54 protein-coding genes and 2 tRNA genes (1 of these 56 cut by a window edge) are annotated in these 57,671 nt (G+C 33.1%); 31 read left to right on the forward strand and 25 right to left on the reverse strand.

Annotated elements, in window-relative coordinates; all coding sequences use genetic code 11:
• Positions 1-94: 94 nt before the first annotated feature.
• A complete protein-coding gene (locus GQ47_RS18590; RefSeq protein ID WP_035651685.1) occupies positions 95-1,285 on the reverse strand; it encodes a pyridoxal phosphate-dependent aminotransferase in 1,191 nt (396 codons plus the stop codon).
• A 74-nt stretch (positions 1,286-1,359) separates the two neighbouring features.
• Positions 1,360-2,457, reverse strand: a complete 1,098-nt coding sequence (locus tag GQ47_RS18595; RefSeq protein WP_035651686.1) for a fatty acid desaturase family protein — start codon at positions 2,455-2,457, stop codon at positions 1,360-1,362.
• 107 nt (positions 2,458-2,564) lie between these two features.
• Here GQ47_RS18595 and rsmG point away from each other — a divergent pair, with 107 nt between their 5' ends.
• The gene (gene rsmG, locus GQ47_RS18600; protein ID WP_035651687.1) at positions 2,565-3,194 is read left to right on the forward strand and encodes a 16S rRNA (guanine(527)-N(7))-methyltransferase RsmG; all 630 of its coding nucleotides are present in this window, start codon (positions 2,565-2,567) and stop codon (positions 3,192-3,194) included.
• 80 nt (positions 3,195-3,274) lie between these two features.
• Here the strand turns inward: rsmG and GQ47_RS18605 are convergent, their stop codons facing one another.
• A complete protein-coding gene (locus GQ47_RS18605; RefSeq protein ID WP_035651688.1) occupies positions 3,275-4,006 on the reverse strand; it encodes a hypothetical protein in 732 nt (243 codons plus the stop codon).
• Positions 4,007-4,332: 326 nt separating this feature from the next.
• Here GQ47_RS18605 and GQ47_RS18610 point away from each other — a divergent pair, with 326 nt between their 5' ends.
• Genes GQ47_RS18610 through GQ47_RS18620 form a run of 3 tightly spaced genes read left to right on the forward strand, consistent with a single transcriptional unit; the run spans position 4,333 to position 7,862 of the window.
• A complete protein-coding gene (locus tag GQ47_RS18610; RefSeq protein WP_035651689.1) occupies positions 4,333-5,394 on the forward strand; it encodes a sensor histidine kinase in 1,062 nt (353 codons plus the stop codon).
• Positions 5,391-6,110, forward strand: a complete 720-nt coding sequence (locus GQ47_RS18615; RefSeq protein WP_035651690.1) for a LytR/AlgR family response regulator transcription factor — start codon at positions 5,391-5,393, stop codon at positions 6,108-6,110. Before GQ47_RS18610 ends, GQ47_RS18615 begins: the two co-directional genes overlap by 4 nt.
• Before the next feature lie 12 nt (positions 6,111-6,122).
• Positions 6,123-7,862, forward strand: coding sequence for a CocE/NonD family hydrolase (locus tag GQ47_RS18620; RefSeq protein WP_035651691.1), 1,740 nt, complete (start codon positions 6,123-6,125; stop codon positions 7,860-7,862).
• Positions 7,863-7,952: 90 nt separating this feature from the next.
• Here the strand turns inward: GQ47_RS18620 and pruA are convergent, their stop codons facing one another.
• The 6 genes from pruA to map form a co-directional block, all read right to left on the reverse strand.
• A complete protein-coding gene (gene pruA, locus GQ47_RS18625) occupies positions 7,953-9,578 on the reverse strand; it encodes an L-glutamate gamma-semialdehyde dehydrogenase (protein ID WP_035651692.1) in 1,626 nt (541 codons plus the stop codon).
• Between the two features lie 221 nt (positions 9,579-9,799).
• On the reverse strand, positions 9,800-10,186 hold the full coding sequence (gene apaG, locus GQ47_RS18630) for a Co2+/Mg2+ efflux protein ApaG (RefSeq protein WP_012023834.1): 387 nt from the start codon (positions 10,184-10,186) through the stop codon (positions 9,800-9,802).
• A gap of 79 nt (positions 10,187-10,265) precedes the next feature.
• Positions 10,266-11,525, reverse strand: a complete 1,260-nt coding sequence (locus GQ47_RS18635) for a type IX secretion system plug protein (RefSeq protein WP_035651693.1) — start codon at positions 11,523-11,525, stop codon at positions 10,266-10,268.
• 82 nt (positions 11,526-11,607) lie between these two features.
• Positions 11,608-14,511, reverse strand: coding sequence for a DEAD/DEAH box helicase (locus GQ47_RS18640; protein WP_035651695.1), 2,904 nt, complete (start codon positions 14,509-14,511; stop codon positions 11,608-11,610).
• 114 nt (positions 14,512-14,625) lie between these two features.
• Positions 14,626-15,399 carry a class I SAM-dependent methyltransferase gene (locus GQ47_RS18645; protein ID WP_035651697.1) on the reverse strand — a complete coding sequence of 258 codons (774 nt, stop codon included), beginning with the start codon at positions 15,397-15,399 and terminating at the stop codon, positions 14,626-14,628.
• 24 nt (positions 15,400-15,423) lie between these two features.
• Entirely contained in the window at positions 15,424-16,242 is an 819-nt protein-coding gene (gene map / locus GQ47_RS18650) for a type I methionyl aminopeptidase (RefSeq protein WP_035651698.1), read from the reverse strand.
• A gap of 217 nt (positions 16,243-16,459) precedes the next feature.
• On the opposite strand from map, the gene GQ47_RS18655 reads away from it, so the two are divergent.
• The gene (locus GQ47_RS18655) at positions 16,460-17,713 is read left to right on the forward strand and encodes a DUF445 domain-containing protein (RefSeq protein ID WP_035651700.1); all 1,254 of its coding nucleotides are present in this window, start codon (positions 16,460-16,462) and stop codon (positions 17,711-17,713) included.
• A 154-nt stretch (positions 17,714-17,867) separates the two neighbouring features.
• Here the strand turns inward: GQ47_RS18655 and gpmI are convergent, their stop codons facing one another.
• Together gpmI and GQ47_RS18665 are read right to left on the reverse strand one after the other, a co-directional pair.
• Positions 17,868-19,385 (reverse strand): 2,3-bisphosphoglycerate-independent phosphoglycerate mutase, encoded by a 1,518-nt coding sequence (gene gpmI / locus GQ47_RS18660; RefSeq protein WP_035651701.1) that lies wholly within the window; start codon positions 19,383-19,385, stop codon positions 17,868-17,870.
• A gap of 139 nt (positions 19,386-19,524) precedes the next feature.
• A complete protein-coding gene (locus tag GQ47_RS18665; protein WP_035651703.1) occupies positions 19,525-21,954 on the reverse strand; it encodes a DUF5916 domain-containing protein in 2,430 nt (809 codons plus the stop codon).
• A 322-nt stretch (positions 21,955-22,276) separates the two neighbouring features.
• Between GQ47_RS18665 and GQ47_RS18670 the strand changes: the two genes are divergently transcribed.
• Positions 22,277-22,999 carry a murein L,D-transpeptidase catalytic domain family protein gene (locus GQ47_RS18670; protein WP_035651705.1) on the forward strand — a complete coding sequence of 241 codons (723 nt, stop codon included), beginning with the start codon at positions 22,277-22,279 and terminating at the stop codon, positions 22,997-22,999.
• Here the strand turns inward: GQ47_RS18670 and GQ47_RS18675 are convergent.
• On the reverse strand, positions 22,988-24,580 hold the full coding sequence (locus tag GQ47_RS18675) for a L,D-transpeptidase family protein (RefSeq protein ID WP_035651706.1): 1,593 nt from the start codon (positions 24,578-24,580) through the stop codon (positions 22,988-22,990). The two genes, GQ47_RS18670 and GQ47_RS18675, sit on opposite strands and share 12 nt — an antisense overlap.
• Before the next feature lies 1 nt (position 24,581).
• Positions 24,582-25,019, reverse strand: a complete 438-nt coding sequence (locus GQ47_RS18680; RefSeq protein ID WP_035651708.1) for a GNAT family N-acetyltransferase — start codon at positions 25,017-25,019, stop codon at positions 24,582-24,584.
• Positions 25,020-25,154: 135 nt separating this feature from the next.
• On the opposite strand from GQ47_RS18680, the gene GQ47_RS18685 reads away from it, so the two are divergent.
• Positions 25,155-25,227 (forward strand) — tRNA-Gly (locus GQ47_RS18685).
• A gap of 71 nt (positions 25,228-25,298) precedes the next feature.
• Positions 25,299-25,371 (forward strand) — tRNA-Gly (locus GQ47_RS18690).
• 135 nt (positions 25,372-25,506) lie between these two features.
• Here GQ47_RS18690 and pepE read toward each other — a convergent pair.
• Positions 25,507-26,214: a dipeptidase PepE gene (pepE, locus tag GQ47_RS18695; RefSeq protein ID WP_152561055.1), complete on the reverse strand. Its 708-nt coding sequence runs from the start codon at positions 26,212-26,214 to the stop codon at positions 25,507-25,509.
• A 164-nt stretch (positions 26,215-26,378) separates the two neighbouring features.
• Here pepE and GQ47_RS18700 point away from each other — a divergent pair, with 164 nt between their 5' ends.
• The 7 genes from GQ47_RS18700 (at position 26,379) to GQ47_RS18730 (ending at position 32,444) form a co-directional block, all read left to right on the forward strand.
• Positions 26,379-27,149: a carboxypeptidase-like regulatory domain-containing protein gene (locus tag GQ47_RS18700; RefSeq protein ID WP_152561056.1), complete on the forward strand. Its 771-nt coding sequence runs from the start codon at positions 26,379-26,381 to the stop codon at positions 27,147-27,149.
• Positions 27,136-27,864, forward strand: a complete 729-nt coding sequence (locus GQ47_RS18705) for a carboxypeptidase-like regulatory domain-containing protein (RefSeq protein ID WP_035652072.1) — start codon at positions 27,136-27,138, stop codon at positions 27,862-27,864. Before GQ47_RS18700 ends, GQ47_RS18705 begins: the two co-directional genes overlap by 14 nt.
• The gene (locus GQ47_RS18710) at positions 27,854-28,609 is read left to right on the forward strand and encodes a hypothetical protein (protein ID WP_035651712.1); all 756 of its coding nucleotides are present in this window, start codon (positions 27,854-27,856) and stop codon (positions 28,607-28,609) included. The genes GQ47_RS18705 and GQ47_RS18710 overlap by 11 nt, the downstream gene beginning before the upstream one ends.
• Positions 28,606-29,112, forward strand: a complete 507-nt coding sequence (locus GQ47_RS18715; protein ID WP_035651714.1) for a DUF6702 family protein — start codon at positions 28,606-28,608, stop codon at positions 29,110-29,112. The genes GQ47_RS18710 and GQ47_RS18715 overlap by 4 nt, the downstream gene beginning before the upstream one ends.
• A 66-nt stretch (positions 29,113-29,178) precedes the next feature.
• A complete protein-coding gene (locus GQ47_RS18720) occupies positions 29,179-31,425 on the forward strand; it encodes a M1 family metallopeptidase (protein WP_035651716.1) in 2,247 nt (748 codons plus the stop codon).
• A gap of 106 nt (positions 31,426-31,531) precedes the next feature.
• Positions 31,532-31,879, forward strand: a complete 348-nt coding sequence (locus GQ47_RS18725) for a Sec-independent protein translocase subunit TatA/TatB (protein ID WP_026730602.1) — start codon at positions 31,532-31,534, stop codon at positions 31,877-31,879.
• Position 31,880: 1 nt separating this feature from the next.
• Positions 31,881-32,444 (forward strand): phosphatase PAP2 family protein, encoded by a 564-nt coding sequence (locus tag GQ47_RS18730; protein WP_035651718.1) that lies wholly within the window; start codon positions 31,881-31,883, stop codon positions 32,442-32,444.
• 167 nt (positions 32,445-32,611) lie between these two features.
• Here GQ47_RS18730 and GQ47_RS18735 read toward each other — a convergent pair whose 3' ends face one another.
• From GQ47_RS18735 to GQ47_RS18750, 4 genes are all read right to left on the reverse strand, one after another.
• Positions 32,612-33,334, reverse strand: coding sequence for a phytanoyl-CoA dioxygenase family protein (locus GQ47_RS18735; RefSeq protein ID WP_035651720.1), 723 nt, complete (start codon positions 33,332-33,334; stop codon positions 32,612-32,614).
• Positions 33,335-33,388: 54 nt separating this feature from the next.
• Positions 33,389-34,030, reverse strand: a complete 642-nt coding sequence (locus GQ47_RS18740) for an O-methyltransferase (protein ID WP_035651723.1) — start codon at positions 34,028-34,030, stop codon at positions 33,389-33,391.
• 109 nt (positions 34,031-34,139) lie between these two features.
• The gene (locus GQ47_RS18745; RefSeq protein ID WP_035651725.1) at positions 34,140-34,508 is read right to left on the reverse strand and encodes a hypothetical protein; all 369 of its coding nucleotides are present in this window, start codon (positions 34,506-34,508) and stop codon (positions 34,140-34,142) included.
• A 206-nt stretch (positions 34,509-34,714) separates the two neighbouring features.
• On the reverse strand, positions 34,715-35,308 hold the full coding sequence (locus GQ47_RS18750; protein ID WP_035651727.1) for a YceI family protein: 594 nt from the start codon (positions 35,306-35,308) through the stop codon (positions 34,715-34,717).
• A gap of 288 nt (positions 35,309-35,596) precedes the next feature.
• Here GQ47_RS18750 and rlmN point away from each other — a divergent pair, with 288 nt between their 5' ends.
• Complete coding sequence (rlmN, locus tag GQ47_RS18755; protein ID WP_035651729.1) at positions 35,597-36,646, forward strand: dual-specificity RNA methyltransferase RlmN; 1,050 nt, start codon at positions 35,597-35,599, stop codon at positions 36,644-36,646.
• Positions 36,647-36,851: 205 nt separating this feature from the next.
• Here the strand turns inward: rlmN and GQ47_RS18760 are convergent, their stop codons facing one another.
• Entirely contained in the window at positions 36,852-37,712 is an 861-nt protein-coding gene (locus tag GQ47_RS18760) for a hypothetical protein (RefSeq protein WP_035651731.1), read from the reverse strand.
• Positions 37,713-37,870: 158 nt separating this feature from the next.
• Between GQ47_RS18760 and GQ47_RS18765 the strand changes: the two genes are divergently transcribed.
• Positions 37,871-38,848 (forward strand): polyprenyl synthetase family protein, encoded by a 978-nt coding sequence (locus GQ47_RS18765; RefSeq protein WP_035651733.1) that lies wholly within the window; start codon positions 37,871-37,873, stop codon positions 38,846-38,848.
• 119 nt (positions 38,849-38,967) lie between these two features.
• Here GQ47_RS18765 and GQ47_RS18770 read toward each other — a convergent pair whose 3' ends face one another.
• Positions 38,968-39,477, reverse strand: coding sequence for a hypothetical protein (locus GQ47_RS18770; RefSeq protein WP_035651735.1), 510 nt, complete (start codon positions 39,475-39,477; stop codon positions 38,968-38,970).
• Positions 39,478-39,783: 306 nt separating this feature from the next.
• Between GQ47_RS18770 and GQ47_RS18775 the strand changes: the two genes are divergently transcribed.
• The 4 genes from GQ47_RS18775 to dnaG all read left to right on the forward strand — a co-directional run bounded on the left by GQ47_RS18775 (position 39,784) and on the right by dnaG (position 44,401).
• Complete coding sequence (locus GQ47_RS18775; RefSeq protein ID WP_035651736.1) at positions 39,784-40,344, forward strand: RNA polymerase sigma factor; 561 nt, start codon at positions 39,784-39,786, stop codon at positions 40,342-40,344.
• The gene (locus tag GQ47_RS18780) at positions 40,331-41,041 is read left to right on the forward strand and encodes a hypothetical protein (RefSeq protein ID WP_035651738.1); all 711 of its coding nucleotides are present in this window, start codon (positions 40,331-40,333) and stop codon (positions 41,039-41,041) included. The genes GQ47_RS18775 and GQ47_RS18780 overlap by 14 nt, the downstream gene beginning before the upstream one ends.
• A gap of 110 nt (positions 41,042-41,151) precedes the next feature.
• Positions 41,152-42,201, forward strand: coding sequence for a hypothetical protein (locus tag GQ47_RS18785; protein ID WP_035651740.1), 1,050 nt, complete (start codon positions 41,152-41,154; stop codon positions 42,199-42,201).
• Positions 42,202-42,331: 130 nt separating this feature from the next.
• Positions 42,332-44,401, forward strand: coding sequence for a DNA primase (dnaG, locus tag GQ47_RS18790; RefSeq protein WP_035651742.1), 2,070 nt, complete (start codon positions 42,332-42,334; stop codon positions 44,399-44,401).
• Between the two features lie 84 nt (positions 44,402-44,485).
• Here the strand turns inward: dnaG and GQ47_RS18795 are convergent, their stop codons facing one another.
• Both GQ47_RS18795 and nadE read right to left on the reverse strand, forming a co-directional pair.
• Positions 44,486-45,115 carry a response regulator transcription factor gene (locus tag GQ47_RS18795; RefSeq protein WP_026730588.1) on the reverse strand — a complete coding sequence of 210 codons (630 nt, stop codon included), beginning with the start codon at positions 45,113-45,115 and terminating at the stop codon, positions 44,486-44,488.
• Between the two features lie 94 nt (positions 45,116-45,209).
• The gene (gene nadE / locus GQ47_RS18800) at positions 45,210-46,016 is read right to left on the reverse strand and encodes an NAD(+) synthase (protein ID WP_035651745.1); all 807 of its coding nucleotides are present in this window, start codon (positions 46,014-46,016) and stop codon (positions 45,210-45,212) included.
• Between the two features lie 99 nt (positions 46,017-46,115).
• Here nadE and gldB point away from each other — a divergent pair, with 99 nt between their 5' ends.
• On the forward strand, positions 46,116-47,072 hold the full coding sequence (gene gldB, locus GQ47_RS18805; RefSeq protein ID WP_035651747.1) for a gliding motility lipoprotein GldB: 957 nt from the start codon (positions 46,116-46,118) through the stop codon (positions 47,070-47,072).
• Entirely contained in the window at positions 47,072-47,407 is a 336-nt protein-coding gene (gene gldC / locus GQ47_RS18810) for a gliding motility protein GldC (protein WP_035651749.1), read from the forward strand. The genes gldB and gldC overlap by 1 nt, the downstream gene beginning before the upstream one ends.
• A gap of 77 nt (positions 47,408-47,484) precedes the next feature.
• On the opposite strand, the gene GQ47_RS18815 is transcribed toward gldC, so the two are convergent.
• Positions 47,485-47,934, reverse strand: a complete 450-nt coding sequence (locus tag GQ47_RS18815; RefSeq protein WP_035651750.1) for a hypothetical protein — start codon at positions 47,932-47,934, stop codon at positions 47,485-47,487.
• Here GQ47_RS18815 and GQ47_RS18820 point away from each other — a divergent pair.
• Entirely contained in the window at positions 47,933-48,214 is a 282-nt protein-coding gene (locus GQ47_RS18820) for a hypothetical protein (protein ID WP_035651751.1), read from the forward strand. The two genes, GQ47_RS18815 and GQ47_RS18820, sit on opposite strands and share 2 nt — an antisense overlap.
• Positions 48,215-48,250: 36 nt before the next feature.
• Here GQ47_RS18820 and yihA read toward each other — a convergent pair whose 3' ends face one another.
• On the reverse strand, positions 48,251-48,871 hold the full coding sequence (gene yihA / locus GQ47_RS18825) for a ribosome biogenesis GTP-binding protein YihA/YsxC (RefSeq protein WP_035651752.1): 621 nt from the start codon (positions 48,869-48,871) through the stop codon (positions 48,251-48,253).
• Between the two features lie 44 nt (positions 48,872-48,915).
• Positions 48,916-49,680 carry an alpha/beta fold hydrolase gene (locus tag GQ47_RS18830; RefSeq protein ID WP_035651753.1) on the reverse strand — a complete coding sequence of 255 codons (765 nt, stop codon included), beginning with the start codon at positions 49,678-49,680 and terminating at the stop codon, positions 48,916-48,918.
• A gap of 377 nt (positions 49,681-50,057) precedes the next feature.
• Here GQ47_RS18830 and GQ47_RS18835 point away from each other — a divergent pair, with 377 nt between their 5' ends.
• The 7 genes from GQ47_RS18835 to murD form a co-directional block, all read left to right on the forward strand.
• Positions 50,058-50,531, forward strand: coding sequence for a division/cell wall cluster transcriptional repressor MraZ (locus GQ47_RS18835; protein WP_026730580.1), 474 nt, complete (start codon positions 50,058-50,060; stop codon positions 50,529-50,531).
• Complete coding sequence (gene rsmH / locus GQ47_RS18840; protein ID WP_193745235.1) at positions 50,506-51,414, forward strand: 16S rRNA (cytosine(1402)-N(4))-methyltransferase RsmH; 909 nt, start codon at positions 50,506-50,508, stop codon at positions 51,412-51,414. Before GQ47_RS18835 ends, rsmH begins: the two co-directional genes overlap by 26 nt.
• A gap of 13 nt (positions 51,415-51,427) precedes the next feature.
• On the forward strand, positions 51,428-51,775 hold the full coding sequence (locus tag GQ47_RS18845; protein WP_035651754.1) for an FtsL-like putative cell division protein: 348 nt from the start codon (positions 51,428-51,430) through the stop codon (positions 51,773-51,775).
• Positions 51,766-53,775 carry a penicillin-binding protein gene (locus tag GQ47_RS18850; RefSeq protein WP_035651756.1) on the forward strand — a complete coding sequence of 670 codons (2,010 nt, stop codon included), beginning with the start codon at positions 51,766-51,768 and terminating at the stop codon, positions 53,773-53,775. Before GQ47_RS18845 ends, GQ47_RS18850 begins: the two co-directional genes overlap by 10 nt.
• Complete coding sequence (locus GQ47_RS18855) at positions 53,772-55,235, forward strand: UDP-N-acetylmuramoyl-L-alanyl-D-glutamate--2,6-diaminopimelate ligase (protein WP_035651758.1); 1,464 nt, start codon at positions 53,772-53,774, stop codon at positions 55,233-55,235. Before GQ47_RS18850 ends, GQ47_RS18855 begins: the two co-directional genes overlap by 4 nt.
• A gap of 79 nt (positions 55,236-55,314) precedes the next feature.
• Positions 55,315-56,547, forward strand: coding sequence for a phospho-N-acetylmuramoyl-pentapeptide-transferase (gene mraY, locus GQ47_RS18860; RefSeq protein WP_035651760.1), 1,233 nt, complete (start codon positions 55,315-55,317; stop codon positions 56,545-56,547).
• A protein-coding gene (murD, locus tag GQ47_RS18865) for a UDP-N-acetylmuramoyl-L-alanine--D-glutamate ligase (RefSeq protein WP_035651762.1) crosses the window boundary here: on the forward strand, positions 56,548-57,671 show its 5' portion. The gene runs 208 nt beyond the window's last position; the window shows 1,124 of its 1,332 coding nt (coding positions 1-1,124); the start codon lies at positions 56,548-56,550; its stop codon lies beyond the right edge, outside the window.

Here is a 57,671-nt window from a genome sequence, read left to right on the forward strand (position 1 = left end):
CACGCCCAAATTAAGTATATAAAAAAACAGCTTAAAGTATAAAAGTGATGAAACTTTTGAACCTTAAGCCGTTTTAATAAAACTTATTATATTATTATGCAGTCAAAGCTTCTTTGATTCTGCGTAATGCTTCTGTTAAAATGTCGTTGCTTGTTGCGTAAGAGAAACGAATACAGTTTGGATTTCCGAAAGCGTCTCCTGTTACTGTAGCAACATTTGCCTCAGCTAAAAGATACATTGAAACATCGTTTGCATCTTTAATTTCAGTTCCTTTTAAAGTTTTTCCGAAGAAAGAAGAAACGTCTGGGAATACATAGAATGCACCTTCCGGAACGTTGATTTTTATTCCTGGAATTTCTTTCAATAATCCAACAACTAAATCTCTACGACCGTGGAAAGCCTGAACCATGTGGTTTAAAACACTTGGATCTGCATCTACAGCTGTAATTGTAGCACGTTGTGCCACAGAGTTTGCTCCAGATGTTACTTGTCCTTGAATTTTTGTACATGCTTTTGCGATAAATTCCGGTGCTCCAATATATCCAATTCTGTATCCTGTCATTGCAAATGCTTTTGCAACTCCGTTTACAGTGATTGTTCTGTCTAACATTCCAGGAATTGAACCGATGCTACAGAAAGTTCCTGAGAAATTGATGTGCTCGTAAATCTCATCGGCAACTACGTAAATATTTGGGTGTTTTTCTAGAACTTTAGCCAAAGCTGTTAATTCTTCTCTGCTGTAAACAGACCCAGATGGGTTACATGGAGAAGAGAACCACATCATTTTTGTTTTTGGTGTGATTGCAGCTTCTAATTGTTCTGGAGTGATTTTGAAATCTGTTTCAACTGAAGTTGGAACTTCAACCGGAACTCCGCCAGAAAGTTTTACGATTTCGAAATAAGAAACCCAGTAAGGTGCTGGTAAAATTACCTCGTCACCGTCGTTTAACATTACTTGCGCAATGTTGTATAAAGATTGTTTTGCTCCTGTAGAAACTACGATTTGAGTTGGTTTGTACTCTAAATTATTGTCTCTTTTGAATTTTCTGCAGATTGCTTCTCTCAATTCAAGATAACCTTCTACTGGAGAATAAGTGCTATAATTTTCGTTTACTGCTTTTATTACTGCTTCTTTAATGAAGTCTGGCGTATTGAAATCAGGCTCGCCTAAACTTAAACTGATAATGTCTTTTCCTTGTGCTTTTAATTCGCGTGCCAATGCAGCCATTGCTAATGTCTGTGAAGTAGCAAGATTGTTGATTCTGTCCGAAAGAATATGATTCATTATAAAATTTTTGATGTCCTTAATTTGATGCGCTTATTAAGGAAGGTTAATTATTAATAGATTTTTTTTAGTTTTTAAACTGATAATTCTGGCTTCATTCCTAAGTCACGCAAATGCTTGAAGTGAGCTACAATAGCGCTTCGCATTGTTTTGTATTCGTAATATGGCAGGTTGCACTCTTTTGCAGTTTCTTTTACGATTTTTGCAATTTTGCCATAATGAATGTGACTAATATGTGGAAAAATATGATGTTCGATTTGATGGTTTAATCCGCCAGTGTACCAGTTTACAATTGCATTTTTTGGAGCAAAATTAGTTGTGGTATATAATTGGTGAATAGCCCAAGTGTTGTCCATTTCGCCCAATTCATTTGGCTCTGGATTAGTAGTGTGGTCAACAACGTGTGCTAATTGAAATACAATACTTAAGATTAATCCTGTTGTATAGTGCATTACAAAAAATCCAAGAACCACTTTCCACCATGTAATTCCAATTACGATTGGCAATACAATCCAGATTGATACATAAATGATTTTTGTAATAATTAAAGTTGTCCAAAGGATTTTTGGGCTTTTTGGTTCTCCGTAAGATAATTTTCTTTTCAGATAATTACGCATTTGCTTAAAATCGGTTGTAATTGCCCAGTTGAAAGTCAGTAATCCGTATAAGAAAACCGAATAATAATGTTGAAAACGGTGAAAACTATGCCATTCAGCATGTTTTGTAAAACGGATAATTCTTCCTGCATCAAGATCTTCATCATGTCCAGGAATATTAGTGTAAGTGTGGTGCAATACATTGTGCTGAACTTGCCAATTGTAAACATTTCCAGCCAGAACATAAATAGTTCCACCCATTAATTTGTTGATCCAGCTTTTGTTTGAATAAGAACCGTGGTTCCCGTCGTGCATTACGTTCATTCCAACGCCGGCCATACCAATACCCATTACAATGGATAATAATAACATGACCCAAAACGGCATATCAAGCGTAAGGATTAAAAAATAAGGTGTCAAAAATACGGCAAAAAGAATAACGGCTTTTAAATGCAGTTTCCAATTTCCAGTTTTCTGGATATTATTTTCTTTGAAGTAATTGTTTACGCGAGAGTTAAGTGTTCTGAAAAACTTCAGATTGTCTTGTCTTGCAAATGTTGGTGCAGGGTTATTCATAATTATTTTAAATAGGTTTCAAAGGTAATTATTATAAATTCTCAATTTGCAAAATTGAGTTAAATATTTCAATCGTAAAGTAGTACTTTTGTTAAAAATTTAGAGCAATGGATGAGATATTGAAATATTTTCCTGATTTGACCGATATTCAAATCAAACAATTTCAACAATTAGACTTTTTATACCACGATTGGAATGAAAAAATCAATGTGATTTCGCGCAAAGACATTGATTCATTATATACAAAACACATCTTGCATTCGTTAGGAATTGCTAAAATCATGAAATTTGAGCCAGGAACAACGGTTTTGGATGTTGGAACAGGCGGAGGTTTTCCGGGAATTCCATTAGCGATTCTTTTTCCTGAAACTCGTTTTTATTTGATTGATGTTATCGCAAAAAAAATAAAAGTAGTTCAGGGAGTTGCCGATGCATTAGAATTGAAAAATGTAAAAGCGGAACAAAAACGTGCCGAATTGGTAAAAGGGGATTTTGATTTTATTGTGAGCCGTGCCGTAACGAACATGCCTGATTTTGTTTCCTGGATACATGATAAAATTAAGAAACAGCATAAACATATCCTCAAAAACGGAATTTTGTATTTAAAAGGTGGTGATTTGGCTGAAGAATTGAAAGATTTTCCAAATGCAACTTTATATGATTTAGCAGATCATTTTGATGATGAATTTTTTGAAACCAAAAAAGTCGTGCATTTGCCATTAAAGTTTAAACCATAAATTAAAGATTAAAAATATATAACCCGGATAGAATTAATAAAACTCTTCCGGGTTATTTTTTGAATTAATAGTGATTAAAATTAAGATGCTTTTTGTGATAAATGCAAAAACGGATTCGCTTTATGATTTAAATTCTTGATGAAATTATCCAACGCGATTTCGCAGGCTGCAGGAGTATAATGAAATTTTGAATCAAAGAAAAATTCTCGGCATATAACAGTTTCTGTAGAAGAATCATAAATGCTTTCGTCACTTTGGTCGACATCTTTAGAGTTATATGCACAAGGATAAGAGTTTAGTAAAGCTGCAACTGTCGCATTAAACCATTTGTCGAAAGACTTTTTCTTTGGGGTAATATAACGTGCAAGCAGTACTAATCCGATAAGTTCACTTTGAAGAAAATAGGAACCTTTTCTATATCTTACATCAATCATTCGCACATTCATAAGCGCAACCCATAATGGTCCGTCTACTGAACCAGAATCTGACATGTCTAGATCGGTATCAAATAGTAAAGGATCTGTTTCGTGGCTATCACGAACAGAACACCAAAGTGCTTCTATTCGTTTTTGAATATCATTTGCTGATGTCGAATAGCCAGTAAAACGCCATGAAATCCATTCCAATAAAGCTGCTGTTAATCCCATACAGGCTTTATGGCTAATTTGGGACAGTATGTTTTCTAATTCTTCATTTCCTTCTAATGGATCTAAAAACATTTCCATCTTTTTATTATTCCATTTAAAATCGATAGGGTGCCCAACACTTTTTGATTTTAAAATTATTTCCGGCAAGTTGTTTAAGTTTCTCATATGTTGTTATATAAGTTTTGATATTTTTTTAGCAAATTTATAAGGGAGCTGTTTTTTTAAATGGAATAAGAAGTTTTAAAAATGATAGAATAAGTTTTTTTGCTTTTTTATTCGGCTGATTTTTAATTAAATAAGAAAAAGATTACAAATAATATAGTGCTAAAATGTAAGTCTCATTTTTTTGCTTTCGCCAATTTAGACTCGCATATTTTAATGCAATCAAGAATGAATTTCATTCGTCACCTATTATTTTTCTTTCATGTACTTTTATTTGTTCAATCTGTATTAGAGAAATACCTTTACTACAGCACTAATATCTTTATACTTTGAAAATAACAAAAACAATATCGACTTACTGGAAAATTCAGATCATAGGATGGAGTACAGCTTCTTTGTATTGGGGATTTCAGGCTTTTTTTAGCGGAAATTTTATATGGAAAATTGGTATTGCAGATTTGATACTGGATGTTTCAATTGGTATTCTGCTGACGCATCTTTACAGGAATTTTGTTTTAAAAAAGGGATGGAATAAATTAAATCTAAAAACATTAATTCCAAAAATGATTATCGGCGTTTTACTACTTTCAGTGATATATACAGTTTTAATTGCCGGTAAATTATATCTGGTTCGTCTCTTTATTCTAAGAAGCAATTCTTTGCCATTTATACTTTTTTTTAAATCGATACAGTTGCAAATATTCATTACAGGAACGAGATTGATGTCTATTTGGGTATTGGCTTATCATCTTTATCACTATTCAAGACTTGAATTGCAAACCGTAAAAGAAAATGCCCGATTATCACTTATAATAAAAGAAACACAACTGAATAATCTGAGTGCGCAACTTAATCCGCATTTCTTTTTTAATTCCCTGAATAATATAAAATTTCTGGTTTTAGAAAATCCACATGCTGCGAGAAGAGCGATTGATCTTTTGTCTGAGTTATTGCGGAATTCTTTAACTAGCAATATTGGAAAAGTAATCCCTTTAAGTGACGAAATAAATCTGGTTAAGGATTATCTCGAATTGGAAAAAATACGTTTTGAAGATCGCTTGCAAATCAAAATTGAAATAAATGAAGATGAATTGACCCATTTAATTCTGCCTTTTAGTATTCAGACATTGGTTGAAAATGCCGTAAAACATGGAATTGAAAAAAGAAAAAACGGCGGATTTATAGCGATCAAAGTTGAGCTTGAAAACAATTTTATGAAAATTACGGTTCAAAATTCAGGCAAACTCAGCAAGGAAATAAAAGATTCAGGTATTGGGATAAAAAACCTGAAAGAGCGATTGCTGTTACAATATAATGGAAACGCTTTTTTTGAAATCAAAGAAATGGATAATGAAACAGTTTTGGCAACAATTTTAATTCCGTCAAAATGAAAAAGATAAAAGTTATAATAATAGATGACGAACGTTTATCTAGAGAAGAAATCAAACAAGCTTTAAAATCATATGAAGATTTTATTCTTATTGGTGAGGCTGAAAATGCTGATGATGCAAAGGATTTGATCGAAACAAAAATGCCTGATTTGATTTTTTTAGATATTGAAATGCCTGAAAAGTCTGGATTCGATCTATTAGAATCTTTAAATCATGTACCAGCAGTACTTTTTATTACAGCCTATAATCAATATGCTGTACAGGCATTTGAAGTAAATGCTTTAGATTATTTAATGAAACCGATAAGAGAGGAACGTTTTTCGAAAGCGATCGAAAAAATAAGAAACACTTTAAGTGCAAAATCTTCTCTAAATGATTCGGCAGAACAAAACCGAAGGATTTTTATTAAAGATGGAGAAAAGCGATTTTTTATTCCGTTAGATGAAATTTATTTGATTGAATCGCTGGAAAATTACACCAGACTTTTTTTTCAGGACAAAAAAGCAATGCAAAGGCGATCTCTTCGTCAATGGGAAGAAATGTTGGATGAGAATGTCTTTTTTAGAATTAACAGAACCGAAATTGTAAACATTAAATACATCCATGATCTAAACAAAACAATTGATGGCGGACTGGAAATAAAACTAAAAACCGGAGAACTATTAAAAGTTTCAAAACGTCAATCGGTAAAATTTAAAAACAGCAACGGAATTTAATAGAACGATTATATGAAAACTACTTTAAATTTTATATTCCTTATTTTATTGATATCAAATGCATTCTCACAACAAACAAATAAAATAAAATCAGAAGATTTAAAAAGCGCTTATAATATTCAGGATAGTGTGATGATCAAGACCAGAGATGGCGCTTTTATATCGGCAATCGTGGTGCGAAAAAAAGGAATTACGATTCCAAAACCCGTTATACTTCAATTTACTATTTATGTTTCAGAAGGAAGAGATTTAAAATCTCTAAAAGCTGCTGCAGACAATGATTATGTTGGCGTAATTGCTTATTCAAGAGGAAAGCGCTTTAGTCCCAGCGAAATATTTCCTTATGAAAATGATAGTAATGATGCTTATGATGTTATTGACTGGATCAGTAAACAAGAATGGTGTGATGGAAGAGTAGGAATGTATGGCGGAAGTTATAATGGATTAACACAATGGGCAGCTTGTAAAAAAATGCATCCGGCACTTAAAACGATAGTTCCTTATGTTGCTAATAAAGCAGGAATGGGTTTGCCAATGGAAAACAATGTATTTATAAACCCAAATTACGAATGGTCATTTTACGTTGGAAATAATAAATATCTGGATACCGTCGCAGGAAATGATAGACAGCGTTTTAGAAAAATGCAGTTTAATTGGTGGGAAACAGGAGTGGCTTATAAAAAACTCGATAGTATTGATGGAATTCCGAATAGGCTTTTTCAACGATGGATTCAACATCCTTCTTTTGACGAATATTGGCAGAAAATGGGACCGTACAAAAAAGATTTCGCTCAAATAAATATTCCTATTTTGGCAATCGATGGCTATTACAATGATTCTCAGAATTCGAGTTTATATTATTTAAGAGAACTTCATAAATATAATCCTAAAGCTGATTCGTATTTAATTATAGGTCCGTATAGTCATTTTGGTGCGCAAAGAGGAGGAACTGCTGTACTGAATGATTATAAAGTTGATGCAGATGCTTTGATTAATACGAATAAAATAACCTATCAATGGTTTGATTATATTTTTAAAAATAAACCCAAACCCGAAATTTTAAAAGATAGAGTTAATTACCAAGTGATGGGAGCGAATGAATGGAGAAGTACTTCGTCTATAGATAAAATGAATAACGGCTTTCTAACATTTTATTTGAGCAATGACAAATCGGGTGATTTTTATTCATTGAATAGCAAGAAACCTGCTAAAAAAGGATATTTGCCACAAGAGGTTGATTTTGCTGATAGAGTGCACAGTAATAATTTTTATTATCCAGATCCAATTATCAATGACCAAGTTGATACAACAAACGGGTATGTTTTTATAAGCGAGCCAATAAAAGAACCTTTGCTGGTGAATGGTTCATTTTTAGGAGAAATCAAAGCGAGCATCAATAAAAAAGATATGGATATTGGCGTGACTTTGTACGAAGTAATGCCTGATGGAACTTATTTTAATTTGGCTTATTTTATTGGCCGTGCGAGTTATGCTAAAGATATTACCCAAAGAAATCTGTTGAAACCAGATACTATTGAATCGATTCTTTTTTCGAACACGCATTTGGTAAGCAAACAATTAAGTAAAGGAAGTAGATTATTAATCACATTAAATATAAATAAAAATCCGTTTTCAGAAATAAATTACGGAACCGGAAAAACAGTCACTGAAGAAAGCATTAAAGACGCAAAAGAGCCATTAAAAATAAAATGGTACAATGATAGTTTTGTGAAAATTCCAATCTGGAAATAAAAACAAAAGCCGAATCTTGAAGATTCGGCTTTTTTATAGATACAGTTTCCAACTTGAAACTTGAAACATTTTTAAACTTGAAACTAAAAATTAACCTAAGAAAGGATATCTGTAATCTTCTGGAGTTACAAAAGTTTCTTTGATAGTTCTTGGAGAAGCCCAACGCAATAAGTTCAATGCAGAACCTGCTTTATCGTTAGTTCCAGAAGCTCTTGCTCCACCAAATGGTTGCATTCCTACAACAGCTCCAGTTGGTTTATCATTGATGTAGAAGTTACCAGCAGAATTTTGCAATTTCGTTGTAGCCACCTCAATAGCATAACGATCCTGGCTGAAAACTGCTCCAGTTAAAGCGTACTCAGAAGTAGTGTCAACTAATTCTAAAGTTTCTTCCCATTTAGCATCTTCGTAAACATAAATCGTGATAACTGGCCCGAACAACTCAGTTTCCATTGTGGTATATTTTGGGTTTGTAGTTACAATAACCGTTGGCTCAATAAAGTATCCAACCGATTTATCGTAATTTCCACCAACAATAATTTCAGCATCAGCATCTTTTTTAGCTTGGTCGATATAACTAGCTAATTTGTCAAAAGAACCTTCGTGGATAACTGCAGTAATAAAGTTTCCAAAATCTTCTGGAGAACCCATTTTCATAGATTTTACATCAGCAATTAATTGCTCTTTAACAGCTGGCCATAAACTTTGAGGAATATAAGCTCTAGAAGCTGCAGAACATTTTTGTCCCTGGAATTCAAATGCTCCACGAGTAATTCCTGTAACTACTTGTTTTACGTTTGCGCTTGGGTGAGCGATGATAAAATCTTTACCTCCAGTTTCACCAACGATTCTTGGGTAAGTTTTGTAATTGTGAATGTTTGCTCCAATTTTAGCCCAGATATCTTTAAATACATGAGTTGATCCTGTGAAGTGAACACCAGCAAAATCACGGCTCGCTAAAACAGTATCTGTAATCATTAAAGCATCTCCAAAAACTACATTGATAACGCCATCAGGAACTCCTGCTTCTTTGAAAACATCCAAAATGATTTTAGTTGAAAATACTTGGCTGTCGCTTGGTTTCCAAACCACAACGTTACCCATCATAGCAGCACTTGCAGGAAGGTTAGCGGCGATTGCAGTAAAGTTGAATGGAGTAATAGCATAAACAAAACCTTCAAGAGGTCTGTATTCTACACGATTCCAAACAGAAGAATCTGATTTTGGCTGATCGTTGTAGATTTGAGTCATAAACTCAACATTGTAACGTAAAAAGTCGATTAACTCGCAAGAAGCATCGATTTCTGCTTGATGAATATTTTTAGACTGACCAATCATTGTAGCTGCGTTAATACGCGCTCTGTATGGTCCTGCGATAAGTTCAGCAGCTTTTAAGAAAATAGCAGCACGCTGTTCCCATGCCATATTTGCCCATGCTTTTCTTGATTCAAGAGCATTTGCAATTGCTTTTTCAATATGTTGTTTTTCAGCTAAATGATATTTCCCAACTACGTGTTTGTAATCATGAGGAGCTGTAATATTTCTTGTGTTTCCAGTTCTAATTTCTTCGCTTCCAATGTGTAATGGAACGTCGATTTGAGAATTCCACATTGTGGTATAAGCTGCCTGAACTGCTGCTTTTTCTGGTGAGTTCGGTGCGTATCCTTTTACAGGCTCGTTTACCGCTTTTGGTACATGAAAGAATCCTTTTAACATGGGATAAATTATTTTAAAATTACGATTTGTTTAATTTTTTACAAAAGTACAAATGATAATCTGAATTTATCACAATACAATATTAAAAAGTTGAATTTTAATAAGGGAATGATTTAGTTTCTAAAATAATCAATATTTAATTGCTTAAAATCAAAAAGATTTAGACAAAAAAATGTTTACTTGAATTTTGAAAAATAAAAAAAACAGAAACGAACCTTAAATTAGTTCAATGCAAAAGGAGCGCACATTCTAAAAGTAGGAACAATAACTTTGAATGTTTTAGTTGTAGTGAAATTAATCATATTAAAATGACCTTTCATAGCGCCATAAGGAGATGACAATAAACAACCAGAACTGTAAGTGTGGTTTTCACCTGGTTTTAAAACCGGTTTTTTTCCAATTACGCCTTCGCCGTCCACAATATCTAAATCATTTAAAGAATCAAAAATTTCCCAATGACGCGAAGTCAATTGTACTGAATCTTTACTGTGGTTTTCAATCGTAACTACGTAGCTAAAAGCAAAATGAATCTTGTAGTTTTTGAAGTAAGTACCTTCAAAACTAGTTAAAACTGATATTTTTATGCCTCTTGTAATCTGAGAAACCATACTAAAGTAGTATATATGTGTACGTTATAGTTGCAAATCTACGAAAAAAAATGATTGAAGTGAAAACGTTAACATTGTTTTAATTAACGATATTTATTGAGTTTCCGTTTCCTTTTCCGATCACTCTTTGATAACGATCAGAACTTTCTTTATAATAAACCAAGATGGTATATTCATTTTCAGTCTGATAAAAATTTCCATCAACAGCATTTTCATAATCAATATTACCTTTTTTATCTACTGTTCTGTATTGATAATTGGTAAAACCTTGTTTGATCATAACGGCTTTTTCGAAAATTCCTTTATCTGAATTATAATCCATTTTATATTCTGGTGAAAGGCTGTAATTGTTGAACATTCCGGCAATATAAATGTCTTTGTTTAATTGAAAAGCCGGAGCAGAAAGACTAAAATAAACCCAGGCATAATCGGCCTCGATTTCTTGTTTAAATCCGTTGATGTTTTTCACAACAAAATTTCCGTTTACATCTTCATAAACCGTATAAATTTGGTTGCCTCTTGCATGATTGGTGTATAAATAAGAACTGTAAACATCATTGTTCGAGCCCATTTTGGCGACATTGTTACTAGCTGCACGAATGTCTTTATTCTCAAAATATAAAAATTCATTGCCTCCCCAAAACTGTGTTTCTTTATCATATTTATATACCATTTGATTTCCAATAGTATATTGTGGTGGGACATTTTTAATGCTGGTTTTAAAATCTCCGTTTTGCAACAAAAGCACTTTTATGTTTTGCAAAGGTGTCTGAAAAACAATATCATTTGACAATATCGTAAATTCGAGATTTTGCTTAAAGTCAATATTGCTGAGGTTTCTTGTTCGTTTTACTAAACAGGCAACTGTTGAATGATTTTCGTATAAAACAAACTTTCTGGAAAAAACAACTTCCCGGTCTTCATTGAGAATTTTCAGCATATAATTACCTGAAATTCTAAGCTGAGTTGTAAATTGATTCGGAAAAGTTAATGTATAATGCGAATAGCCCTGAAGTGTATTAAATGAATTTGAATAATCAGTAATTCTTTGATTGTCAAAACCCCGAATGTAATCTGTTTTTGGAATGTCGGTCGGAATCCAATTATAATCACAATGCACCACTTCAAAATAATAATTTGCTTCGTTGCCAAATAAATCATCAAACTGAAATGAAAATACAGATCCTAATTCAAAAATCGGAACAACATTACTATCATTTTGAACAAATGAAGCCGTTTTTATGTTATAAGGAGGATCTATTTCATTTTGTACTTCCTGGGCTTTCGCCGAAGTAAAAATAAAGAGCAAGAGAAGGCTTTGAAATAAAAATTTTGGCATCGTATTACGTTGTAAGATTGTAAATATAAGAATTTTATTAAACGTAATAAGATGCCAATTTATTGGTTTTTGAAACAATTTATTATGAACCCAAAATATATTCTAAATTGCCTTCAATTTCATCATTAATATAGCTTTCTTCTAAAAGAGAATCGGATAATAATTTTTTGTTTTCCTGCAGTTTGATGATTTTTTCCTCAACTGTATTTTTCGAAATAAAACGAATCACATTGACTTTATTCATTTGCCCGATTCTGTGCGCTCGTCCAATACCTTGTTTTTCTGCAAAAGGATTCCACCAAGGATCTAAAAATAAAACATACGAAGCTTTGGTAATATTTAATCCAACGCCTCCCGCTTTAAGCGAAATAAAAAACAACAACGGATTTTCTTTTTCCTGAAAACGTTTTACTTCTTGTTCTCTTTTACTTGCTGGAGTTTCTCCTGTAATTTCGCAAAATTCTATTTTATGTTCTTTACACCAATCGGTATAGAAAGTCAAATTCGTAACAAACGAACTGAAGATGATTACTTTTTGTTTTGCTTTGACTAAATTTTCAAGATAATTAGTAACGGCAATATATTTTCCCGAATCAATTTCAGATTCCTGATCAACCATTTTGGGATGATTACTCAATTGTCGCAGTTTCATCAAAGTATTGATAATGCTGATTTTATCTGGACTTGAGTCGGTTTTAAGCAAGAAATTACGAGCTTTGGATTTTTCTTTCTCGTATAATTTTTCCTGTTCAGGATCCATATCACAATAGTAAATCTGCTCCGTTAATTCTGGTAAATCTTTTAAAACCTGTTCTTTGGTTCTTCTTAAAATATAAGGAGCGATGAGGTTTTTTAATTCGCTTAAAACTTCTTCATTCTGTTTTTTCTCAATAGGATTTTTGAAGTTTTCAATAAAGAAAGCATAACTTCCTAAGATCTCCGGATTGATAAACTGCATTTGCGACCATAAATCGTCAAGCGAATTTTCGATCGGCGTACCACTCAAAGCAATTTTATGCCCAGTACTGATTTTATTTATGGCTTTAAAAATCTTGGAATTTTTGTTTTTGATGTATTGACTTTCGTCCAAAATCAAATAACGGAAATCGTATTTTTCTAAAATAGAAATATCACGATGAATGATGCTATAGCTTGTAAAAATTAAATCGGTTGAATTTATTCTGCTTGCTAATGATTTTCGGTCATTGCCAACATATTGCATTTTAGAAAAGTGTGGCGTAAACTTTCCAGCTTCATTAAACCAGTTAAAAACCAATGAAGAAGGTAAAACAATCAAAGCTTTTAATGGCTCTCTTTCAATAGTAGTTTCATTGGCAAACAAATCGAAATTGGTTGTTTTGGTTGTAAAACCTAATTGTTCCTGCACAGAAACCAAAACTGATAAAGTCTGTAAAGTTTTTCCAAGTCCCATATCATCAGCAAGGCAAGCTCCCATATTGGAATTAAAATGCTTCAAAAGCCATTTTACTCCATCAACCTGATAAGGCCTTAAAGTTGCTTTTATTAAATCTGAAGCTGTAAATTCAGCTTGATGAATTTGGTCTAAATCATTGTCAATTTCTGAAATTCCGTCTAAAGCAGTGAAATTGCTTTTGCGCAAAAGTAACGCTCCGTTTTCTGTTTTGGCCAATTTTGCCAAAGAACCATATTTGCTGAACCATTCTAACGGAATCAAAAAATAGTTTCCGTCAGGCAATTGGAAAAGCCTTTCCTTGCTTTTTATATTCGGAATAATTTCACTGAAATTGATTTTGTAATTGCCAATCGTAATGATGATTTTGATGTCGAACCAATCTGCTTTTGTTTCTTTTGCAATCGAAATTGTATTGCTTTCTGTAATGATTTCTTTGCTTTCGAGTTTTAAATTTTGAATGGTAAAACCTAAACTTTCCAGTTTTTCTTTATTATCAATAATGAGTTGGATATTAACATAAGGATCAGAAGTTTCAGCGTCTGATTTCAATCCAAATAATTCGTTTTTGATTTTTTCTAAACCAATTTCGAGCAATTTATCGGTATATGAATTTTCATCTGAGCTTCGTTTAAATTGAATTATTCTCGGCTCGTTTACTACACTAAAATCAACAAATGAATGTGTCTTTTTGATTTTGCTTCCGTCAAAAACATATCCGTTATAATCAAAATAAAGATTGAGATAATAACAGTTTTTAAAGAAATCAAAAACAGGCTGAATCGTGCAGGAAACGATTTGATCGCGAAGTTCGATTTCAAAACCATTGGCATCAATGTCGATTTTTTTAGCAATTTCCGGAATGAAATTCTTAAAATAATCATCAACCAATTTTGAAGGAATTTCAATTGATTTTTTCTTTAAAAAAGGCGTCAGTTTTTTAGCATTTAATTCTTTTAACTGCCCTAGTTTTTTATCAATAATTAACCAGCCTGGTTCATCTAAAAGAATGTCAGCACTTTTGTTCATTGGCAAAAAAGTATTTTCATTTTCTTTTAATGAAAGAGTGTAAGTGATGCCTTCAGCGTGTTTGTCGAATTGAATTTGAGGGTCAAAATCTAATGGTTCTACGCTAACTCTTGAACGATAAAAATCTTTTTCGGGTCCTAAATTAATAGATAAAGGAAATTGTTCCTTTACTATTAAATCGTAAAACGGACTTAAATTGATTTTTAAATGCTGGCGAATGGCAAAATCAATTTTGGAATCTTTCTGCAAATCGGCAATCGTTTTAGCGGATTTGATTTTTGCTCCGAATTTTTTGAAAATAAATTCGGGTTTTAAAGATTCGCAAATGTTTAGAATTCTTTTTGAATTTGGATCTAAATTTTCGAAGTCAATTCCGAAACTTTCAATTATAGTTTTTGTTGCTTTTTTGTTCAGATATTTGATTTCGCTGGTATTTTCAACAATGTATGCTGTTGGGATATAAGCATTCAGATTTTTTTCAAAACTGATGTCAAAACAGAACTGAAATGATTTTGTAGGTTCCAATGTTTAGGGATTTGGTTAGGCTTGTATTTTGGGAATTGGGCTAAAAAAATAAAGAGTTTTCAAAATATCAATAATTTGAAAACTCTTTGTAAATGAACTTATATGGTGAAAAAATTAGTTTTCCTGTTTAAAGCAAAGCGGAATAATTTCGCCTTTTGCCAAACAGTATTTTTCAACTAATTCTGGTGCAATTTTGTTAGTGTAATCTTCTTCAATTACAATAAAACCAATACTTCTTAATTTATCGAAATAATCGCGTCCGTAAACACGAACATGGTCGTATTGTCCGAAGATTTTAGCACGTTCTTTTTGATCTGTAATCGAGTCATCTGCAAACGTAACTTCGCGTGATAAATCTTGTGGAATCTGTAAAATTGCCATTCCGCCTGGTTTTAAAACACGATATAATTCCTGCATCGCTTTTGTGTCGTCTGGAATATGTTCTAAAACGTGATTACATAAAATAACGTCGTATTCGTTGTCTTTGAAAGGTAAATTACAGATATCTGCTTTTACATCTGCCAAAGGCGAAAGCAAATCGGTTGTAGTGTAATCTAAGTTTTTTTGCTTGCGGAATCTTTTGTAAAAAGCTTGTTCCGGAGCAAAATGCAATACTTTTTTAGGCGCTGTAAAAAAATCAGTCTGATCGTTTAAATACAACCAAAGCAAACGGTGTCTCTCTAAAGAAAGCGTGCTTGGTGAAAGCACGTTATTACGTTGTTTTCCGTATCCGTAAGGCAGAAAAGATCTAAAACTTTTTCCGTCGATAGGGTCAGTATATTTACTTCCTTTTAAAGATAATGCTAAAATTGGTCGTGCCACATAACTCAAACGAATTAATAATGGACGCGGGATTGTATTAAGTACAAGTTTAAATAATTTTTTCACAAGAATAGATTCGGGTTGTTTTTATTATAGAACCAATGGCACTTTTCTGAATTCATCTTCTTCATTGCTTTCGATTCCTAAAGCTTTGTAGATGTATTGAAAAGTCGATAATAATTCTGGTTTTCCATCAACTAAGGCAACGTCATGCTCAAAATGCGCACTAGGTTTTCCGTCAGCAGTTAAGATTGTCCAGCCGTCTTTAAGTTGTTTAATATTTTTGGTTCCCATGTTGATCATTGGCTCAATTGCTACAACCATTCCTTCAACAAAAAGCTTTCCACGTCCGCGTTTTCCGTAGTTTGGCATTTCTGGTTCTTCGTGCATTTTTTGCCCAACACCATGTCCAACCAATTCACGAACCACTCCGTAACCGTGAGCTTCAGTATATTTTTGAATCGCATTTCCAACATCTTCAACGCGATTTCCTGCTTTAAATTCTCTAATTCCAACGTAAAGAGATTCTTTTGTTACTTGCAAAAGTTTTTTCACTTCTGGCGCAACTTCTCCGATTTCGAAACTGTATGCGTGATCGCCGTGATATCCATTTTTGAAAGCACCACAATCCACAGAAATAACATCACCGCTTTTTAGAGGCGTATTGTTAGGAATACCGTGAACAACTTGAGCATTTGGACTCATGCAAAGGGAATTCGGGAAATCGTACAATCCAAGGAAACTTGGAACCGCACCATGATCGCGAATAAATTCTTCGGCTAATTTGTCAAGATATAATGTAGTAACTCCTTCTTTAATTTCAGAAGCAATCATTCCTAATGTTTTAGATACGATCAAAGCACTTTCGCGCATTAATTCGATTTCCTCTCTAGTTTTTTGGATAATCATATTTTTCCCATTTTCAGTTCGCAAAAGTACAATTTTTAATTAAAATTTTTCGCCACGAATTCACGAATTATCTCAAAACAAAATTTTTAAAAAGCATATTACACAAATCAATTAATTAATTTTTAAAAGAAATTCGTGAATTCGTGGCTGTTTAAAGTACAAGAACGAGCAATTATCTCAGAAAAAAGCCATAAATTAGTAGTAAAATGTCAAAATCATGGAAATTTCGACGGATCAGGATATAGCAAAAGTAAAAGCATTAAAGAAAATGAAAGCAACAGCTTTGTCGCTTTTAGGTTTCGCGGTGCTTCTTTTTATAATTGCAATTTATTTTAAAATTCCGATGTTGCAGGCTTTTAGTGAAGCAGCAATGGTTGGAGGAATTGCCGATTGGTTTGCTGTCGTAGCGCTTTTTCGTCATCCGATGGGAATTCCGATTTGGCATACCGCAATTATTCCGACCAAGAAAAATGAAATTGGAGAGAATTTGGGAAATTTTGTTTCGGAAGAATTCCTGAATCGGGAAAAATTAGAAATTAAACTCGATGAATTCAATTTTGCAACCAAAGCTTCTGATTGGATTTCGCAAGAAGAAAATGCAAATACAATAGCCAATGTCGTGGCAGTAAATATTATTCCCGGCATTTTAAGAACGATAAAAGATGAAGATGTCAAGCGGTTTATCCAAGTGCAGTTCAGAGAAAAAATGGAAGGGATTAATTTTGGAAATTGGGTTGCAGTTGCTTTAGAACCTTTGCAAAAAGGAGAATTAAAAAATCAAATGCTGACGAATCTTCTTGAGGTGATGAGCAGTGAATTGACTAACAATAAAGATTTAATCAGGCAAAAAGTAAAAGCTTCAACACCGTTACTAAGTTTTGGTCTTGCTGACAAAAGTATTACAGAAGGAGTTTTTAATGGTTTGCAGGATTTTTTAAATGAAGCCAAAAAACCTGAAAGTGCGGTGCGTTTAAAGATTGATGAGTATATTTTTAACTTTCTGGAAAAGGTGAAAAACTCCGAAGAAATGAGAGTTAAAATCAACGATATGATTTTGGGATTTGTTGGAAAAAAAGAAGTTCAGGATTACATCAATGGCATTTGGGATGAAATAAAACTTTCAATAACCAATGATTTAGATAAGGGCGATAATTCTTCGATTAAAAACAGTATTTCAAACTTAATTCAGACTTTTGGAAACGGAATCAAAGAAGATCCAATCATGATTGACAAAATCAATAATTTCATTAAAAATGATATGCTTTCGGTTCTTTTGAATAATAAAAAAGTAATTGGAGATTTAATTTCATCAACTGTAAAAAGCTGGGACGGAAAAGAAGTTTCTGAAAAACTAGAATTAGAAATAGGGAAAGATCTTCAATACATCAGAATCAATGGAACTTTAGTAGGAGGAGTTATTGGACTTGTTATTTATGGCGTTGAGCAGTTGTATCACTTACTATCAGTTTAGTGCCGAAAATTTCCAAAGCTTTAATTCCTTTATAAAATAATTCTCGCAAAGTCGCAGAGACGCAAAGTTTGAATTTCTTTGCGGCTTCGCGTCTTTGCGAGATTTTTTTAAGTTCTGTTTAAATGAACTTATATCACTTATATGGTTTAAGAGATTACAGAAGCGAATGACAAGTCATTGCATTTGGTTGTGCTACTCCCATCAATTCTAAAATAGTAGGAGCGATATCACCTAAAACACCATTTTGGATATTTTTCAATTCTTTGTCAACTAAAATAATCGGCACTGGGTTTGTTGTGTGCGCCGTATTTGGAGATCCGTCAGGATTGATCATCGTTTCGCAGTTTCCGTGATCGGCAATTACAATTGTAGTGTAATTGTTTGCAAGAGCAGCGTCAATCACTTTTTTCGCGCAAGCGTCAACTGCTTCACAAGCTTTAATTGCAGCTTCCATAATTCCGGTGTGTCCTACCATGTCTCCGTTTGCAAAGTTTAAACAAACAAAATCAACTTCACCTTTGTTTAGTTCAGGAACAAGAGCATTCGCAAGTTCGTAAGCGCTCATTTCAGGTTGTAAATCGTAAGTAGCAACTTTTGGTGAGTTTCTTAAAATTCTTGATTCGCCTTCAAAAGGAGTTTCTCTTCCGCCAGAAAAGAAAAATGTCACGTGTGGATATTTCTCCGTTTCAGCAATTCTGATTTGTTTTTTACCCGCTTTTTCTAAAACTTCACCAAGTGTTTCTGTAATATTATCTTTATTGTAAACCACTTTTACGTTTTGATACGTTTCGTCGTAGTTTGTCAATGTTACATAATACAAGTTTAGTTTATGCATATTTTGTTCGTGGAAATCCTGTTGCGAAAGTGCTTCAGTAAGTTCACGTCCTCTGTCTGTTCTAAAGTTGAAGAAAATTACAACATCACCTTCAACAATTGTTGCAAGTGGTTTTTCGGTTTCGTCAACAATAACAACTGGCTCGATAAATTCGTCAGTAACATCTTTTTCGTAGCTCGCAAGAACACTTGCAACAGCGTTTTTAGATGGAGTTCCAACTCCGTTTACAACTAAATCGTAAGCTAATTTTACACGTTCCCAACGTTTGTCGCGATCCATTGCATAGTAACGACCAACGATTGAAGCGATTTTTACTGGAGTATCTTTAATATATTCATCCAAATCATGAATGTATTTTGCTCCAGATTTTGGGTCAACATCACGTCCGTCTGTAAAAGCGTGAACATAAACCTGATCTAAACCATATTCTTGTGAAGCATCAATTAAACCGCGTAAATGAGAAGTATGAGAGTGAACACCTCCGTCAGAAACTAATCCTAAAAAGTGTACTTTTTTATTGTTTTCTTTAGCATAAGTAAAAGCATCAATCAAAACTTGTTCTTTCGCAAGTGTTTTGTGTGCTACAGCTAAATTTATTTTGGCTAAATCCTGATATACAATTCTGCCGGCACCAAGATTCATGTGGCCAACTTCACTGTTTCCCATTTGTCCTTCAGGCAAACCAACATTCAATCCGTCAGTTCTTAATTGAGCGCTTGGGTAATTTTTGTAAAGACTGTTTATAAAAGGAACATTTGCATTGTCTATTGCAGATACTTTAGGGTCAGGAGATTTTCCCCAACCATCTAAAATCATAAGGATAACTTTTTTGTTCATTACTTTTTGTTTTCTACAAAGATAAGTCATTTCTATACTTTGCAAGAAGACCGCGATACATTTATATTTAATAAAATGAAGCGTATTAAAAAATAATAATTTAATTAAAGAAGGACTTTTTTTTTAAAATTAATTCACGCTAAGCTCTTTTTCTGATCTTATTTTTGACAGCATTATAGTCAATAAAGTATTTGACACTTACTGAAAAAACATGTTTTAAAGCGTCATTATTTAGCAAGGCCGTCACGTTATCTTTGAATTGCTTGTCGATAATGCGTTCAAAATTGTCGGCATTATTGCGATATAACACAGAAACCTGACTTCCTGGAGCAAACCACCATGAATAGGATAAATCAGCATTCCAAGAATAAAAACTTGAATTTTTGTTATCAGTATATTCAGGATAAGGAGTTAAAGTGCCATCTTGCTCCAATTGTAAAATAGCTAAATTTTCGGCATACGACCAATATTGTCTAACCGATAAATTAAAAGTCATTGTACTGTTTAAGGCGTATTTTCCGCCAAGAGTATTAGAATAAGTAACTACATTTCGATTAGCAAAAACAATATTGTCTGGCGTACTTTCATTGTCATCTCCATCTACATTGTCAATATATCCTTTGTTATTGTTTTTTCTGAAAAAACTAAAATAATAAGTTAATAATAATTTGTCATTAAAACGATATCTCGGACCTACATCAACTCCATACGCCATTCTTCCAGGTTCGTCGGCAATTGAGATAGAAGGATTTAAGTCTAATGCAAATTTATTATTGTAATTAGTCGAAAGACTTGCCCAAGATTCAAATTTTCTTGGAATAATTACATATCGGTTATCAGCTCGCGGTTCATAATAATCATGTGATTCCATTGGATAAACTGTAAATCCCATACCGAAATAATGATTTTTTACAGTGGTCAGGTTTACATTCACATTAACGCTGTTGTCTTGAATTAGTCCAGATTCTTTATTGAATTCGGCATACATATTATAGTTGACTCTAAAACTATTGAAAAGCTTCGTTGGATTTAGAATTCTATAATTGGCATTTCCATAAAAGTTGTAATAATTAGTATAAAAATTGATTCCGAGATCATTAGGATCATAGCCTTTCGTCACAAAATCAGAACCAACGCTGTAACGATATTTCCCGCTTGTTTCAGCAAAACCAATGGTTGTATAAATACCATTTTTATCTTCTTCCATGTTGATATGGCTGTATTTTGCATTTCCGTATAAACTGTAGGTATTTGCTTTTGTGTTTAAATCCCAAGCCAGACCGGTTACGTTCGCATCTCTGTAATGGGCATTTCGGGTAACATTTGTATTGATAAAAGTAACGGATGAGTTTTTTCGAAAACGCTGATCAAGAACCAAAACATTATAATTAGTCAAAGGTTCAACAATTGCGGTTCTAGTAGCGTTTGAAATCGTATCTTTTATTGTTGCATAGGTTTTTTCGGTAACAGCATTTAAAACGCCAATTCCTAATCCTCCTTTAGTTCTTCCTGAAACTTTCAAAGCATTAATAAGATTAACGTTTTGAACATTTTCAATGATTTTTTCATTATCATTTAAATCGGGATCAATTGAAGGACTTCCTCCGATTCTTCGAGAATAAAAGATATTTCCTTTTTTGAACAAATCAGTTCCTTCTGTAAAAAAAGCACGATTTTCATTAAACTGCTGTTCAAACGGACTAAGATTCAAAATTCGATCGTCGTATTTTGTTTGACCAAAATCTGGAATCAAAATGGCGTCAAGTGTAAAAGCATCATTAATTCCGTATTTAATGTCCATGCCACCTTTCATTTGGCCATATGTTTTTTGGCCGTCGGCTGCGTTTAAATAATAAGATGCATACGGCAAAAAGAACAATCGAGTAGGAGGTTTGATGTTTTCAATTCCGGCCAACTCTCCATTTTGTTGGGTAAAAGTTCCAATTTTGGTATCAATTAAATTCCAGGTGTATTTTTTGCGTTCACGTTTTACTTCTCTAAAAAAGTTGATTCCCCAGGTTTGTTTGTTTTCTGCAGAAAAACGAAGCGCTGCATACGGAAGTTTAATTTCGACAATCCAGCCTTTGTCTGTAATACGGGCTTTACTCAGCCAGACAGCATCCCAGGAATAATCTTCTCCAATTGCGTCTGTCATAATACAATCGCCCTGAACGTCGGCAGCAGAAACAAAAAACTCAAAATTTTGCTGTCCGTCATTAAAGCCATTTACAAAAACGCCAAAAATATCGGCAGTTCCAAAATTATCGCGCTGTGATATTTCTTTTAAAATTTTATTTGGCTCATCATCATACATCATGGCGCCAATATAAATAGCATCATTATTATAAAGAACTTTTATCTCCGTTTTTTTTCCTTCCGGAATTGGTTTGCCGTTATCCGGCTCAAACATGATAAAATTTGTTGCAATTGGCGCATTTTCCCAAGCAGCTTCATCTAGTTTTCCATCAATTGAAATGGACTCCACAGTAGATTGAGCCTGAAGAACTTTCTTTTGGCTATAACTCCAAAAAGTGGATAGAAGAAGACTTAAAAAAACTAATTTTTTCATGAAATTATAATAGGAAATAAAATGAGCAAAATGTTATTACTGCAGTAATAGACTTCGGTTTGTTTTAATTGTTACAGTTTTAATTGCCAAAAATAGTGTTTAGTTGTATTTTCTTTAAGAAAAGGATCAAAAACATTTGGATTTTTCAAGTGGTAAATATCTTACAAAAAAATCAGTTTTTCGACTAAAATGCAAATTTTTTACTATTATTCTGTTAAAATTTCAGTAAAAAAGCACGGATTCACTGTGTTGAGTTTCAGAGGCTTTAATTTTTTTATATTTTTGCCCTACCCAAATTTAAGTATTAACCTAAAGAAATTCAATGATTTACAAAATTTATCCCTTGTTTGTGTTTTTCCTGTTGTCTTTTGGTAAAGATTCAAAAAGCACTCCCGAAATTAAAACTACAGCAACAAAAAGTATTGCTAAAGTTGCAAAACTTACAGTTGATGCTAAAATTGAAAATGTGTATGACAATTTAAACGCAAACCATTTTCAGTTGCCAGAACTTAAAACTTTTTCTGAAGCTTTGAAAGGATTTTACCTTTTAAAAGAAAGAGGAGTAGTTCAAAAAGACATTTTAACGCTGATTGATTTTAGTATGTCATCAAATAGTAAACGCCTTTGGGTGATTGATTTGTCAACTAATACTATTTTGTTTCAGTCGTTGGTAGCTCATGGAAGAAATACCGGAGAAGAATTTGCTTCTTCATTTTCAAATAACAATTCGTCTTATAAAAGCAGTCTTGGTTTTTATGCCACAGGCGAAATTTATCAAGGAAAACATGGAGCTTCATTACGTCTGGATGGATTAGAAAGAGGATACAATAGCAATGCTCGTGAAAGAGGAGTGGTAATGCATGGCGCCGATTATGTGTCAGAATCTTTTATAAGAAATCACAAAAGATTAGGCAGAAGCCAAGGCTGTCCTGCTATTCCTTTTGAATTGAGAGACGAAATAATTGAAACAATAAAAGGTAAATCGTGTTTGTATATTTATCATCCATCAAGAAGTTTCTCGATGGAAGAAAGGCTAATCTCTTAATTTAGCATACAAATCCGAATCCAGATTATAAATATCAGCTCTGAAAATGAGCTGATTTTTTTTGCTCCAAGCTGTCCAGTACCATTGATATAAAGCATATTTTTTTGTGATCTTGAAACTCATTGTTTTTTTAGAAGCAATTATAGTGTCAATTTTCACTTTTGAAAATCGCACTGTATCGTTTAAAATATGTTCAGCCAGTTCTAAAGGATTTTCTATTCGAACACATCCGGAACTTAAAGAACGGTTGCTTCTTCCAAAATAGTTACGATGATTGGTATCATGCAAATAAACACTATGATGATTTGGAAATAAAATTTTCATAACGCCCAATGAATTAGTGTAGCCGGGACTTTGCACGTATCGATAATTGTTAGGTTTGTTTTCGTTCCAGGAATTTGGCTCAACAACATTTCCTGAAGTATCATATATAGTAATGTTTTTATTGGCTAAATAATTACGATTACGCTTCATTGCCGGAACAACATCCTCTTTTAAAATAGTCGGCGGAACTGTCCAGGTTGGGTTAAAAACGACTGTTCTTAATGTTGATGTTATAATAGGTGTTTTTCTTTTGCTGGTTCCAACAACAATATTTCTAACTAAGGTAGTATCTTGCTCTTCAACCACATTTAAGCTGTAATCCGGAATGTTGATTATGAAATAATTTTCGGCAAAATCAGCTGTAAACCATCTCCAACGTTCTAAATTGGCAATGATTTGTTGTTTTCTTTTTTCTTTGGAATAATTGAGCTCTCTGATTGTTCCCTGACCAATAACTCCGTCAGAAGCTAAGCCGTGTCGTTCCTGGAATTTTTTAATTGACTCAAATGTTTTTTTGTTGTAAATGGTAGTCAAACTGTCTTTTCCAGTCATATCTCCCCAAAACAGCAGTCTTTTTTTGATGTTGATTAGCGCAGCATTGCTCTCGTTTAAACTTATTTTTTTTGTCAAAGAATCAGTAGTTATTTTTTCGATATCATCATCTGGAAAAGTATCAATGATTTCTAGCGCTTTAAGCAATTCTTTATAAGTTTCTGATTTTGGCTGAATGTTGTCTACAATGCTATCTAATTTATTTTTGTTGAAAGCTTTAATAAGAACATCATTCACGTCAAGAGTTTTTTCGTCCAAATCCCAATCTGTGTATAATTTCTTAGGGTCTAACTTTCCCTTGAAAAGATGATTTAGATATTTTTCAAAATTATAAGTCAGTAAAATGTCATAAGTTGCTAATTCGGTATCGTTAAGCAGACTAATTCTTTTTTCAAATTTTTGCAATTGTTCAGCTTTGTAATCTTCTGGTTCTAAGCCTAATTTATCCGAATTTTGCAATTGTGATAAAACATAAGTTCTTTTTTTTAGATTTCCCCAAACTGTTTTATTTTCAGATGAACTATAAAATTGTTTAAGTGTTTCACTTTTATATGAACCAATTATTGCCGTATCAATTTCGACTGATCTTTCATCTGTAAGAATAATTGCCGGAGCCTTTTTTTTGACAATAGGAATGATTTTCGGCTCTTCTTTTTTACAACCGATAAATATGCATATTGCCAAAAAAAAGTAAAGTTTCTTCATTTTATAATTTTTTATACATCAAATAGTGTTCGCCAACATCTTTAATATCAAAAGCCTCACCCAGAGTCTGATAATTCATTTTTTTATAAAAGCCAACAGCTGCGGTTCTTGCATTAAACCAAATCAAATCAACTTTGTTTTCATTACAGTAAGCTTCGCAATATTGAACTAAAGCTTCTCCAAAACCCTTTTTTTGATGCGTTTCTAAAACGGCCATCCCGCGAATTTGAGCTTGATTTTTTTCGGCAAATATAGAGTTGATTTGTGAGAATAACGAAATAATTCCTGTTAAATTTTCGTTTTCAAATAAGCCAAAATGATGTGTTGTCTCTAAATCGTCTCCTTCAAAGATACAGCTTTCGATAGGTTTTCCTGCTCTTAAAACAGGTTGACGAACGATATAAGTTTCTTTTGATGGGATTTCTTTAATAATACTCATGGTTTTTTTTAATTTTTTTCAATTTATAACTTTTTAATTTTAAATGGGTTATAAATTATTGTTGATTTTTATTGATTTTTTTTGCCAAAAAGCTTGTTTTGAACTTAACTTTCTTTTTATATTTGCACCACCAATGCGAAAGTAGCTCAGTTGGTAGAGCTCCAGCCTTCCAAGCTGGTTGTCGCGAGTTCGAGCCTCGTCTTTCGCTCTAAAAATAAATAATTTTTAGATTTTTATTTTTTTAGAAATTAAAATTATTTATATTTGCACCCTGTTAATGCGAAAGTAGCTCAGTTGGTAGAGCTCCAGCCTTCCAAGCTGGTTGTCGCGAGTTCGAGCCTCGTCTTTCGCTCTTCAAAAGCCTCAAACATTGTTTGAGGCTTTTTTGTTTTTATTCCTTTTTAAAACCATATAAGTTATATAAGTAAAGTAAGTTTTTGTTAAAGCTTTAATTTAATGAACTTATATAACTTATATGGTGGAAAAATTATTTCAAAGTGCTTAAGTCGCTTTCGGTTTCTAATTCAACCGGGGTTTCGTTTTGTTTGAATAAGCGCGCCGTAAGATTTCCTTTCAAAGTGATTTTTTCTCCTTTTACTTCCAGCCAGCTTCCTTCTCTTAAGCCTAAAACAGGAATCGAATTGAAAGCATGAAATTCTTTAATTCTGGTTTCGCGCGTTTCTCCCATATGTTTTGATTGTAAATCTGGATCTAAATAATGCGGATTTAAGTTGAATGGAATTAATCCTAAAGTTTGGAAGCTTGGAGGATAAATAATAGGCATATCGTTTGTAGTTTGCATTGAAAGACCACAAATGTTGCTTCCGGCACTTGTCCCTAAATATGGCGTTCCGTTTTTAACGGTTTCAGCAAGAAGTTGTATGATATTGTGTCTATATAATTGTGTTACCAATAAAAAAGTGTTGCCTCCGCCTGTAAAAATTCCTTCTGCATTTTTAATAGCTTCTTGAGCATCTTCAAATTCGTGAATTCCTTTTACGGTAATATTGATTTTTGCAAAAGCTTCAGAAACTTTTTGAGTATAATCGTCATGTGAAATGCCGCTAGGACGAGCATACGGAATAAATAAAAGATTTTTGCAATTTTTAAAATGAGATTGTAATGTTGGTAATAAATACTCTAAATAACTGCCTTCGTGGAGAGTAGAAGTGCTGGCAATAATAACGCTTTTCATAATTTTTAAAATCAGATTCTGTATGCTAAAGATATTAAAAACTCTGAGTTCGATGACGATTCCCGAAGTTTAATTAACATATTTTTACCAAGTTCTTAATACTAAATTTGGAATACATTAAGATATTTTTACGGCTTTAAGAATAATTTTAAATTTTCATTATTTTGATAAATAAAATTGCTTGTTTTTTACTTGTTGTTTGGGGGCAAAATGTTAGCTCGCAAGTTCAGGAACGAACTTTAATCAGCGGAAAAATCGCTTCCGGAAATTCTGATCTGGAAGGTGTTTATGTGGTTAATGCTCAGACTGAAGCAATGACTGTGACTGATGCTTTAGGGAGTTTTTCGATTTTGGCAAATGCAGGTGATACGCTGGTTTTTTCATCAATTCAATTTAATGAAAAGAGAATTTTATTAACTGCGGATAATTTTTCGGATATTAATTTTACTGTTAGATTGAGTATGGTTATGCATCAATTACAGGAAGTTGTGGTTAAAAATTATAATGGAATAAATGCGGAGTCACTAGGGATTGTTCCATACGGACAAAAAACATATACTCAGGCTGAAAGAAGATTGCATACGGCAACAGCTTTAAATCCTGAAGCGAACAGTAGTAATGGTATGGCAGGAGGATCTATTTCGGCAGATCCATTGCTGAATTTTTTCTCAGGAAGAACAGCAATGCTTAAAAAAGAAGCCGAAGTGGAGAAAAAAGAGGCTTTTATGAAGCTTTTGGAGCGAATGTTCAGTTTAGAACATTTTGTTGACCGATTGAAAATTCCTTTGGAATACGTAAAAGGTTTTGAATATTATGCGATTGAAAATGATAAGTTTACCATTATTTTAAATTCAAAAAATAAAACATCAACCGAATTTTTGCTAGCAGAATTGGCTACTAAATATAAAGAAATGATTGCAAGTGAAATCAAATAATACTTTACATATAATCTTCTTTTTGTTTTTGATTCAGTTTGGTTTTGGGCAAAATTTGGTCAGAAAAGAAATTCTCGGGCAAATTTTTGAGCAATCAACTTCTGTTGATGGCGTGAATATTATCAATAATACAACACAGGTTTCGACAATTTCAGATGTAAACGGAACGTTTTCTATTGCTGTTAAGGAAGGTGATGTGCTTGTTTTCTCATCTGTAAATTTAGATCCGCTTAAACATAGAATTACTGCCGAAGATTTGGTTCTGGATAAACTTCAGATCAAAATGTCGGCTAAAGAAATTGAGTTGAAGGAGGTTGTTGTAAATGAAAATCCCTCTATTACTACTGAAAACCTTGGAATTGTTCCTTATGGACAAAAAACGTACACGCCTGCAGAGAGAAAGGTTTACACAGCCACTTCGACCTCAATTGATAAAATATTGAATAAAATTTCTGGACGTACTGCAATGCTTAAAAAAGAAGTGGTTGTGGAGAAAAAAGAAATGCTTTTCAGGAAATTAGAATATCTTTTTGAAGAGAATTATTATACGGAAAGATTGAAAATTCCTGCCGATGACATCAAAGGATTTCAATTATTTTGTGTGGATGATGCTCAATTTGCCGTATCTTTGAATACAAAGAACAAAACAATGAGTATGTTTTTAATCACAGATTTAGCCAGAAAATATTTAATTATCCTCGAAAATGAAAAATAGTTTATCAGTATTCGTTGTTTGCTTGTTTTGTCAAATTGCATTGGGGCAAAATACGGCCAGGATACCACTTCATGGACAAGTGGTAAATACATCATTATCAATAGAAAGTGGTCATGTAATGAATATTAATGCGAACACCAGAACGTTTATAGGCGCTGGAGGATTGTTTGATATTCTGGCAAGACCAAAAGACACTTTAGTGTTTACTGGAATGGCTTTTCAGTCCAAAAAAATTGTGCTGACTGAAAAAGATTGTGCTGAAATTCTTTTTACTGTATCATTGGATTTGGTAAACAATCAACTGAAAGAAGTTGTTGTTCATAAAGAATTAAAAGTTAAATCATTGGGAGTAGGGTCACAGGCAATTGTGGATATGCAGTTCGAAGATGACAAACAGTCGACTGCGAAAAATACGGCCATGTACTCTGATCAGACTATTAAATACGGAACTGATTTTGTTAGAATCTTTAAAGATGTCAAAAAACTTTTGAGGAAAAAAGACGATGTAAAAGAAGAAGAAATATCAGATATTGCTTTTGTTGCTTACACCAAAGATAATTTCAAGCCTGATTTTTTTACTAAAACCTTAGAATTAAAAGAAGACGAAATAGATTTGTTTTTAATGTATTGTTCTAATGATCCAGAATCTAAAAGACACGTTAATCCTGATCAAAAATTTGAATTGATTGACTTTTTAATCAATAAGAATAAAGAATTTAAAAAATCGAACGTTGTTCAAAAATGAAAAATAGATTAATTTATCCTTTAATTGGGATATTGTTTTTATCGCTTTCCGCATTTGCATTTCATAAGTTTTATATGGGTGTTTTTCAGGTGAATTATGCCTCTGAAAAAAAAATGATTCAAATCACTTCCCGCATATTTGTAGACGATTTGAATAATGGAATAGAAAAAAAATACCATAAAAAAACATTCATCGGTACAGAAAAAGAGACTCCGGAAGATGTTGAACTTTTGAAAAAATATTTAGCCGAAAACTTTATTATAAAGGTAAATGGTCAGCCAAAGGCAATAACTTTTTTATCTAAAGAAGTAGAATCCGGAGATGTTTTAGTTTGTTATTCCAGAATAAAAGACATTGATAAATTCAAGACGCTTGAAATTCAAAACACTATTTTAGTGGATTGGAACGCTGAGCAACAAAACATTACACATATTTCAGCATTCGGTACTAAAAAGAGTGTTCTTTTTACAGAATCTTCAAGGAAAGAAGTGTTAAAGTATTAATGGAAAGTTGAAATTATCATTTTAATTGTTATTTTCACACCCTGATAAAATTACCATTAAACTTTTATGAAAAAACTTTCATTATTATTACTTTTTCCTGCAATGCTAGTTGCTCAGGAAAAAGCAAATACTCCAGCAGCTCCAAGACAGCAAGGAAAGTACGATACAAATAAGTTCAGTCAAATGTATGATTTGCTGGCAACTCCAAATATGTTTCGTACGGCATCTGGAGCACCAGGACCAGCGTATTACCAACAGCAGGCAGATTATAAAATTGATATCGAACTAGACGATAAAAATTCGAAAATAACAGGTTCTGAGGTTATTACTTATTCTAATAATTCACCAGATAGTTTAGAATATTTATGGATTCAGCTAGATCAAAATCAGGCAAGAGCAAATGGGCAGACTTCTTTAGCAGAAGGAGAAAAGCTTAATCAGGTTTTGCCGCTTGAAGGATTTGCGAATAAATATCTTAAAAAAGATCTAGAGCGTGGTTTTAATATTGAGCAAGTAAAAGATGCTAAAGGAAATCCGATGTCTTATACCATCAACGAAACGATGATGCGTATTAACTTGGCTACTCCTCTAAAACCAGGTGAAAAAATCTCTTTAGCTATAAAATGGTGGTACAACGTTAATAATTATAGAAAAGAAGGCGGACGTTCTGGTTATGAATTATTCGAAAAAGACGGAAATAAATTATATGTAATTGCACAGTTCTATCCTAGAATGGCAGTTTATAATGATGTTGAAGGTTGGCAAAATATGCAGTTTTGGGGAAGCGGAGAGTTTGCTCTTCCTTTCGGAAACTTCGACGTAAATATTACAGTTCCTGCAGATCACGTAATTGATGCAACAGGAGAATTAATGAACAGAAGCGAAGTTTTCACTGCTGAGCAAGTTAAACGTTATGAGCAGGCTCAAAAATCTTTTGACAAACCTGTTGTAATTGTAACTCAGGCTGAAGCTGAGGCGGCTGAAAAAGGTTTTTCTGAAAAGAAAAAAACTTGGAAATTCAGTGCAAAAAATGTTCGTGATTTCGGAATTGCATCTTCAAGAAAATTCATCTACGATGCAATGGCGGTAAAATTAGGCGGTAAAATTGTTATGGCCGAATCTGTTTATCCAAAAGAAGCGAATCCGCTTTGGGGAGAAACTTCAACTATGACAGTTGCACATACTTTAAAAAGCTATTCATCTCACACATTTGATTATCCTTATCCAAAAGCAGTTTCTGTTTCGGCAGAAGATCAAGGTATGGAATATCCAATGATTTGTTGGAACTTCGGTCGTCCTGATGAAAATGGAGTAACAAGCAAAGAAGTTAAAAACGGAATGATTGGTGTTGTTATTCACGAAGTAGGACACACTTTCTTCCCAATGATTGTAAATTCAGACGAGCGTCAATGGACTTGGATGGATGAAGGTTTAAACTCGTTCTTAGAATATTTAGCAGAACAAGAATTAGATCCAACTTTCCCATCAAGACGCGGACCTGCTAAAAATATTGTTCCGTACATGAGTGGTGACCAAAAGTTTTTAGAGCCAATTATGTCAAACTCTGAAACAATTGCTCAATTTGGAAATAACGCTTACGGAAAACCAGCTACAGGTCTTAATATTTTAAGAGAAGTGGTTATGGGAAGAGAATTGTTTGATTATGCATTCAGAACATACGCAAACAGATGGAAATTCAAACACCCAACTCCAGAAGATTTCTTCAGAACAATGGAAGATGCTTCAGCTGTTGATTTGGATTGGTTTTTCAGAGGATGGTTTTACTCAACTGATTTCGTAGATATTGGGATTAAAGACGTAAAACAATATTATGTTTCTGAAACTCCAACGGCTGATTTGAAAGATGTTAAAGTTAGAAAAGGACGTTTTGGTTTAGACAAAGGACCTTTTGTTTACTTAGTTTCTGGAGATAATGCAGAAGTTAACGCTTCTAGCAAAAAAGCATTAAAAGTTGATGACGTAAAATTATTATCTGATTACGTAAATCAGTCTTTTACAGCAGAAGAAAAAGCAGGTTTAAAATCTCCGAAATATTTCTACGAAGTTGAGTTCAATAAACCAGGAGGAATGATTATGCCAATCTTAGTGGAGATTACTTACGAAGATGGTTCAAAAGATAATTATCAGTATCCAGCACAAATCTGGAGAAAAAATAATGATACAGCTAAAAAAGTTTATGCGACTTCAAAAGCAATCAAAAGTATTCAGATTGATCCAAAATTAATGACTGCTGATATTGATGTAACCAACAATGCTTGGCCAAAAACAGAAGAAAAATCAAAATTTGACTAAGAATAAAAAAAAAAAGACTCTGAAAAGAGTCTTTTTTTTTTAAGTAAATTTTAAAACTCTACGCGGCAAAATTTAATATCTTTGTGATCACGTAAAAATAAAAGATATGTTCGGTATAGGAGGAGGAGAATTAGTTTTCATACTGTTTATAGTGCTAATGCTTTTTGGTTCAGATAAAGTGCCAGAAATTGCCCGTACAATGGGAAAAGCTATGGCGCAATTAAAAAATGCAACTAACGATATTAAAAGCGAGATTCAAAAAGGAGCCGAGGCAAATGGTCTTGACACCAAATCGCTTAATAGTATAACAGGCAATATCAATGCTCAGATCAATGAGGCAAAATCCAATATCATAGGAGATTCAGGAAATCTTTTAGGAGATACTGCCACAGAAATTGATAAAGTAAAAGAAGATATTGATTCACTTTCGGGACCTATAAAACGTCAAATGTAATATGCTTGAAAAAATACAAGAATTAGATACCAATCTCTTTGTGTATCTGAATGGTTTAGGTTCTGAAACATACGATAAACTTTGGCTGATTATAACACAGCAGTTGTATTGGACTCCTATTTTTCTATTGATGTTTTATCTTATTTATAAAAAAATAGGAGGAAAACAAACCTTGTATTTATTGCTTTTTATAGCCGTTTTGATTGCTTTTACAGATCAGACTTGTAATTTATTCAAACATACTTTTGAGCGCTTGCGTCCATGTAATAATCCTGAATTAAAATCGATTATTCGTATTGTTCAGGTTAGACAATCGTATAGTTTTTTCTCTGGACACGCTGCAAATACTATGGCCGTTGCAACTTTTTTATTTTTGGTTTTAAAAAGCCGTTTCAAGTATTTAGGATTTATCTTTTTATGGCCGTTAATTTTTGCTTACAGCCGTATTTATTTAGGATTGCATTATCCAGGTGATATTTTGGCTGGATATTTCTTCGGAGCACTTTTTGGGTCACTAATTTATTTGGTTTATCGAAAATTAAAACCACAATATTTTCCGGGATAGTTTTTTAGGAGCTTTTCCAGCTTTCCGTTTCAAGTCCTCACTAAACAAAATATTTTTCTAAACCATAAAACGAGCTTCCGTTGGTCGCTGTTTTTTGGTAAGAAAAATTATTTTTTTAGTTCCGGGCTTTTCACTTCAATCTGGGCTAGGACTCGTTTTATGGAGAATTAATTTTGGATTATTGTTTTTTCACTCCATTCTAATCCATTAGGAAGTTTTTGCTTACTGAATTCGATATGAATAACTCTTCGTCTTTCATTATTTGTGGTTTTGTTTGAAGCATGAAACAATAGCGGTTTCATAATCATAATGCCACCTTTTTCAACTTCGCAAATACTTTCTTTCTCTTTTTTGAAATCAAGATTTTCAATTCTCAAAATTCCTTTTGAATGAGAATTATTGATGACTTTTAAAGCGCCATTGTCTTTTGTTGTTTTGTCAATATGAATTCTGATAGTGAAATTGTTTTCTAAAATTTCAGTAGGAGGCTGTACTGCAAATTGATTTTGCTTTATTGTCCAATTTTCGAAATTTTCAACATCAATTTTCTTATCAACTGAAATTGTCAAATCTTGATGATAAGCAACAAACCAATTTGATTTTTCAGGCTTGTCAAAATAAATGGATTTGGTTATGAAGTATCCTTTTCCAAAGGTTGTCTCAATAATGTTCTGCAAATTTTGGTTAAAAATATAAGGCAATGTTTCAGGAATTTCTTTATGAAATTGTCTGATAGCAAATAAATCCTGAGATTTCCTGAAAGTGTCATTTTCAGGATTGTTTTCTGTTTTATTTTCAATCAATGAAATTAGATTTTCAATTTCATTTTCTGTAAAAACATTATTTATTATTGAGTAACCCTCATTTTCTACTTCGTTTGAATACTTCATCTAAATAGATTTTAAAAAATGTAAAAAGAAAAACTTAGTGTCTCAGTATCTTTTTTAAAGTACTCTGCTTACTGTCAATCCATCACGAATAGGCAATAAAACCGTTTCAACGCGTGGATCATCTTTTAATAATTGATTGTATTCTAAAAGAACTTTTGTACTCACATCATTTGGATGAACTGGTTCCAGAATTTTTCCGCTCCACAAAACATTATCAGATAAAATAATTCCGCCTTTATTCATTTTCGGAACAATCATTTCCCAGTAATTCAAATAGTTTTCTTTATCGGCATCAATAAAAACCAAATCAAATTTTACATCCAAATTCGGGATAATATCAATGGCTTCACCCAAGTGCTGAAAAATCTGTTTTCCCCAAGGCGAGGCATCAAAATATTTTCTCTGAAAATCAACTAATTCTTCCTTAATATCAATAGTGTGAAGTTGCCCATTTTCCTGCATTCCTTCACACAGGCACAAGGCTGCGTAGCCAGTATAAGTCCCAATTTCAAGAATATTCACAGGGCGAATCAGTTTAGAAAGCATGCTTAAAACACGCCCTTGAAAATGCCCGCTCAACATTCTTGGCAAAAGTATTTTTTGATACGTTTCTTTATTAAGTTTTGCTAATAAAGCCGGTTCGTTTTCTGAATGCTGTTCGATATAATCTTCAAGTTCTTGTGAAATAAAATGCATTTGTACAGTCTTATAAATTTGATGCAAAAATACAAAATAATAACTCTTTTTTGGGCATAAAAAAACCATTCGTTTTGGCGAATGGTTTTGAATTCAGTTTTAAATGAAATTATTTTTTCAATGCTTCATTTACTTCTTTTGCTGTTTTTACAGTTCCGTCTTTTGCTGCTTTTGCTGCATTTTCAACTTTTTGTGCTCCTTTTTTAGTAGCATCTTTTACATCGTCAGCTGCTTTTTTGGTTGCAGTTTCAACATCATCTGCTGCTTTTTTTGTAGCGTCTTTAACATCCTGAGCGGCACTTTCAGTTTTGCTTACTGCGCTGTCTTTTACTTCTTCAATATCTGTTGTCAATGAATCAACTTTGTTTCCAAGAGTTAATTCTTCATCTGCAGGTTTTGGTTCTTTTTTGTCACCGCATGATTGTACAGCGAAAGCTAATAAAGCAACAACAGCTAAGCTTAAAATTTGTTTTTTCATAATGGATTGTCTTTTTAGGTTTATTAAAAAATAAAAGGTTATATCGTTGAAATAATAAAAATACAAATTTTAAAATTGTTGCGCGCTTTGTAAGATTATATTTCTTTTAGGTGAAAGACAATTCCTGTGCCAAATTTTCTGTTAAGAACCCAAACAATTTAGTTTAAGATTTTTTTAAGTATTTTTTTTGCTGACTGTGATGTAATCTATTTTATAACCAAAACATTTTCATTTCTTGCAAAATCAGTTAATGTGATATTAAAAAGAACCGTAATTTCTTTCCCGGCTCTTACAACACCAAGTGCAGCTGATGGAGGAGTCATTTCAAAATCAGTAAAATTCATTCGGTTTGATCCTTGAAGTACAAAAGTGTCGTTGTCATTGGTCATTACTTTTGCCTGAGTTTTAAAATCTTTGCTAACACCTGCAATAGTAAAAGTCCCAATTAAAATCCATGTTGTTTCATTTGCCTTATCAGCAGATTTTAATACGTATTTGATGTTTTTATGTGTTTTCGTATCCAGAGTTTCATAAGCCACATCGTCCATACTTGTTTTGCTGCTTTTTATGCTTTCGGTTGGTAATGTTATAGATAAGTTTTTGATGTCTGTTAGTTTTGAATCGGTAATGGTTAAAATCGCACTGCCAGTTCCCTCTGAAGATCGCATTACCCAATCGTGTATATTGGATGTTCCTGCTACCTCAAAAGTTGATTTTGTCAAAGAATATCTTTTTTGAGCGTTTACTTGTATTGATAATGTAATAACTACGGCTAATAAAATTGATTTGATCGTTTTCATTTGTATGTGGTATTTAGTTAAATCTTGATAGTTTATAATTCAGTTTGGCTTTAATTATAAATGCTATCTTTTTCTTGGATCAAATGTATTGCGAACAAATCGGGCAAGAGCTGATAAAAATCATGGTTGAGATTTTATTAAAAACGTATAATAAAAATGCAATATTCATAAAATTGATTTTTTATAAAATGTCGTTTACAATCATTTTAAACCTTTTGTTGTTTGAATTTTCAAGATTGAACTATAGTTTATAACATTAGAAATGAACAAATAACTTAACTTTGCACCATGCAAATGGAGAAAAAAGACATAAGAGCCTTATCAAAAGAGCAATTGCGCGATTTTTTTGTCGCAAATAACGACAAAGCTTTTCGCGGAAATCAGGTTTATGAATGGCTGTGGAGCAAAGGAGCACATAGTTTTGAAGACATGACTAATGTTGCCAAAACAACGCGTTCAATGCTTGAAGAAAATTTTGTAATCAATCATATTAAGGTTGATACGATGCAGCGAAGCAGCGACGGAACAGTAAAAAATGCTGTTCGTTTACATGACGGTTTAGTGGTAGAATCGGTTTTGATTCCAACCGAAACCAGAACAACAGCCTGTGTTTCGAGTCAGGTAGGTTGCAGTTTAGATTGTAATTTCTGCGCTACTGCGCGATTAAAGCGTATGCGAAATCTGGAACCTGGAGAAATTTACGATCAGATTTTGGCAATTGACAAAGAAAGCCGTTTGTATTATAATCATCCGCTTTCGAATATTGTTTTTATGGGAATGGGTGAGCCTTTAATGAATTATAACAATGTCATTAAAGCAATCGATATGGTTACATCTTCTGAAGGTTTGGGAATGTCGCCAAAACGTATTATGGTTTCGACTTCAGGAATTCCGAAAATGATCAAAAAAATGGCCGATGACGATGTGAAATTCAAATTGGCAGTTTCATTGCATTCAGCAATTGATGAAACACGCGCGAAGATTATGCCTTTCAGCAAAAACTTTCCTTTAAAAGATTTACGCGAAGCATTAGAGTATTGGTACAGAAAAACAAAAAGTAAAATCTCTTACGAATATGTTGTCTGGAAAGGAATCAACGATGATAAAGCTTCTGTTGATGCGTTGGTTAAATTCTGTAAATACGTTCCTTGTAAAGTCAATTTAATCGAATACAATCCAATTGATGACGGAGAATTTCAACAAGCTTCAGAAGAATCAATTATGGCTTATATAAAAGCTTTAGAAAATATTGGAGTTGTAGTGAAAGTAAGACGCAGCCGAGGAAAAGATATTGATGCTGCCTGCGGGCAATTGGCAAATAAAGAAGCTGAAGTATAGTCCCTAAGGGACAAAGCAGAGGCGCGATTAATATTCTACCAATATATAATCTCTCCGAGATAACTCCGTTAGGAGTTGGATATTGGTAGTTAGATATTCGAAAATCACAACAATAATGTCCCGTAGGGACTTAATTACATAAACAAAAAGCATTAAAAACGAGAAATATTCTTGTTCTTAATGCTTTTTCTTTGGGCAAAAAGGATTATTTTTTCAAATCAACTTCTTCTGTTACGCCATCTTTTGTAATTGTTGCAAGTGTATCACATGTTCCGTCGCCATAATCAACAACAGCTGTAGCTCCGTTTTTGGTTACAGATAAAACTCCTTTTACAGGAATAGATTTTTTGCATGATGCTTTAAATTGCAATGGGGTAGTAATTTCAGCAGAAAAAGTATCTCCGTTAGGAAAAGTTGTTGTTCCGCTTCCAGTTACTAAATAAGCATTATCATCCCAGTTGAACCAAGTATCAAAACCTTCAACCTGTTCTTTAACCAGTGTGCCTTTTCGAGTATAAACGCCGCCGTCATCAAAAGTAATTGTCATATCGATTGAGGCCGTAAAAACGGGATGTGCTGTTGCAAGCAAATCGGTTGTTTTTACAGTTCGCACTATGCTTTTGCTTCCTTGAAGTTTTTTGCCATTATGATAAAATCCATCAAAAGTATAACTAATGGTTTGTGTTGAAGTCGAAAAATCATTAGAAAAAGAAATAACCATTTTTCCTTTTACTGTATTTCCGTTTTCAAGTGTGCAGCCTTCAACGCCAAAATCGACAGTTCTTGTCCAGGTATTGTTTGTTAAGACTGTTGTAATCGTAGCACAACTCGGAAGGAAATTTTTTACCGGTCCGCTTGGTTTTGCAGTTACGTTTTGTTGTGCGCTAAATTGATCTTCGGCAATATTTGTAACATCATCAATTGAGGCGTCAATTTTTGAATTTTTGATGATTTCATCCTTTGTAATTGCTGCAGATGATCCGTCATTTGTTTTTTCATCAGAGTTGCAACTGACAAAAAAAGATAAAGCTGCTAATGTTCCAATAAAGAAAATTTTTGTTTTCATAATAAATTAGTTTTGAATGATTTTAATTAATGAACTCAAATTAAGCTTTAACTAGAATGTGTTTTTGGTGGTGAATTTATATTAGTAAGCAAATTGTTGATATACTAACATAAAATAGACAACGTTTTTTTATTAAAAATAGTATATTTGAAATCGAAATGAATATTACTTCCCAAATAAAACAGCCTATTTTTAACGAAATGGAACTTTTCGAAAAAAAGTTTCATGAATCGATGACTTCAAAGGTTGCACTGCTGAACCGAATTACGTATTATATTGTAAATCGAAAAGGAAAGCAGATGCGTCCAATGTTTGTTTTCTTGACCGCAAAAATGGTTTCTGGAGGTGTTGTAAACGAAAGAACGTATCGTGGAGCATCTGTAATCGAATTAATTCATACGGCGACTTTAGTTCATGATGATGTTGTGGACGACAGTAATCGTCGTCGCGGATTTTTCTCTATTAATGCGCTTTGGAAAAACAAAATTGCCGTTTTAGTTGGAGATTATTTACTTTCAAAAGGCTTGTTGCTTTCTATTGATAATGGCGATTTTGATTTATTAAGAATAATTTCTGTAGCTGTTCGTGAAATGAGCGAAGGTGAATTACTTCAAATCGAAAAAGCCCGAAGACTTGATATTACGGAAGATGTTTATTACGAAATCATCAGAAAAAAAACAGCAACGCTTATTGCTGCGTGTTGTGCGCTTGGCGCGAAAGCTGTAATTGAAGATGATGCTCAGGTTGAAAACATGCGTAAATTCGGAGAACTTATCGGAATGGCATTTCAAATAAAAGATGATTTATTTGATTATAGCGAAGAAGCCATCGGAAAACCAACCGGAATCGATATTAAAGAGCAAAAAATGACTTTGCCTTTAATTCACGTTTTAAATACTTGTACACCACAGGAAAAAAAGTGGCTGATAAATTCCATTAAAAACCACAACAAAGACAAAAAGCGCGTTAAAGAAGTTATTGCCTTTGTAAAAGATAATAATGGTTTGGCTTACGCCGAAAATAAAATGGTCGAATTCCAGCAAGAAGCACTTTCATTACTTCAAAACTTCGAAGATTCTGAATATAAAGACGCTCTGACTTTGATGGTTAATTACGTTATTGAGAGAAAGAAATAATTTCTATAATTAAATAATCAGAAAATTTGTCAATTAGATAATTGATGTTAATTTTTTGAGCTATAAAAAACAAAACCTCTTTTAAATTTTAAAAGAGGTTTTTTATTTAAAAGCAAATTTTATTCTGCAGGTTCTGCTATTTCCGGTTCTGGTTTTTTCTTGAATTCATCAATAAGTCCTAAAAGCAACAATAAAGCAAATACTCCCCATCCAATTGCCCAATATAAACTGCTATTTGAGGTGTTTTTTTCTTTTTCTAAGTCTAATTTGGCTTGTGGATCCTGCAAGTTGAAGTTTGGATCATCTTTTAAATAATAAATTTTTAAAGTATTTGATTTTGGCAAATCAGTACTAAAAGTATGTTCTCCTTCATATTTATTTCCATCAACTTCAAAATGATATCTAAATTCATAAGTTTTAATCGGCACATGGGCAATTTTGACTGTAACCTCTTTGTATTCAGGATATAATTCTGCTACTGCAGTAGATTTGTCAAAAATCATTTTTTCATAGTTGGAAATAGCTTTGTTATCGCCCCCTTTAATGTATTCAGATGTACATTGCTTACAACACGCAATTGCCACGATAAGGATTATAATTCCTCCAATTTTGTCTTTTAAACTCGTCATTTTAATTAGATTTAGGTTGTTTTTTGGTAAATTTTCAAACGTAAATATAATAGATTTAATACGTAAATGGGTATTAATTTAAATAATTGTTGAAACAACGCTTTTAAGCTGAGATCATGTATGTTTACACTATTCAGAAGAATTTTATTTAAGTTTACATGGAATAAAATTTAAAGATTCGCCGCAATTTTTGGAATTTGAAATTTAAATTTTGATTTTTTTTTACCCTCATGCAACCATTTTAAATCGACAATCGTCTATGCTAATAGAAGTCTGTTTCTAAAACCAAAAACCGAAAGCTTATTAATGAAAATTATTCCGTTACATCAAGAAGAAACCAAAATCATAAAGCTGGCTGTCGAAAACAATCGTCAGGCGCAGCAACAGATTTATGGTAAATATTCTTCGAAAATGTTAAGCGTCTGCCGACAATATATAAAGGACATTCAATTGGCAGAAGATGTAATGATAACGGCTTTTATGAAAGTGTTTACGAATTTGAAAAACTTTGAACACAAAGGAAGTTTTGAAGGCTGGATCCGCCGAATAATGGTTAACGAATGCATTTCTTATTTAAGAGTTCAGAAAAAAGTAAAATTTGCCGAAGATGAATTTTTTGTGGAGGAAAGTTTCAACGAAATCGACAGCCAGTTTACTGTAGAACAGATTCAGTTTTTAATCGATGCCTTGCCGGACGGCTATAAAATGGTTTTCAATTTATATGCAATCGAAGGTTATAAACACAATGAAATTGCCAAGATGTTAGGAATTAATGAAGGAACATCAAAATCGCAATTATCGCACGCTAGAAAAATGCTGCAAACACAAATTACTATTTTAAAAAAACAAGACAATGGAACCGAATAATTTTGAAAAGGATTTCCGTGAAAAACTAAACAAACGTGAAATTGAACCAAGCAACAAAGCATGGGATCGATTAGATGCAATGTTGAGTGTTGCCGAAGAAAAGAAACCTAAAAAAAGCAAAAAACGGCTTTATATCGCAGCAAGTGTTGTGGGATTTTTATTGGTTGGAACTTTCTTTTTCAATCAAAAAGAAAGTGCAGTTGAAACTCCAAAAAATACTGTCGTTGTAAAAGAAATTGCAAAAGATTCAGCTGAAAAGTCAATTTTTAACAACATCGATTCTTCTAAAACTGAAATCGCAGTTTCGGAAAAACCTTCGGAAGAAATTTTAAATAAGGAAGAAAAAAACAGTAATCAAAAAACAGATAAAATCAATAAAAATGAATCAAATCAAATAGCGGAGTCTTCAATCATCATCAAAAAAAATCAAGAAAAACAATCAATTAATAATCAAACAATAATTGCTGAAAGCCCTAAAAAAGAAAACGTAGATCAATTGCTGGATTCGGCTGAAAAAACAATTGTAGCGGAAAATTCGGCTAAGCCAAAAGCAAAAATTAAAGTTAATGCCAATGATTTGCTGAATCAAGTCGACGGCGAATTAGAGCAGTCGTTTCGAGAAAAAGTGATTACAAAAGTCAATAAAAACTATCAGACTGTAAAAGTGGCTTTGGCAAATAGGAATCAGCAGGAGTAGAGAACTGAGAAACAAGAAACAAGAAGCAAGAAGCAAGAATTTACAATTTACCATTAACAATTCACAATTAAAATAATCATCATCAATCACAATCAATTAAAAAATCAATCATGAAAAATTTTACCATTCATCTCGTAATTTTAATTTTCTTATTTGTAAGCAAGGTTATGGGGCAAGAAACTTTTGAATCGAAAGCCAAGAAAATTGCCAATAAAATTGAGAAAGTTACCAAAGAAGAAAAAGAAACTCTAAAACAAGAAGTTGAAGCTGTAAATGTGCAATTATCTGAAGGAAAAATTACGCAGGAACAAGCTGATAAACGCAAAAAAGAATTGGCAGAAGCTAGAGCGGTAATTATCGAAGAAAAAGTGACTTTGGCACAAAATGAACTCAATGATTTGGTTCAGCAAAAAGTAGACGGAAAACTGAAAGAGCAGGATTCAACAAAGAAAGGCAAAATCGTTATTTACTGGGACAAAAACGACTGGAATAATAACAAACACAAGGATTCTATTCGAGGTGAAAGAAGAACCACATCGCAGTTTGTTTTTGCGCTTGGTTTAAACAATACAATGATCGACGGAAAATATCAGGATTCTAATTACAGTTTTATAGGTTCGCATTTTTACGAATGGGGTTTTACCTATAATTCAAGATTAATGAAAAACGATAATTTGCTGCATGCTAAATATGGACTTTCATTGATGTACAATAATATTCGCCCGACAGATAACAGAACTTTCGTGGTAAACGGTAATCAGACTAATTTAGAAACCAGCGCTGTAAATTTGACCGAATCCCGTTTTAGAAATGTTTATTTAGTACTTCCGGCTCATTTGGAATTTGATTTTACAAGACCAACAGTAAAAGACGGAAAAACGTATTTTAAAACACATAAAAGCTTCCGTTTTGGAGTTGGAGGTTACGCGGGAATTAATGTAAAATCAAAACAAATTTTAAAATTTGAAGAGGACGATTTGAAGTATAAAAGTACCATAAAAGGCGAATACAATGTAAATAATTTTATTTACGGCGTGAGTTCTTACATTGGTTACAGAGAATTAAGCTTATATGTAAAATACGATTTAAATCCGTTGTTTCAGGACAATCTAGTTAAAGAAAACAATATTTCAATGGGACTTCGATTTGATTTTAATTAAGTTAAGAGTTTAAGTTTAGTTAGTAGAAAAAGTGCTTCGCGAGAGGCACTTTTTTTTAGTTTTAAAATAAATTTCAGGATGGATTTATGTACTTTTACAGGCTTTCAACTTTAAAAAATAAATTTACGTTTTGATTTCACAAAATACAATTGACACTGTTTTTGAAACTGCTCGAGTAGAGGAGGTTATCGGCGATTTTGTTAATTTGAAGCGTGCGGGAAGTAACTTTAAAGGGTTAAGTCCATTCTCAGATGAGCGTTCTCCGTCGTTCATGGTTTCGCCTGCAAAAGGAATCTGGAAAGATTTTAGTACCGGAAAAGGCGGAAACTCGGTTAAATTCTTAATGGAACATTCGCAGTTTACTTATCCGGAAGCCATTCGGTATTTAGCAAAAAAATACAATATCGAAATTGAAGAAACCGAGCAATCTGAAGCCGAAAAAGCAAATACTGATATTCGCGAAAGTATGTATTTGGTTTCTGAATTTGCGGCCAAATATTTTCAGGATGTTTTGTTAAATTCTGAAGAAGGAAAAGCAATTGGTTTATCTTATTTTAAAGAAAGAGGATTTACGAATGAAACCATTAAAAAATTCAATTTAGGATACTCTCCCGAAACCTGGGATGCTTTGACCAAAGAAGCATTAGGCAAAGGATATAAACTAGAATTTTTAGAAAGTACAGGATTAACAATTGCAAGAGAAGATCGTCCTTTTGACCGATTTAAAGGCCGTGTGATGTTTCCAATTCAAAGTATGTCGGGCCGTGTATTAGGTTTCGGAGGACGTATTTTGACCAATGACAAAAAAGCAGCAAAATATCTGAATTCGCCAGAAAGTGATATTTACCATAAAAGTAAAGTGCTTTACGGAATTTATCATGCGAAGCAATCCATCGCCAAGCAAAATAATTGTTATTTGGTTGAAGGTTATACTGATGTCATTCAGTTTAGTCAGGCCGGAATTGAAAATGTTGTGGCTTCATCTGGAACTGCTTTAACGCCAGATCAAATTCGTTTGATTAATCGTCTGACTAGAAATATTACTGTACTTTTTGATGGTGACGCGGCAGGATTGCGTGCATCTATCCGTGGAATCGATTTGATTCTAGAAGAAGGTATGAATGTGAGGGTTTGTTCTTTTCCTGATGGAGAAGATCCGGACAGTTTCGCTCGAAAAAATTCGCATGATGAATTAGTCGCTTATTTAGAAAACAATAGTAAAGACTTTATACAGTTTAAAGCTTCGATTTTAATGAACGAGGCTAAAAACGATCCAATAAAAAAAGCCGATCTGATTAGAGATATGGTGGTCAGTATTTCGAAAATCCCTGATCGTATTCAGCGTGAAGTATATGTTCAGGAATGTGCCCGAATAATGGATATTTCAGAGCAGGTTTTGGTAAGTACTTTGGCACAGCTGATTCAAAAAGATATTGCAGAAGCTAATAAAAAGCAAAAACAGGAACAAAAACCTTTTGAAGTTCATAGAAACCAGCCTCCACAAAATGCTGGATTTTCAGGAGGAGATCCAGAAGATCCGAGAACGGGTCCGCCGGAGGGTTATGATTATCCGGGAGATCAGGGTTATTCAGCGGTGCAGGAACAAAAAGTAGATATTTTATATGAATTTGAACGAAAAGTCATTGAAATTCTTCTTTTGTATGGAAGTGTTGTTGAAAATTTCGAAGATGTTTTCCTAAAAGCTGATGAAGAAGGAAATATAAAAGAAGTTTCTGAAAAAAGAGAATATAAAGTATTCGAAAAAATATATTTAAGTCTGCAGGAAGATGAGATAGAGTTATCAAATTCATTGTTTCAAAATATCTTCAGTGGTTTAATTGATTTTTATAACCAAAACGAAACATTCAGTTTAGATAAATATTTGATGCATTTACCTCCAGAATTTGCGCAGGAAGTAACAAATATTTTAATGGAAGATGAAAAAGTAGTAATTCACGATTGGGAAGGACAGAATATTTTTCCGAAACATAAAAACGTAACAATCGAACAAAATGTTTCAGATACGATATTTTCACTGCGTTGGTATTTGGTTTCAAAAATTATTCATGATTTGAAGAATTCATTGATGACAGATCCGCAGGAAGATAATTCAGAAGTTTTGTCAATGGTGGTAGATTATTCGAAACTGCTGAATAATTTTTCGAAGAAACTCGGTCGGGTAGTAGTTCCTTATCACTAAAAATTCAAAAAGCTCTATATCGATAAACAATATAGAGCTTTTTTTTATGACTGATGGTTTTGCCGGAGCAAATCAACCATTAAATTAAATAATTTCTAAAGTCTTAGCTTTGTTTACTAAGTCAACTAAATTAGTTACGTTTAATTTAGTTAATAATCTTAATTTGTAAGTACTGATCGTTTTTTCGTTCAGATTTAAGATTTTAGAAATTTCATTGTTTTTCTTTCCGTCACTTAAGTAACGTAAAACTTCAATCTCGCGATTAGAAAGTTTTCTGTACAAACGTTCGCTCTTGCTTTGTTTAGCAATAAGGGCCATGTTTTTGCGAACTGTTTCATTGATAATAATTTTTCCTTCATGTACTTTAATAATAGAAAGACCTAATGTTTCAAGTTTTTCTGTTTTGTGTACATACCCTGAAACTCCTGCTTTAATTGCGTTTGGAGCATACATTTGTTCAGCGAGGTCACTAAAAATTACAATTTTTGTTTTTGGGAAGTTTTTCAGGATCGATTTAACTTCAAAGATGCTCGAAAGACCTTCTAACTCTAGATCTAGAATTAGGATGTCGATCTCCTTCGTCTGAAGAATGTCTCTAACCATTGAAAAATTGCCTACGTTGGCAACAATTGAAATTTGATCGTGGTCTTTAAAATAAGACTTAACGCCAAAGTGCGTCACAGGATGATTGTCTGCTAGACATACTTTAATCATAATTTTTACCTTTTTAGAATTGTTATCATGTTTTTGGAACGGTAAAATTAATAAATAAATTCTGTAGTTTATAGCTGACAAATGTTAAAAAGTTTTATTTTAACGTTTTTGGTATCAAACATACCGGAATTGCTTCCATTTTATGCTTGTTGCTGGTGTTTAATCGTTTATAAATTTCGAAGACAGTTTTTTCTCTCCCATCAAAGTCATCTGCCGTTTTTCCTGACTCCGCGGCCAACATTGCCCATTCAAGTTCATCATAACTTGCGCCCAATTGATCTTCATCGGTACGATTATCACCAAATAATCCATCTGTTGGAGCTGCTGTTAAAATTGATTGTGGAATTTCTAAAAATTCTCCCAAAGCATAAACATCTGATTTCATTAAATCAGCAATCGGACTCAAATCGACACCGCCGTCTCCATATTTTGTATAAAATCCTACTCCAAAATCTTCTACTTTATTTCCAGTTCCGGCAACAAGAAGACCATGAATTCCTGCTAAATAATATAAAGAAGTCATTCGAATACGAGCACGTGTATTGGCTAAAGAAAGATTAACCTTTGCTTCGTCATCAGTTTTTGGAACCGATGCCTTAAAAGCTTCAAAAGTGGCTGTTAAATCGGTTTCTACGCTTGAAACATTAGCGAAACGTTTTTTTAATTGCTCAATATGCTCTCTTCCTCTTGAAACTTGACTTTCGGCTTGGTGAATCGGCATTTCAACACATAATACTTGTAAATCGGTTTGAGCACATAAAGTTGAGGTAACAGCAGAATCAACTCCGCCAGAAATTCCAATTACAAAACCATTTACTTTTGCGCGTTCAGCATAATTTTTTAGCCACTCTACAATGTGGATATTTACTTTTTCTGTTTGAATAGTACTTTTTTTAGCCATAATAGTTCAAGTTTTAAGATACAGGGATGTATATTTGCACAAATATTTTTAAGTATGGATTTATTTAAATTTATGCAACACAAATCTAATTAAAATAAAATGAAATTATATCGCTTTACGTTGCTTCTGTGCGTGTTTTTTTTGTCCTGTGAACAAAAAAGCAAGGTCGAAAAAGAAGTTGAAGAAATTCCGGTTGACATAAAAGTAGAACGTTTTGATAAGGCGTTTTTTGAAACTAAACCAGAAGATCTTGGGAAATTAAAAAAGCAATATCCGTATTTTTTTCCTGCAGGAAATAATGACGCTGTCTGGCTTCAAAAAATGCAGGAACCAATTTGGCGAGAAGTGTACAGTGAAGTGCAAAAGAAATATTCTAATTTTGAGCCAGTACGTCAGGAATTCAATTCGCTTTTTCAACATGTAAAATATTATTTTCCTAAAACCAAAACGCCAAAAGTAATTACGGTTATTGGAGAAATGGATTATACGGCCAAAGCAATTTATGCTGACAGTTTGGTTATTGTCGCTCTGGAACTATATTTAGGGAAAGAACATAAGTTTTATGAATTCCCGAATTATCTGAAACAGAATTTTGAAGAAAAACAAATCATGCCAGATGTAGTTTCGAGTTTTACATACCGAAATACTCCTGCTTTTCCGGATAGAAATTTGGTTTCTCAAATGATTTTTGAAGGAAAACAGTTGTATGCAAAAGATTTGCTTTTACCTGAATACACTGATGCGGATAAAATTGGATATACGCCAGAACAAATAAAATGGTGCGAGGAAAACGAAGCTTATATGTGGCGTTATTTTATGGAAAAAGAAATGCTGTATAGCGACGACCCAAAACTTACAACCCGATTTATTGCTCCGGCGCCGTTTTCTAAATTTTATTTAGAAATCGATAATGATTCGCCAGGAAGAGTGGGCGCATGGATCGGATGGCAGATTGTGCGTTCGTATATGAAAAATAACAACGTAACTTTGCCAGAATTATTAAAAGTTAATTCGAAAGAAATTTTCGAGAAGTCAAAATATAAACCTAAGAAATAATGTCAAATACAATAAATTCAGAAATTAAATTCAATATAGAATTAGACGAAAACCGCGTTCCGGAAAAATTAACATGGAGTGCGCAGGACGGTGGTGTACAGGCCGAAGAAGCAAAAGCAATTATGCTTTCTATTTGGGACAGCAAAGCAAAAGAAACTATGCGTATTGATCTTTGGACAAAAGAGATGCCGGTTGATGAAATGAAAATTTTCTTTCACCAGACTTTAGTTGCAATGGCAGATACTTTTAAGCGTGCAACTGACGACGAAAAAATGTCGGATACTATGAAAGATTTCTGTGATTACTTTGCAGAAAAATTGGAACTTACGAAGTAATTCGATTCCAAAAATAAAATCCCAAATTCCAAGCTTTGTAATTGAAATTTGGGATTTTTTTATTGCGTATTTTGAATTTATTTGATTGATTTTTTATCGATGTCTTTTAAAATTTTTTTCAAAGCTTTTGTCATCAATTGGTTGGAGTTTTTGTAAAATGCAATATTGTCTATAAGCTTATCTGATTTTTCAGTTTGCCACATTGACTCCGAAGCTTCTTTTCTTGTGATGCCCACTACATTTTGGGAATAAATTATTTGTTGCAAATTTAAATCATAAATTTCGACAATTACTGAAGCTTCATTTTTTCCTGTTTCACTGTCGGTCTGATATAGTTCGATTGTAGCGAAGTCGCTTTTATTCTTTTTTGTAGAAATATTGATAAAAAAGTCAAATCCTGTACCTTCTTTAAGCTCTTTTAATTTTGTTTTATTAGGATTCAAAGGGATTTTTCGAGGAACAAGCAATCCATTTACATCGTGAATGTATGATATGCGTTCTCCAAGGTTTTTTCTAAAGAATTTCATGGATTCAGCTGTCAAGTGGTCTTTGGAATTTTTAGGTGCATCTATTTCGTTTAAAAGCCATTTTCCAGAAGTAAAATCTACCCCGGTTTGTTTAGGTGTTAAAAAAAGAAATGCTGGCGTACTACAAGAAGAGAAAAGGAGAAAAAGTAAAATTATGCTACAAATAAGTTTGTTTTTTTTCATGAACGATAAGTTAATTCGTTCAAAAGTAGGAAAAGAAATTCCAATAAAAAAATCCCAAATTCCAAGCTTTAAATTGGAATTTGGGATTTTTTATTGAGTATTTTTAAATTTTGAAATTTCTCTTTTTTGAAATTTAAAACCCTGAATTGTTTTTAAAAACCTCCTGATTTACTTCGTCGATATAGGTCAAAAGCTCTTCTTTTCCAATTGATTCTGTCGATGAGGTAACGAAATAATGAGGCATTTCGGCCCAATTGTTAGCGTACATTTGTTTTTTGTATGCAGCAATATGTGAGTCAATTTTTACTCTGCTGATTTTATCGGCTTTAGTAAAAATAATGCAAAACGGAATTTCGCTTTCTCCCATATACGACATAAATTCAATGTCAATATTTTGAGCTTCATGACGAATGTCAATCAAAACAAAAGCGCATACAAGTTGTTCTCTGTTTTCAAAATAATCTGTAATAAATTGCTGGAAAACAGATTTAGTTTTTTTAGAAACTTTAGCATAACCATAACCAGGTAAATCGACTAAAAACCAATTGTTGTTGATTTTAAAGTGATTTATTAACTGTGTTTTTCCAGGTCTTCCTGATGTTTTTGCTAAATTTTTATGATTAGTAATCATGTTGATCAACGAAGATTTACCAACGTTTGATCGGCCGATAAATGCGTATTCCGGTAAAAATTCAGCCGGGCATTTAGAGGCGTCAGAATTGCTGACAATAAATTCGGCAGAAGTAATTTTCATGTTTTTTTGTTTTTAGACTTTCTTTAAAAATTGAAAGTCAAATGCTAAAATTTCTGCTCAGTAAGCCATTTTTCAAGAATCTCGTTGAATTCATCAGGATGTTCCATCATAGCGGCGTGTCCACATTTGTCAATCCAATACAAAGTTGAATTAGGCAATAATTTATCAAATTCTTCAGCAACATTTGGAGGTGTTACAGAATCGTTTTTACCCCAAATAATACAGGTTTCCACTGTCATTTTTGGCAAATCTTTAGCCATATTATGACGAATTGCGCTTTTGGCAATCGTTAAAGTTTTAATCAGCTTAATACGGTCATTTGCAGTTGCGTAAACTTCATCAATAAGTTCAGGAGTTGCAATTTTTGGGTCATAAAATACATCTTCAGCTTTCTTTTTGATGTATTCATAATCACCTCTTCTTGGGTAACTGTCGCCCATTGCGCTTTCATAAAGTCCAGAACTTCCAGTAATTACAAGTCCGGCAACTTTTTCTGGATAAAGCTTTGTGTGGTACAATGCGATATGCCCTCCAAGAGAATTTCCAAGAAGAATAACTTTGTCAAAACCTTTAAAAGTGATAAAGTCTTTTACGTATTTGGCAAAACTTTTCACATTAGTTTTTAGAATACTTTGCGTGTAGATTGGCAAATCCGGGATAACAACTTTATATCCTTTTGATGGAAAATATTGCGCTACACCATCAAAATTACTAAGGCCTCCCATTAACCCATGCAAAATTACGATAGGAGTTCCTTCTCCAGCTTCAAAATAGCTGTATTTGCCTTCTTTTTTGTAGTGTTTGTCCATTTAATCTTATGCCAATTTCAATTTGGACAAATATAGGGTTAAATAAATAAAAATGAATTTTTGCTGATGATTTTTAACTAGATAATTTTTGTAGAACATCTAAGTGCTTAGAAATCAGAATTTATGGTGTTTTTGGACAAAAGCTTCAAATGTTAAGAAATCAAGAGAAAAAGCATTTTTTTAAGAAAATTAGTGCTTATTTTTTTTGAATGATTAGCGTTATTAAGAAAACGCTAATAATAAGTTAACGTATTGATTGTCTATTGTTTAATGAAGGTGGTAGAAAAGTGGTTAAACTTATTAACAAAGTGGTATATTGTGGTAAAATGTGGTATTTTTTTTTATATTTTTGTCCTATAACATCTTAATTGATTTTTTTGAACACAATTGTTGGAACATATGAGTGTAAAGTTGATGCTAAAGGAAGGCTAATGATGCCTGCACCTTTGAAAAAGCAATTGGCTTCATCGCTTCAGGATGGTTTCGTTTTGAAACGTTCCGTTTTTCAGCCGTGTTTAGAATTGTATCCAATGGAAGAATGGAATTTGATGATGCAAAAAATCAATAAGCTTAATCGCTTTGTGAAAAAAAACAATGATTTCATTCGAAGATTTACTGCTGGTGTTAAAATGGTAGAGATTGATGCATTAGGGAGATTGCTAGTACCAAAAGATTTGGTTGCTTTTTCAAGTATTTCTAAAGATGTTGTTTTTTCTTCTGCGGTTAATATTGTGGAAATTTGGGATAAAGATTTATACGAAAAATCAATAAGCGGCGAAGATATGGATTTTGCTGATTTAGCCGAGGAGGTAATGGGAAATATTAATGACGACGACAATGGAATATCATAATCCGGTTTTGCTTCATCCAACAGTTGATGGTTTAAATATTAAACCTGATGGTATATATGTGGATGTAACCTTTGGAGGTGGCGGCCATTCAAAAGAAATTTTGAGACGCTTAGGGCCAAATGGAAAATTGTTTGCTTTTGATCAGGATGAAGATGCACTTGCAAACGCATTGCCAGATGAAAGGTTTACTTTAATTAATGAGAATTTTAGATTTATAAAAAGGTTCTTGCGATTTCATGGTGTAAGAGGAGTTGATGGAATCTTGGCAGATTTAGGAGTTTCATCACATCAGTTTGATGTTCCTGAGAGAGGTTTTTCTACAAGATTTGATGCCGATCTGGATATGCGGATGAGTCAAAAAAATGATTTGAGTGCTTATCGGGTGGTTAACGAATATGAAGAACAGGATTTACGTCGTGTTTTTTTTGATTATGGGGAGTTGAAAAACGCACCAGCCTTAGCCAGAACAATTGTTGAAGCGAGAAGAGATTATCCAATCAAAACAACAGATGAATTGAAAGAAGTTTTGAAGAAATATTTACCTGAAAAAGTTCGAAATAAAGTATTAGCTCAGATTTATCAAGCTATTCGAATTGAAGTAAATCAGGAAATGGACGTTCTAAAGGAGTTTATTGAGCAATCATTAGAGATTTTGAATCCAGGCGGAAGATTTTCTGTAATCTCTTATCATTCTTTAGAAGACAGGCTGGTAAAAAGATTCATCAAAAATGGAATGTTTGAAGGAGAGCCAGAACGTGATTTTTATGGAAATTTTTCAGTTCCGTTTAAAACCATCGGAAAATTGATTGTTCCTGATGATGCAGAAATCAAAATCAACAATAGAGCAAGAAGTGCAAAATTAAGGATAGCTGAAAAGATATAATATATAGGTAGAAATGAAAAGTGGAGTATTTGGCATATTAAAAGCAAGATTTCTAATCAATGACGACGCAATTAAAAACTGGCGTTTCATTGTTTTTATCATTTTGCTTGCCATTTTGATGATTGCAAATACACAGCGATACGAACAAAAGGTTTTTGAAATTGCAAAACTGAATAACGAAGTAAAAGAATTGCGATCAGAATTTGTGGACCGACGTTCAGAATTAATGAAATTAAAAATGGAATCGACTATATCGGATAAAATGCTTGAAAAACAGATTTTTCCATCAACGGTTCCTCCAATAAAAATAGAAGTTAAAAAAGAAGAAGAAAAAAGTTTCTTTAAAAGAATATGGCAGTAGACGATAAACATATATCCTACAGAATTTACCTCGTAGCAGTTTTCATCTTTGTGATGGCAATTGCTATTGTCGTTAAATTGACCAATATTCAATGGGTTGACGGAGATCATTACAGACAATTAGCAAAACAGCGCACAGTTAGAAATTTTATCATTCCGGCTAACAAGGGAAATATTTATTCGGCTGATGGAAGTTTATTGGCAACATCAATCCCAAATTATGAAATTCGATTTGATGCAAAAGCACCAAAAACTGAAACTTTTGAAAAGCATGTAAAAGCTTTATCAGATTCGTTAGCTACAGTTTTGGATAGGCCAGCAGGTTACTACGAACAGGAATTAAGAAGAGCGAGAGCAAATAAAAATCGCTATTATTTGATCGCCAGAAAGTTGAGTTATACTGAATATGTAAAAATAAAAGGTTTTCCATTATTCAATTTAGGCGCTTTCAAAGGCGGAATTATAGTGGAACAAGAAACAGTTAGAAAGCATCCAATAGGGCAAATTGCTGAAAGAACGATTGGTTACGACCGAATTGATCCTGCTACCGGAATTGAAGTTGGAAAAGGAATCGAATGGGCTTTTAAAAGTTATTTGAACGGAAAAGATGGAAAAATCTTAAAGCAAAAAATTGCAAAAGGTCAATGGAAACCAATTCGTGATGTAAATGAAGTAGATCCGATTGATGGTTATGATGTGATTTCAACAATAGATGTATTTATTCAGGATATTGCACATCACGCTTTATTGAAACAACTTCAGGATTACGAAGCAGATCACGGTTGTGTTGTTGTAATGGAAACTGAAACAGGACATGTAAAAGCAATTTCGAATCTAGGAAGAGGTGAAGACGGATCGTATACTGAAACTACAAATTATGCTGTAGCAGAGTCTCACGAACCGGGATCAACTTTTAAATTGGTTGATTTAATGGCAATTTTAGAAGATAAAGTAGCTGATACAAGTACGGTTTTTGACAGTCACAATGGTATTGTAAAATATTATGGAAGATCTGTACGTGATTCGCATAATGGTGGTTACGGAAAAGTTTCTTTAGCTCGTGGTTTTGAGCTTTCGTCAAATACGGTAATGGTTCAGGCGGTTTATGATAATTATAAAAGCAATCCATCAAAATTTGTAGATCATATTAGAAATTTTGGTTTAGATAAGCCGTTAGGATTGCATTTTAAAGGAGAAGGCAGACCAATTATTCCACATCCGGGAGGTAAAAGCTGGTCGGGAATTTCGCTTCCATGGATGGCTTTTGGATATTCAGTTTCAGTTACACCAATGCAAACATTGGCATTTTATAATTCGGTTGCGAATAATGGTGTAATGGTACGACCACAATTTGTGTCTGAAATTAAAGAATGGAACAAAACAATTAAGAAATTCGATGTAGAAGTAATTAATCCAAAGGTTTGTTCACAGGAAACAATTAAAAAATTAAAAGCTGTTTTACAGAACGTGGTTAAAAAAGGAACAGGTTCTAAATTGTATTCGAAAGATTTTTCGATGGCTGGAAAAACAGGAACGGCTCAAATGAATTATGGCGGAAAAGATGGGAAATCAGCATTGTATTATGCGTCTTCTTTTGTGGGATATTTTCCAGCAGATCATCCAAAATATTCTTGTATTGTAGTGGTTCATAAACCAAATACGGCAAAAAACAATTATTACGGTGCAGATGTGGCAGGACCGGTTTTTAAAAGAATTGCCCAAAAAATATTTACAGATGCGCCTTCAACAAATAAAATAAAACAACTGGATTCTAAAATTCTAAAACAAGAAATCAGTTACGCAAAATTTGAGAAGGAATCAAATACAAAAACAAATGTAATTCCGAATTTAAAAGGAATGCCAGGAATGGATGCCATTGCTTTATTGGAAAATTTAGGTTTGAAAGTTAAAGTAAATGGAGTAGGAAAAGTGAAGAATCAATCGATTCAGGCTGGTCAAAATATTAATAAAAACGCAATTATAGTATTAGAATTATCGTGAAAATACTTAAAGACATATTATACAAAGTAGCTATCGAATCAGTAACAGGTTCGACAGAAATTGGTATTCAAAAAATTGAATTTGATTCACGTAAAGTTGAAGCTGATGATATTTTTGTGGCCATTCGCGGCTCTCTTTCTGATGGACATGATTATATTGAGAAAGCAATTCAGCTAGGAGCAACAGCTATTATTTGCGATACGCTTCCTCAAAATATTGAAAAAGGAATTTCATATATACAGGTAAAAGATACCAATACAGCTTTGGCTTTCATGGCGGCTAATTATTTTGGAGATCCATCTGCAAAACTAAAATTAGTTGGTGTAACCGGTACAAACGGAAAAACAACGATTGCATCATTGTTGTTTCAGTTGTTTAAAAAAGCAGGTTTTAAAGTTGGATTGTTATCAACTGTAAAAATTATGGTTGATGAAACTGAATATCCTGCAACGCACACAACACCAGATTCTATTACGATTAATCATTTTTTAAATGAAATGATCGAAGAAGGTGTGACACATTGTTTTATGGAAGTAAGTTCGCATGGAATTCACCAAAAAAGAACTGAAGCGTTGCATTTTGTAGGCGGAATTTTCACGAATCTTTCTCATGATCATTTGGATTATCATCCAACTTTTGCAGAATACAGAGATGTAAAAAAATCTTTTTTTGATTCATTACCAAAAACGGCTTTCGCTTTATCAAATATTGATGATAAAAATGGAACTGTAATGTTGCAAAATACAGTGGCAAGAAAGTTTACATATGCATTAAAATCATATGCAGATTTTAAAGCAACAATTTTAGAGAGTCAATTATCTGGTTTGCTGTTAAAAGTAAACGAAAATGAAGTTTGGGTAAAACTAATTGGAACTTTTAATGCCTATAATGTATTAGCGATTTACGGAACAGCAATCGAACTAGGAATGGATAGTCTTGAAGCGTTGCGCTTACTGTCTGATTTAGAAAGTGTTTCGGGACGTTTTCAATATATTGTTTCGGCGGGAAACATAACAGCAGTTGTTGATTACGCTCATACGCCGGATGCATTAGATAATGTATTAAAAACGATTAATGATATTCGTACCAAAAACGAACAATTGATTACAGTTGTTGGTTGCGGTGGAAATAGAGATAAAACAAAAAGACCAATTATGGCAAAAATTGCTTCGGATTTAAGTGACAAAGCAATTTTAACTTCTGACAATCCAAGAAACGAAGATCCTGAAGTGATTTTAGATGAAATGGAAAAAGGAGTTGAACCTCATAATTACAAAAGAATATTAAGAATTACGGACAGAAAACAGGCTATAAAAACAGCTTGTCAATTGGCTCAGCCAAATGATATTATTCTTATTGCAGGGAAAGGACATGAGACATATCAAGAAATAAATGGTGTGCGTCATCATTTTGATGATATGGAAACTGTAAAAGAAATCTTGGAGCAACTAAACAAATAATAATAAATTTTTAAGTTCAAATACCACTACATAATTGGAATTTGGAGTTTCAAAATTAGAATTTAAAAAATAGAAAAATATGTTATACTATTTATTTGAATATTTTGACAAAACATTAGATATACCTGGAACTGGAGTTTTTCAGTATATCACTTTTAGATCGGCTTTGGCTTTAATGCTTTCGTTGCTTTTATCCACGATTTACGGAAAACGTATTATTAACTTTTTGCGTAATCAGCAAGTTGGTGAAACAGTTCGTGAGCTAGGTCTTCAAGGGCAAAATGAAAAAGCGGGAACACCTACAATGGGAGGTCTGATTATCATTTTTGCAACTCTTGTGCCTGTTTTGTTATTCGCTCGTTTGCATAATATTTATATTGTATTGCTTATTGTGACTACACTTTGGATGGGAACAATCGGCTTTATTGATGATTATATCAAAATATTCAAAAAAGATAAAGAAGGTCTTAAAGGAATTTTCAAAGTAATTGGTCAAGTTGGTTTGGGAGTAATCGTAGGTACAGTTCTTTATTTTAATCCAGCAGTTACAGTTCGTACAGATACAGGAAGAACAGATGTTTTTAAAGCATCGCAAAATACAACCATTGTTTTGCCGGCTCCTGTTGAAGAAAAATCAACTGCTACTACAATTCCTTTTGTAAAAAACAACGAATTTGATTATGCCGAATTATTAGCTTGGACAGGCGATGGATATGAAAAATGGGCTTGGTTGATTTTTATTCCAGTTGTTATTTTTATTATCACTGCAGTTTCTAACGGAGCAAACTTAACTGACGGAATCGATGGTCTCGCAGCCGGAACCTCCGCGGTATCCGTACTCGCTCTCGGGATATTTACATTCGTTTCGGGAAATATCATTTTCTCTAATTATCTGAATATAATGTACATTCCTAATTCGGGGGAAATGACAGTTTTTATATCTGCATTTGTTGGAGCTTTGATCGGATTTCTTTGGTATAATTCTTATCCGGCATCTGTTTTTATGGGAGATACAGGAAGTTTGACTATCGGTGGAATTATTGCAGTTTTAGCAATTGCCGTTCGTAAAGAATTATTGATTCCATTATTATGTGGAATCTTTTTAGTGGAGAATTTTTCAGTGGTTTTACAGGTGAGTTATTTCAAATTCACTAAAAAGAGATACGGCGAAGGACGAAGAATTTTCCTGATGTCGCCTCTGCATCATCACTATCAGAAAAAAGGATATCACGAAAGTAAAATTGTGACTCGTTTCTGGATTGTTGCAATTATGTTAGCCATTTTATCAATCGTTACTTTAAAGTTAAGATAGATGAGGCTGGTAGTCTTAGGAGGAGGAGAGAGCGGTGTAGGTACTGCTATCCTTGGGAAGAAAAAAGGATACGATGTTTTTGTGTCTGATTTCGGAAAGATAAAAGAAAGCTATAAAGAAGTTCTTATAATTAATAAAATAGCCTGGGAAGAAGAACAGCACACAGAAGATTTAATTCTGAATGCTGATGTGGTAATGAAAAGCCCAGGAATTCCTGAGAAATCACCAATCGTGAAAAAGCTGATTGCGGCTGGAGTAAAAGTGATTTCGGAGATTGAATTTGCAAAGCCTTTTACAGAAGCTCTTACAATTGGAATCACGGGAAGTAATGGTAAGACAACCACAACAATGTTGACTTATCATTTGTTAAAATCAGCTGGATTGAATGTTGGTTTAGGAGGTAATATAGGTAAGAGTTTTGCCTGGCAGGTAGCCGAAAATAAATTTGATGCATACGTTCTAGAATTAAGCAGTTTTCAGTTAGACGGAATAATAGATTACCGACCGGATATCGCGATAATAACGAATATAAGTCCGGATCATTTAGATCGATATGAATATAAATATGAAAATTATATCAATTCGAAATTCCGAATAACGATGAACCAAACCGAAAGTGATTATCTCATTTATGATGCAGACGATGAGGCAAGTGCAGAATGGTTAAAAAATAACAAAACAAAAGCAAAATTAATTCCTTTTTCATTGACCAAATCATTTGACGAAGGGGCTTCTATAAATAACAACAAAATGGAAATAAAGATCAACCAAGAAGAGTTTACAATGGACACGGAACACATTGCGTTAGAAGGAAAACATAATATGAAAAATGCAATGGCAGCAAGCTCTGTAGCAAAATTGATGCAAATTAGAAATGCAACAATTCGCGAAAGTTTATCTAATTTTCAAGGTGTTGAACATCGTTTAGAAAAAGTACTAAAAATTCAGAATGTACAGTATATCAACGATTCAAAAGCGACAAATGTGAACGCAACTTTCTTTGCTTTAGATAGCATGAATGTTCCAACGGTTTGGATTGTAGGAGGTGTTGATAAAGGAAATGATTACAACGAATTAATGTCATTGGTACGTGAAAAAGTAAAAGCAATTATCTGCCTAGGAAT

It is taken from the genome of Flavobacterium sp. ASV13 (assembly GCF_000745775.1).
Lineage (GTDB): Bacteria > Bacteroidota > Bacteroidia > Flavobacteriales > Flavobacteriaceae > Flavobacterium.

What these genes read in the sequence shown, in the direction of transcription:
- GQ47_RS18760 (WP_035651731.1), bottom strand. Translation starts at nt 37,712, where the DNA reads ATGAAAACAAAAATTTTCTTTATTGGAACATTAGCAGCTTTATCTTTT.
- GQ47_RS18735 (WP_035651720.1), bottom strand. Translation starts at nt 33,334, where the DNA reads ATGAAGTATTCAAACGAAGTAGAAAATGAGGGTTACTCAATAATAAAT.
- GQ47_RS18590 (WP_035651685.1), bottom strand. Translation starts at nt 1,285, where the DNA reads ATGAATCATATTCTTTCGGACAGAATCAACAATCTTGCTACTTCACAG.
- rlmN (WP_035651729.1), top strand. Translation starts at nt 35,597, where the DNA reads ATGCAAATGGAGAAAAAAGACATAAGAGCCTTATCAAAAGAGCAATTG.
- GQ47_RS18715 (WP_035651714.1), top strand. Translation starts at nt 28,606, where the DNA reads ATGAAAAATAGATTAATTTATCCTTTAATTGGGATATTGTTTTTATCG.
- gldB (WP_035651747.1), top strand. Translation starts at nt 46,116, where the DNA reads ATGAAATTATATCGCTTTACGTTGCTTCTGTGCGTGTTTTTTTTGTCC.
- GQ47_RS18785 (WP_035651740.1), top strand. Translation starts at nt 41,152, where the DNA reads ATGAAAAATTTTACCATTCATCTCGTAATTTTAATTTTCTTATTTGTA.
- GQ47_RS18655 (WP_035651700.1), top strand. Translation starts at nt 16,460, where the DNA reads ATGGAAATTTCGACGGATCAGGATATAGCAAAAGTAAAAGCATTAAAG.
- GQ47_RS18720 (WP_035651716.1), top strand. Translation starts at nt 29,179, where the DNA reads ATGAAAAAACTTTCATTATTATTACTTTTTCCTGCAATGCTAGTTGCT.
- GQ47_RS18780 (WP_035651738.1), top strand. Translation starts at nt 40,331, where the DNA reads ATGGAACCGAATAATTTTGAAAAGGATTTCCGTGAAAAACTAAACAAA.
- rsmG (WP_035651687.1), top strand. Translation starts at nt 2,565, where the DNA reads ATGGATGAGATATTGAAATATTTTCCTGATTTGACCGATATTCAAATC.
- GQ47_RS18725 (WP_026730602.1), top strand. Translation starts at nt 31,532, where the DNA reads ATGTTCGGTATAGGAGGAGGAGAATTAGTTTTCATACTGTTTATAGTG.
- map (WP_035651698.1), bottom strand. Translation starts at nt 16,242, where the DNA reads ATGATTATCCAAAAAACTAGAGAGGAAATCGAATTAATGCGCGAAAGT.
- gldC (WP_035651749.1), top strand. Translation starts at nt 47,072, where the DNA reads ATGTCAAATACAATAAATTCAGAAATTAAATTCAATATAGAATTAGAC.
- GQ47_RS18710 (WP_035651712.1), top strand. Translation starts at nt 27,854, where the DNA reads ATGAAAAATAGTTTATCAGTATTCGTTGTTTGCTTGTTTTGTCAAATT.
- mraY (WP_035651760.1), top strand. Translation starts at nt 55,315, where the DNA reads ATGTTATACTATTTATTTGAATATTTTGACAAAACATTAGATATACCT.
- GQ47_RS18830 (WP_035651753.1), bottom strand. Translation starts at nt 49,680, where the DNA reads ATGGACAAACACTACAAAAAAGAAGGCAAATACAGCTATTTTGAAGCT.
- GQ47_RS18615 (WP_035651690.1), top strand. Translation starts at nt 5,391, where the DNA reads ATGAAAAAGATAAAAGTTATAATAATAGATGACGAACGTTTATCTAGA.
- GQ47_RS18595 (WP_035651686.1), bottom strand. Translation starts at nt 2,457, where the DNA reads ATGAATAACCCTGCACCAACATTTGCAAGACAAGACAATCTGAAGTTT.
- nadE (WP_035651745.1), bottom strand. Translation starts at nt 46,016, where the DNA reads ATGGCTAAAAAAAGTACTATTCAAACAGAAAAAGTAAATATCCACATT.
- pruA (WP_035651692.1), bottom strand. Translation starts at nt 9,578, where the DNA reads ATGTTAAAAGGATTCTTTCATGTACCAAAAGCGGTAAACGAGCCTGTA.
- GQ47_RS18765 (WP_035651733.1), top strand. Translation starts at nt 37,871, where the DNA reads ATGAATATTACTTCCCAAATAAAACAGCCTATTTTTAACGAAATGGAA.
- GQ47_RS18680 (WP_035651708.1), bottom strand. Translation starts at nt 25,019, where the DNA reads ATGAGTATTATTAAAGAAATCCCATCAAAAGAAACTTATATCGTTCGT.
- GQ47_RS18815 (WP_035651750.1), bottom strand. Translation starts at nt 47,934, where the DNA reads ATGAAATTCTTTAGAAAAAACCTTGGAGAACGCATATCATACATTCAC.
- GQ47_RS18820 (WP_035651751.1), top strand. Translation starts at nt 47,933, where the DNA reads ATGGATTCAGCTGTCAAGTGGTCTTTGGAATTTTTAGGTGCATCTATT.
- GQ47_RS18670 (WP_035651705.1), top strand. Translation starts at nt 22,277, where the DNA reads ATGATTTACAAAATTTATCCCTTGTTTGTGTTTTTCCTGTTGTCTTTT.
- gpmI (WP_035651701.1), bottom strand. Translation starts at nt 19,385, where the DNA reads ATGAACAAAAAAGTTATCCTTATGATTTTAGATGGTTGGGGAAAATCT.
- GQ47_RS18770 (WP_035651735.1), bottom strand. Translation starts at nt 39,477, where the DNA reads ATGACGAGTTTAAAAGACAAAATTGGAGGAATTATAATCCTTATCGTG.
- GQ47_RS18635 (WP_035651693.1), bottom strand. Translation starts at nt 11,525, where the DNA reads ATGCCAAAATTTTTATTTCAAAGCCTTCTCTTGCTCTTTATTTTTACT.
- GQ47_RS18845 (WP_035651754.1), top strand. Translation starts at nt 51,428, where the DNA reads ATGAAAAGTGGAGTATTTGGCATATTAAAAGCAAGATTTCTAATCAAT.
- GQ47_RS18740 (WP_035651723.1), bottom strand. Translation starts at nt 34,030, where the DNA reads ATGCATTTTATTTCACAAGAACTTGAAGATTATATCGAACAGCATTCA.
- GQ47_RS18795 (WP_026730588.1), bottom strand. Translation starts at nt 45,115, where the DNA reads ATGATTAAAGTATGTCTAGCAGACAATCATCCTGTGACGCACTTTGGC.
- GQ47_RS18750 (WP_035651727.1), bottom strand. Translation starts at nt 35,308, where the DNA reads ATGAAAACGATCAAATCAATTTTATTAGCCGTAGTTATTACATTATCA.
- rsmH (WP_193745235.1), top strand. Translation starts at nt 50,506, where the DNA reads ATGACGACGACAATGGAATATCATAATCCGGTTTTGCTTCATCCAACA.
- pepE (WP_152561055.1), bottom strand. Translation starts at nt 26,214, where the DNA reads ATGAAAAGCGTTATTATTGCCAGCACTTCTACTCTCCACGAAGGCAGT.
- GQ47_RS18675 (WP_035651706.1), bottom strand. Translation starts at nt 24,580, where the DNA reads ATGAAGAAACTTTACTTTTTTTTGGCAATATGCATATTTATCGGTTGT.
- GQ47_RS18620 (WP_035651691.1), top strand. Translation starts at nt 6,123, where the DNA reads ATGAAAACTACTTTAAATTTTATATTCCTTATTTTATTGATATCAAAT.
- GQ47_RS18665 (WP_035651703.1), bottom strand. Translation starts at nt 21,954, where the DNA reads ATGAAAAAATTAGTTTTTTTAAGTCTTCTTCTATCCACTTTTTGGAGT.
- GQ47_RS18605 (WP_035651688.1), bottom strand. Translation starts at nt 4,006, where the DNA reads ATGAGAAACTTAAACAACTTGCCGGAAATAATTTTAAAATCAAAAAGT.
- apaG (WP_012023834.1), bottom strand. Translation starts at nt 10,186, where the DNA reads ATGGTTTCTCAGATTACAAGAGGCATAAAAATATCAGTTTTAACTAGT.
- GQ47_RS18775 (WP_035651736.1), top strand. Translation starts at nt 39,784, where the DNA reads ATGAAAATTATTCCGTTACATCAAGAAGAAACCAAAATCATAAAGCTG.
- GQ47_RS18730 (WP_035651718.1), top strand. Translation starts at nt 31,881, where the DNA reads ATGCTTGAAAAAATACAAGAATTAGATACCAATCTCTTTGTGTATCTG.
- GQ47_RS18850 (WP_035651756.1), top strand. Translation starts at nt 51,766, where the DNA reads ATGGCAGTAGACGATAAACATATATCCTACAGAATTTACCTCGTAGCA.
- yihA (WP_035651752.1), bottom strand. Translation starts at nt 48,871, where the DNA reads ATGAAAATTACTTCTGCCGAATTTATTGTCAGCAATTCTGACGCCTCT.
- GQ47_RS18745 (WP_035651725.1), bottom strand. Translation starts at nt 34,508, where the DNA reads ATGAAAAAACAAATTTTAAGCTTAGCTGTTGTTGCTTTATTAGCTTTC.